This is a genomic window from Hyphomicrobium sp., assembly GCF_047600905.1.
GTDB lineage: Bacteria > Pseudomonadota > Alphaproteobacteria > Rhizobiales > Hyphomicrobiaceae > Hyphomicrobium_B.
Genome location: NZ_JASGKD010000001.1, coordinates 2,279,170 through 2,335,942 on the forward strand (window position 1 = coordinate 2,279,170; position 56,773 = coordinate 2,335,942).

The window sequence follows — 56,773 nt, forward strand, 5'->3', positions numbered from 1 at the left end:
CGCCGTAGTTTTTCCCCGGGCGCACGTGTTCATCTCAGCGACGTCACCTCTGCTTACGCTTGCATATCCGTCATGGGGCCCGCTTCGCGGCAGATTCTGCAGCCGCTCGCAGAGGCCGATCTCAGCAACGGCGCATTTCCGTTCGCAACAAGTCGGGAGATCTTCATTGCGGGCGTACCGGTCATCGCGTCGCGCGTGACTTTCGTCGGCGAACTCGGCTGGGAACTGCATGTGCCCACCGAATACGCGTTGACGCTTTACGATGCGATCAAAGATGCGGGCGCGCCGATTGGAATTCGCAACGCCGGATATCGCGCCATCGATTCGCTTCGCCTGGAAAAGGGCTATCGCGTCTGGTCGGTCGACATCGGACCAGACTACACACCTTATGAGGCGGGGCTCGGCTTTGCCGTCCGCCTGAAGAAGAATGCCGATTTCATCGGCCGCGATGCGCTGATCAAGGCGAAGGAGCGACCGCTGACGCGTCGTCTCGTGACCTTCAGCACCGACCCAAGCGTCGTGCTTCTCGGCCGCGAGACGATCTATCGGGACGGCGAACGCATCGGCTGGCTGACATCGGGCGGCGTTGGCCACACCGTCGGGCGAAGCATCGGTCTTGGTTATCTCCGATCAGAGGCCGGCTTGGACGACGCCACGCTGAGCGCCGCGAACAATTATGAACTCGAGGTCAGAACCCGGCGGGTTCCGGCCACTCTCCATCTTGAACCTCTTTACGACGCGCCGGGAGAAAGGGTGCGCTCCTAGCGCATCGTGAGGACTTGCAGCCATTAGTAACCGCGAGCACCTGTGAGAAGGGGACTAAAATGGGAAGATTCAACTGGCCAATTGCGGTCACCGCTAGCGCCGCGATATTCGCGTCGGCACTTGCAGGAAGCGCGCGCGCCGAGGATTCAACCGATCCGATAAAGTTCGTCCTGAACGATTGGACCGGCGAACTCATCAGCACGCGGCTGATGGGGGAGGCGCTCAAAAGACAGGGCTACAAGATCGACTATGTCCAGGCCGACGCGATGGCTGAATTCCAAGGCCTCGAGACGGGCGATCTCGACGTCGTCATGGAAGTCTGGTCGACGACGCAGAAGCAGGTCTTCGACGACGCCTTGAAGACGGGGTCGGTCGAGAACCTCGGCGAGACCGGCATGAAGGCGCGCGAAGAGTGGTGGTTCCCTGAATACATGAAGGAGAAATGTCCCGGTCTCCCCGACTGGAAAGCGCTCAAAGAGCCGGAGTGCGTGAAGGCATTCTCGACACCTGATACGGCACCGAAGGGACGCTATCTCGGCGGACCGGTCACCTGGGGCGGCTTCGATGACGAACGCGTCGCTGCACTCGGCCTCGATTTCGAGGTCGTGCACGCGGGTACGGATGCCGCGCTCTTTGCAGAGCTTGAATCCGCTTACAAGAGAAAGGCTCCCATTCTTCTTTGGATTTACGCACCGCATTGGGCGCCTGCCGTCTACAAAGGCGAATGGGTCGAATTCCCGCCTTACACACCTGAGTGTTACGCGGAGAAGAAGTACGACTGCGGCAAACCTCATGGCCCCATCTGGAAAGCGGCGTGGTCCGGCGTCAAAACCAAATGGCCGAAAGCACACGACGCGATTCAGAAATTTTCGATAACGACCGATGAAATGAATGCGCTTGTCTACAAGGTCGATCGCGACAAGCAGAGCGTCGAGGATGTCACGAGCAAGTGGCTCGACGACAATGAAGCACGCTGGAAAGCCTGGTTCCAGTAACAGCGGCGCGGACGGCTGGAGACAGCCGTCCTCAATATCCCGTCACGGATTTCCTGATGGTCTCGGATATGAAAAAAGACACACGAAATACGTCCGAGAGCTCGGTCAAACTGAGTTGTCTAAACATTTGGAAGCTATACGGACCTCATGCCGATCGTCTGCGCGACGAGGAGCAGCTTCGCGCGGCGGCAAATGATCCTCGCACTTTCGCCGCCCTGCGTGACGTCAGCTTGAATGTCAGGCGCGGCGAAATATTTGTCGTCATGGGATTGTCGGGTTCGGGCAAGTCCACTCTTCTGCGCTGCCTCACACGCTTGATCGAGCCAAGCTTCGGCGAGATTCTTCTCGACGGCGTCAACGTGATGTCTCTTCCTGCAAAAGATCTGATGGAAATTCGCCGTCACAAGATGGCGATGGTGTTTCAGCATTTCGCGCTCCTGCCGCATCTCACTGTGGCCGAAAACATCGGCTTGCCCCTGCGCATTCGCGGCGACAGCAGCGGCGACGCCCAGCGCGTGGTTTCGGAATTGACGGCGCTGGTTGGCCTTTCCGGCATGTCCGGGCGCCTGCCGCATCAGCTTTCGGGTGGACAGCAGCAGCGCGTGGGGCTGGCGAGGGCGCTCGCCGGAAATCCGGAATTCCTTCTGCTCGATGAGCCGTTTTCCGCGCTTGACCCTCTGATACGTCGAGAACTGCAGGATGAATTGATCCGGCTGCAGTCCCGACTGCATAAGACGATGATTTTCGTGACGCACGATTTCAACGAAGCCGTGCGGTTGGGCGATCGGATCGTCATCATGAAGGATGGCCGAGTCGTGCAGTCCGGAACACCGGAGGAAATCGTCACGGCACCTGCGGATGACTACGTGGGTTCATTCGTATCCGGAGTTGACCAGACGCGTGTGATCACGTGCGGACGCATCGCTGCGCCAGCGAAATCGGAAACTTATCCGGTGACTGTCGATGCCAGGAGCAAAGTCGCCGATGCTGCGGATGCCGTTGCGACCGCTGGCCGGCCCGTCGGGGTGATCGACGATAACGGGGAACTTAAGGGAGAGATCGACGCGGGCGCTGTTCTGCGCATGGTTTCGGCCATTCGTCTTTCGAGGCCCAGCGCATGACTTCCGATAGGCCTGCCCTTTCTCTTGAACAACGGTTCGGAATTGCAGCAGCAATCGTCGTCGTGCTTGCATGCATTTCTTGGCTGCTGCCGGTCACGGCGAAATATCCATTGTCGTGGAAATGGCCTCTCGATCAGCTTCTCACGGTTTGGCTCAAATTTCTTGTCTCGGAGATCTCGTTCATCACGCGGGGCATCGCGCGTATTCTCGAAGCACCTTTCGATCTCGCCGTTGGGCTTCTGGCCAAAGGTTTTGAAATCCCGCTCGGCTCGCGCTCCATCGTCATACCTCCGCTGTCATGGGCCGGCATCTGCGCGACGTTTGTTTGGATCGGCTATCGCGTCGGCGGGATTCGGTTGGGATTGCTGCAGGCCGTCGGCTGTGCATACCTGGTATTTTTCGGCCAGTGGGAAGCCGCGATGACGACCTTGGCATCGGTGCTGGTGTGTGTGCCAGTCGCGGTCGCCTGTGGGCTTCTGATCGGCGTGTTGGGCTATTCGCGACCAAAGCTCAATCAATGGCTGCTGTGGCCCGGTCTCGACATCATGCAAACGGTTCCAGCGTTTGCTTACCTCATTCCAACGCTTCTTTTATTCGGATTTGGTCCCGTCGCCGCGATGATCGCGACCGTGATCTTCGCGATGCCGCCGATGGCGCGCGTGACGGCGCTGGCACTCAACCAGACGCCGATGGAGATCCGTGAACTCGGCAAGATGGTCGGATGCACCGAGCGTCAGATCATTTGGCGCATCTTGCTTCCATCATCGCTTCCGACATTGCTGGTTGGTCTCAACCAAACCGTCATGATGACACTCAACATGGTGATCGTGGCGTCGATGATCGGTGCGGGCGGGCTCGGTTTCGATGTTCTTCGCGCACTTCGGCAACTCGATATCGACAAGGGTTTCGAGTCGGGCGCCGCTATCGTCGTCCTAGCGGTCATGCTCGACAGACAGGGCATCGCGTTAGCCAACGCGGCAAAGCCAACCGCCGCCACGTCGAAAACGCTCGCTGCTGCGTTTGCCGTGCCAGCTGTCCTTCTCTTGGGTATGACCTTGCTCGGAACGCAGTTCGATTGGCTTCGTGAATTTCCGAGTGCGTTCCGGCTTTCGACCGGCGGGGCGTTGAATGCCGCGATGGAGTGGATCAACGTCAACTACTTCGACACCATGGAAGCATTCCGCATCTTCGTGCTGACGCATCTTATGAACCCCATAAAGATTGCATTGACGAGTGCGCCATGGCTGCTCGTGTCAGGATCGGTGACGCTCCTGGCATTTGGGATCGGCGGCGCGCGCATGGCGCTTCTCAGTGCATTCGTTTTCGCGTTCTGCCTCGTCACCGGCCTTTGGGAAAAGGCCATGATAACGATCTATCTGTGTCTCTCCGCGACCGTCGTGTCGGTTCTTATCGGCGTTCCGATCGCGATATTGGCGGCTCGGTCCGATTCTCTTTACCGCGCGACCACCGTCGGCATCGAGGTGTTGCAAACTCTGCCGAGCTTCGTCTACCTCATTCCGGTGGTGATGCTGTTTCGTGTCGGCGACTTTGCCGCTTTGCTTGCCATCGTTGCGTTCGCAATTACGCCGGTTATCAAGTTCACGATGACGGCTTTGCGCTCGGTTCCGCCGGATCTGATCGAGGCCGGGCGATCAATGGGCTGCTCCGGTGCGCAGCTCGACCTCCACATCCGTTTTCCCGTTGCGCTGCCGTCAATCCTTCTCGGAATCAATCAAGCTCTGTTGTTTTCCTTGGCCATGGTCGTCATCACGGCGTTGGTTGGAACGAGAGATCTCGGCCAGGAAGTGTATATAGCGCTTACCGCAGCCAACCCCGGACGCGGACTTGTCGCTGGGCTGTGCCTGGCGCTACTCGGCATTCTGATCGATCGGCTCTTTCAGACAGGGGTCGCGCGATTGCAGCATAGAAAAAGCGCGGACTCGTTCGGTCAGATCCAACCGGCCGCAGCTTGACATCAACCTACAGGGAATTCTTCAGCATGGTGCCTAGTTCGGCAGAGATCGTGATCATCGGTGGCGGCGCCATCGGCTGCAGCATCGCATACCATCTGGCCAAGGCCGGCAAAAAAGACATTGCGGTTCTCGAGCAGTTTCAGCTCACCCATGGCGCCACCTGGCATGCCGCCGGAGTTGTCGGTCAGCTTCGTCCGTCGCGCAATGTCACGCGCATGCTGCAGAAGAGCATCGAACTCTACGACGTGCTTGAGGAAGACACCGGACAACCCATCGATTGGAAAAAGGTCGGCAGCCTTCGTATCGCGTCGTCCAAGGATCGGATGAAGGAATTCCGGCGCTCCGCGACCACTGCGAAGTCGTTCGGGCTCGAGATGCATCTGCTTTCCCCCAAGGAAGCGCAGGATCTCTTTCCGATCATGACTCTCGATGGCGTCGAGGGTGCAACTTATATTGCGTCCGACGGCTACATCGATCCGGCGAGCCTTTGCCAGGCACTCGCCGCAGGCGCGAGGAAGCGCGGCGTCAAATTCATTCAGAATTGCCAGGTCACCGGCTTCAAAGCCGAAGGCCGCCGGGTGGTCGAGGTTCAAACATCGCACGGTTCCATCCGTGCCGACATCGTCGTCAATGCGAGCGGCATGTGGGGACATGAGCTTGGCAAGATGATGGGTACGCGCGTGCCGGCGTTCGCGGTGGAACACCAGTATCTCATCACCGACCCTATTCCCGATCTGCCGAAGGGCATGCCGACTGTCCGCGATCCTGATCTGCTGCTCTATTGGAAGCCGGAAGTGCGGGGAATCGTCGTCGGCGGATACGAGCCGAATACCGTCGCGTTCGCTCGGGACGGCATTCCTCAAGGATGGGATCAGCAGCTCATCCAAGAGAATTACGAGCGCTTCGAGCAGCTCGCGATCAATGCGGCGAAACGAACGCCGGTTGTGGGAACCGTCGGTGTCCGGTCGATGATCAATGGCGCCATCCCGATTTCTGCCGACGGCGATTTCGTCATGGGGCGCGTTGGCGAATTGGACAATGTCTTCGTTTCGTGCGGCTTCATTTACGGCATCGCGGCAGCCGGGGGCGCCGGGTTGGCGATGGCGGAATGGATCTTGGACGGACGCCCGACCAACAACCTGTGGCCACTCGACGTCCGGCGCTTCAACTTCCATCACAACACAAAGTACTTCATGTACGATCGCGCCATCGAGATTTATGCCAAGCACTACGCGATGAAATGGCCGGTGGAAGAGCACGAGTCCGTCCGTAACATCCGCTGCTCCCCACTCTATTTCCCACTCAAGGATGAGCGTGCGGTCTTCGGCTCACGCGCCGGCTGGGAACGGCCGAACTGGTTTGCGCCGCCGGGTGTCGAGCCTGTCGACAAACCATCCTTCGATTGGCCGAATTGGTTCGAACACGTCGCCAATGAACATCAGCATGTTCGCGAGAGCGTCGGTATGATCGACCTGTCGTCATTTGCGAAGATGGAAATGTTTGGGCCCGCCGCGCTTGCGAGCTTGCAAAACCTCGCCGTCGCGGATGTCGATCGGCCGGTCGGCAGCGTTGTCTACACGCAGCTTTGCAACGAGCGCGGCGGCATCGAAGCAGACATCACACTGACGCGTCTCGACGAGGACCGCTTCTACATCATTACCGGGACTGCCTATGGAGACCACGACTTCGGTTGGATCCATCGGCATCTTCCCTCCGATGGGTCCGTGCGTACGATCAATGTGACGTCGGGATATGCGGTTATCAACCTTTGCGGGCCGAAGTCGCGAGACGTCTTGGCGAAAGTCGCAGAAGAAAGCGTTACCACCGCCGATTTGCCCTACGGGCACATGAAGCATCTCACCGTTGGCGCGGCGCCGGTCATGGCGTTGCGCGTGTCCTTCACGGGCGAACTCGGATACGAACTCCACATCCCAAGCGAATACGCGGTGCATGTCTACAAGGTGCTCAAAGATGCAGGCGCGGAATTCGGCATATCCGACTTCGGCTATCGCGCGCTGAATAGTCTGAGGGTCGAAAAGGGCTACACGATCTGGGCGACCGATCTGTCTCCCGACTACTCGCCCTATCATTCCGGCCTCGACTGGGTAATCGCGAAAAACAAAGGGGCATTCATCGGCCGCGAGGCTCTGGCAAAAATTGCCAAGGATGGTCCGGACAGAAAACTTTGCGTTTTTTCGCTCGATCGGAAAGCTCCAGTCAACGGCGGCGAAGCGGTTCTGCACGACGGCAAGGTTCTCGGCGTAACGACCAGTGCCGATTACGGGCACACGATCGGAGCGCCCGTCGTCTATAGCTACATCGCGAGTTCAGACGCGATCTACGACGATTATGAGATCGAAGTTTACGGCGAACGGATCAGCGCCAAGCGCGCAAAGGAACCGCTCTACGATCCGAGCGGTCGGCGCTTTTTAGATTAGGACGGGAGAAACAAAAATGGATGTCCAGGAAGCCGAACGTCAACAGCGCGCACGCTCTATTGCCGCGTCCGTTATCGCCAACGGCGAAATTGCTCCGGAAGACGTCGCGATTCAGTCGCTGGGCGGCATGACCAATAGAAACTACCGGGTCACCTTGTCGGGGCAATCGTACGTCGTGCGCATCCCAGGCGAGGGCACCGACGAATATATGGATCGAACAGGCGACGAATTGGCGGGCCGCATCACCTCGGACTTGGGCGTCAACGCTCCGCGCCTCTATTACGACCTAAAATCCGGTGTGCAGATCACAAAGTTCATCGAGAACGGCAAGACGATGAACTCCGATCTATTTAAAGATCCCGGCGCCATCGCACGCGCCGCTAAGAGTTTTCACAAGCTTCATACCAGCGGACAGAAATTCGCCAACCGCTTCGATGAAAAAGTTATCGCGCAAGAATATATCGATATCCTCAAGAGTAAGAACGCCCGCGTGCCAGAAGGCTACGAACGCGTACAAAAAGAAGCCGACGGCATACGCGAGGCGTTGGCTGCATCCTGCGGCGAGCTTGTCGCTTGCCACAACGATCCGGCGCCCGAAAACCTCGTCGATACCGGCGACCGCATGTATATTCTCGATTGGGAATTCGGCGGCAATAACGATCCGTTCTGGGATCTTGCCGATCTCGCCGTCGAAACGAACTTCTCGGAGGAACAGGATCGGCAGCTTCTGGAAGCTTACCTTGGACGACCGCCAAAGCAGAGCGAGTACGGCCGCATTGTCTTGCAGAAATCCATGGTCTTTCTGCTGTGGACGTTGTGGGGCCTGCTTCAAGAAGCCAACAAGAACCCACGCCCGGCATATCATTTCGCAAGCTATTGGGACTACGCGATGGATCGGTTCACGCGGTGCCAAAAGATCATGAACGCGGACAATTTCCGCGATCTCGTCGACGTCGTGCGCAAGGGAGATTGATGCGCCATGAAGGTTCTTGTTCCCGTGAAGCGTGTTGTCGACGCCAACGTAAAAATCCGCGTCAAGCCTGATCAGTCAGGCGTCGATCTTGCCAACGTCAAGATGGCCATTAATCCGTTTGACGAAATCTCGGTCGAGGAGGCCGTCAGGCTGAAAGAGGCCGGTAAGGTCAATGAGGTCGTCGTCGTTTCCGTGGGGCCGGCGAAGTCCGAGGAAACATTACGGTCTGCACTGGCGATGGGCGCAGATCGCGCCATCCTGGTCGAAGTCGACGACCCGGTCGAGCCGTTGGCCGTTGCGAAGATTCTTAAGGGTGTAGCGGCGAGCGAGAAACCCGATTTGATCATCGTCGGCAAACAGGCCGTCGATGATGACTCCAATCAAACCGGGCAAATGCTCTCTGCCCTACTCGGATGGGCGCAGGCAACGTTCGCATCCAAGCTCGAGTTTTCCGGAGGACGTGCCAAAGTCACGCGCGAGGTCGATGGTGGTTTGCAGACGATCGAAGTCAAACTGCCCGCTGTCATCACAACGGATCTTCGTCTCAACGAGCCGCGATATGCGTCGCTACCGGCGATCATGAAAGCGAAGAAGAAGCCGGTTGAAAGGAAATCCGCGGCCGACTTCAGCGTGGATATCAAGCCTCGCTTGGTCGTTCTCAAGACCGAAGAGCCTGAGGTCCGCAAGGCAGGCGCGCGAGTGAATTCAACCGCTGAACTCCTGGAAAAGCTGAAGTCTGAAGCACGCGTATTTTGATTGCGAAAGGAATAGACGAATGGCCATCTTGTTGCTGGCTGAGCACGACAATACGTCTCTCTCGGAGCAAACGGCGCGCGCATTGACGGCCGCCCAAAAGATTGGCGGCGACATCACCGTTCTTGTCGGCGGGCATGATATTGCGGGTATAGCTGCCGAAGCCGCGAAGCTTTCCGGCGTGTCGAAAGTCCTTTGTGCTGATGACATCTCGCTTCGCAACCAATTGGCCGAACCGCTTGCTACGCTGATCGTTTCACTCGCCAGCGGTTTCGACACCATCCTGGCTCCGGCGACTGCAACTTCGAAAAGCGTGATGCCGCGCGTGGCCGCCCTTTTGGATGTGGGGCAAGCATCGGAGATCATCGAGGTCGTTTCGTCCGATACCTTCAAGCGGCCCATCTATGCGGGGAACGCCATTCAGACGATCCGGATGACGGACGCAAAGCGCGTGATCACGGTCCGGTCGGCGGCATTCGCACCTGCGCCGACCAGCGACGCAGTAGCAGTGGAAAGCGTGCCGGCCACGGCCGATCCAGGACTTTCGACGTTCGTAAGCGCTGCGCTTTCGACGAACACGGGGCGGCCCGATCTGACGGCCGCAAAAATCGTCATCTCCGGCGGCCGCGCTCTCGGGTCGGCAGAGAAGTTCAAGGAAGTCATTCTGCCGGTCGCAGACAAGCTCGGCGCGGCGGTCGGCGCTTCGCGTGCGGCGGTCGATTCCGGCTATGCTCCGAATGACTGGCAGGTCGGACAGACTGGCAAGGTGGTGGCGCCGGATCTTTACATTGCTTGCGGTATTTCCGGCGCCATCCAGCATCTCGCGGGCATGAAGGATTCAAAGATCATCGTCGCCATCAACAAGGATCCGGACGCGCCGATTTTTCAGATTGCGGATTATGGTTTGGTCGCCGATTTATTCGACGTCCTGCCGGAATTCAAAAACGCCTTGCCTTGATGCAAGGACGGTCGTCTTGGCGGCAGGTGAGGCTCAAAATCCATGAGGCATTACGCCTGCGCGATATTGGTCGACGGAGAGCGCTTGCTGCTCGGCTTCCGAGCCGCGCATAAAAAGATCCTGCCCTGCAAATGGGACGTGCTTGGTGGCATGGTCGAGCCAGGCGAGACGCTTGAAGCGGCGCTCGTGCGAGAGTTGCACGAAGAAATCGGGGTCGTACCCCAGCGCTTCGATCGTCTCGGATCTGTTGTCGACCCGAACGAAATCGAACGGGGTGGGGCGACCTACCATCTCTTCAAAGTTTCGAGCTGGGCAGGCGGATCGCCGGAAATCCGCAACTACGAGCATACGCACCTCGCTTGGTTCACGCTCGCGGAAGCGCTCGCCTTGCCCGATCTTGCGCTGGAGGAATATCTGCCGTTTTTCGAGCAGGCGCTGAATCGGTAAGGCTAGAGTTGCAATTTCCGAGACTATCTTTTTCGGTTGTTTTTGTAATCGGCGGAGATGAGAAATTCGGCAAGTTCAAAGCGCCACGTCTGGTGATCATAGGCAAATATTTTTCCGGACGCATCCGCCATTGTTTGCGCGAGAATTATCGTCGGCGATCCGTTAGGCACACGCAGCAGTCGAGCGTCCTCTTTCGAAAGATAGGCGCCGCGCAACGTGGTGTCGGAATGCGCGACATTCACGTGATAGGCGTCACGCCACAACGTCAAGATCGAACCTGAGAGTTCATGCGAGAGAAAATTAGGGAATCGCGATGGCGTCAAATACATCGCCTCGATGGCGGCTGCCCGATCGCCAAGTTGCAGCAGACGCCGGACGAACAATGCATTCTCGCTTTTTTTTAGTTTCAAAGCGGCGCGAACGATGTGTGGCGGATCGACCTCGCCTGCATCAAGCAACTTCGCACGGGCATCACGACCGCTTACCGCGACGCTATTGAGAAAGCTGACCGATTTCGTCGGAGCGAATTGCACGCGAGATTCGGCAACAAACCAACCCCTACGATCGGCGCTCGAAACGAGCCCTTCGCTTTCAAGACGCTCATACACACGACGCGCCGTCATCCGACTTATATTGCGTTCTTCTCCCAATTCCCTTTCCGACGGGAGCCTCGTCCCCGGCACCAAGGAACGGGATCTGATTTGTTTCGCGATATCGTCGCAGATGAGCGTCGTCACCGGGATTGACTGGGCGTTCTCTTTCAAATGGCAACTCCGAATTTTCAGCATCGAGGCTTTACTAGCGGTTGGTGCGTGTGAGCGCAAAACCACGACCGATCAAACTCCGACATAGCTATATACCTGCTTGGATCAGACGGAATGGCTTGCGAAAACACTAGCGTTGTGCTGGTATATACCAGATCTAGAAAATGCCGTTGGAGATTTCAATGACGTCGTTGCCGTCGGAGGCGGAGATCGTGATTATCGGCGGTGGCGTTCTTGGAACGTCGATCGCTTTCCACCTGGCGAAAAGCGGTGCCAAGGGTGTCGTCCTACTTGAGAAAAACGAGCTGACACACGGATCGACGTGGCACGCGGCCGGCATGGTCGGGCAGCTTCGCGCCTCTCGCAACCTCAGCAAGCTGCTGCAGGAAAGCGTCAGGATCTATAAAAACCTGGAGGCCGAGACAGGCCTCGCCTCGGGCTGGCGGCAGACAGGAAGCTTGCGTCTTGTCAGAGGCCGCGAGCGCATCCTCGAAGCCCGACGATCGCTCACGATTGCCCGAAGCGTCGGGCTCGAAGCCGATATCATTTCCCCGTCAGAAACGAAGAAGCTGTTTCCGATTGCAGAGACGGATGATCTTGACGGAGCGCTTTATGTCGCCGGAGACGGCGTGGCCGATCCGACGAGCCTTACGCTATCTCTTGCGGCAGGGGCTCGAAAATTCGGCGCGACTTTAATTCAGCATGTTGCCGTCACGGGATTTGAACGCGAAGGCCGGCGCATAAAGAGTATTCACACATCGTCCGGCGACATCGCATGCCGAACGGTTGTGAATGCGGGGGGCGTCTGGGCGCGTCAGATCGGCAAGCTCATGGGTGTCAATCTCGCCTGCTGCGGACTTGTGCATCAGTATCTGATCACCGAGCCGATAGCGGGTCTCGACGGCAGCATGCCATCGGTCCGCGATCCCGACATATCCGTGTATTATAAGCCCGAGGCCAATGGCCTGGTGGTCGGCTGCTGGGAACCCGATACCGCCGCGTTCGATGATGAACCAATTGCCTCGGCCTTCGGTCGCGAACTTCTTCCGCCCGCGATGGACCGGTTCGAGCCGTATATCGAGGCTGCCATCAAACGCACGCCTGTGTTCGCCGATACAGGCATTCGCGACGTCATCACGGGACCAATCCCGTTTTCGGCCGATGGCGACTTCGTCATGGGTCCTATCCCAGAACTCGATAACGCGTTCGTTGCGTCAGGCTGCGTCGTCGGTATCGCAGCCGGCGGCGGCATCGGGAAGTCGATGGCTGAATGGATTCTCGAGGGCAGGCCGACATTGGATCTATGGCCGGTCGATGCGCGGAGGTTCGGCGAAGTCCAAGGGTCCAAAGCCTACATCTTTCCGCGTGCCAAGGAGATTTACGGCGAGCACTATACGTTGCAGCCGCCCGGACATGAGACGCGATCCAGCCGCGGTTTCCGGCGTAGTCCGCTCTTCCACGTGCTGAAGGAAAGGAACGCTGTCTATGGTGCAAAGTTCGGCTGGGAGCGTCCGAACTGGTTCGCGCCGAGCGCGCAAGAGGCGATCGACAAGCCAAGCTTCAATCGTCCGAATTGGTTCGCCACGGTCGCGGCGGAACATGAAGCCGTGCGAAAAGCTGCAGGCGTGCTGGATCTGACGTCGTTCGCTAAGTTCGAAATCTACGGTCCCGACGCACTTCGCGTTCTACAATATCTTTCCGCTCGGGATCTCGATCAACCTATTGGAGCGGTCAGTTACGTTCAGCTTTGCAACAAGGCGGGCGGCATCGAAGCGGATGTCTCGATCACGCGCTTGGCTGCCGACCGCTTTTATTATGTAACGGGAACCGGTAACGGCGTTCGCGATATCGAATGGATTCGCGCAAATGCGCCATCCGATGCACGCTATACGATCGAGGACGTTACTTCGGCTCGATCGGTGTTGCTGGTCACGGGACCGAAAGCTCCTGAGATCCTCCGCAATGTTATCGAAGAACGCGACAGTCTTTTGGCCGGTAACAAGCGCTTCAGCCGCGTGGTGATCGGCGCCGCTCCAATTCGTGCGCTGCCCATCAGCTTTGCCGGTGAAGTCGGTTGGGAGCTTCATATACCGACGGAATACGCCCGCGATGTCTATGACCGCGTCTTCGAAGAAGGGCAACCATTAGGGCTGCGTGATTTCGGCTATCGCGCGCTCGATTCGCTCCGGATCGAAAAGGGATATGTCTACTGGGGAAGCGACATCACTTCGGACGTCAACCCCTATGAAGCGGGACTCGGGTTTTGCGTCGATCTCGATAAACCCGCTTTTCTCGCGCAAGCCGCGCTTCGGGACGTCAAGGCGCGCGGCCCCGAAAGACGCCTCTGCACATTCACCGCCGATGCCTTGGAGAATGCGTTCGGCGGCGAGGCGCTTTATCTCGATGGAGCATTCGTCGGCGCGGTGACAAGCGCGGCTTTCGGCCATTCGATCGGCAAGGTTGTTCTCAACGCTTATGTGCCGACGCCTCTCCTGCAAAGACAAGAATTTGAAGTCGAGTGCTTCGCGGAGCGCTCACCGGTTGTTCGGGCCAAGCACCGCGATCTTCTTAAAGCGGCATAGAGTGGAGGAGAATATGGAAGTCCAAGAAGATACGAGATTGCAAGAGGCGATCTCCCGCGTGCCGCAGTTGAAAACATTTCCCCGCGCAGAGCTTCAAATCAAGAAGGTCGGCGGCTTAACGAACCGAAACTACCAGATCACAGCGGGACCTGACGTCTACGTCTTGCGCGTTCCTGGCGAAGGCACGGAGCAATATGTCGATCGCGGTGCTGACGAGCAGGCCGGACGCATCACTTCGGATATCGGCGTCAATGCCAACCTCGTCTTTTATGAGACGGGGACGGGGGTGCAGCTAACGCGCTTTGTCGAAGACGCATTGATGATGACGCCCGAGAGGTTCAAAGATCTGGAAGCATGCTCGAGAGCGGGGAGGATTTTCTCGAAGCTTCATCGCTCGGGAGCCGTGTTCCACAAGGAATTCAACGACGTCGAGAAAGCGCAGGAATATTTGGACGTTCTGAAGAGCATGGGCGGGAAATTTCCAGACGGTTATGACGATCTTCAGAAGGAGGCCCTCGTCGTCCGCAAGGCGCTCAAGGATGCGAACATGCCTCTCGTTCCCAGCCACAACGATCCCGTACCGGAGAATTTCCTCAACACGCGCGACCGCTTGTATCTTCTCGATTGGGAGTTTGCGGGCAACAATGATCCGATGTGGGATCTTGGAGATCTCTCGGTCGAGGCCTACTTCGATGAAGCTCAGGACCGAGCGATGTTGACCGCTTACAACAGCGGCGAATTCTCGGACCGCCTCTACAGCAGGATGATCCTGCAAAAGGCGATGGTCTTTCTTCTTTGGACGCTCTGGGGGGCATTGCAGGTTGCGAACAAGAACCCGCTGAAGCCGTCCGAAATCCATTACCCGTTCGACGACTTCTGGGAATACACGATGGACCGCTTCAACCGCTGTAAGGAGATCATGCAGGCACCGGATTTCGGCCAGCATATCGATAGGGCCCGTAGCTGACGGGCCCGCGAACGCGCGCGTCGGCGCAAGCGGCGACGGGGAAGCAAAATATCCCGACGCGGCATTACAAGCTAATAACTTGATCTCCCATAATAATCCTTGGAAATCGAACGCTCCTTGGGTTGCATAGGGCCGACCGACCCGAACCTCAGTTTGCGGCTCAGTTTCGTTGATCGAGCCTGGTGCTGCGTCAAATGCACGGCTCCATCCTGCCGTCGCCCTCTTTGTTCCCTTGCGGATCGTGCTATTGGCTGCCTCGAGCGGCCACTGGACCGGAAGGTCTTGCGGCACCATCTCTAGAGCCACGCTCCGCAAGAAAGGTCCTTGAAATGCCTCCGTATCGTTCCCGAACCACGACGCACGGCCGCAACATGGCCGGAGCGCGCGGCCTATGGCGTGCGACCGGCATGAAGGACGAGGATTTCGGCAAGCCCATCATTGCAGTCGTCAATTCGTTCACGCAGTTCGTGCCGGGACACGTGCATCTCAAGGATCTTGGCCAGCTGGTGGCGCGCGAAATCGAACGCGCCGGGGCTGTCGCCAAGGAATTCAACACGATCGCCATCGATGACGGCATCGCCATGGGGCATGATGGGATGCTCTATTCCCTGCCCTCGCGCGAACTCATCGCGGATAGCGTCGAGTACATGGTCAACGCACATTGCGCCGACGGCATGGTGTGCATTTCGAATTGCGATAAGATCACGCCGGGCATGCTCATGGCGAGCCTTCGGCTGAACATCCCGACCGTGTTCGTATCGGGCGGCCCGATGGAGGCCGGAAAGGTCATCCACGACGGCAAGCAAACTGCCATCGACCTTGTTGATGCGATGGTCGCCGCGGCCGACGATCGGGTGTCCGATGCGACGGTCACGGCGATGGAGCGCTCAGCCTGTCCGACCTGCGGATCCTGCTCGGGGATGTTCACCGCCAATTCGATGAACTGCCTGACGGAAGCGCTCGGCCTGTCGCTGCCGGGAAACGGCTCGATCGTGGCGACGCACCAAGATCGCAAGCGGCTGTTCGTGGAAGCCGGCCATCTGATCGTCGATTTGACGCGCCGGTATTACGAGCAAAACGACGAGACGGCGCTGCCGCGAAGCATCGCGGGTTTCCCGGCATTCGAAAATGCCATGACGCTCGATATTTCGATGGGCGGATCGACGAACACGGTGTTGCATCTGCTCGCGGCGGCCCGGGAGGCCGAGGTACCGTTCACGATGAGTGACATCGATCGTCTCTCGCGCCGCGTGCCGTGCCTGTGCAAGGTCGCACCCGCGAAATCGGACGTCCATATGGAAGACGTCCATCGGGCCGGCGGCATCATGGCCATTCTTGGCGAACTCGATCGTGCCGGACTGATCCATACCGATACTCCGACCATTCATTCGGCGACGCTTGGAGAGGCGCTGGCGCGTTGGGATGTTGCGCAATCGAACAGCGAGACCGTGGCGGAGTTCTTCCGTGCGTCACCCGGCGGCGTGCCGACGCAAGTCGCATTCAGCCAGGACCGTCGATATTCCGAACTCGATCTCGATCGGGCAAAGGGCGTCATCAGGGATAAGGCGCACGCGTTTTCGCAAGATGGCGGGTTGGCTGTTCTGTTCGGTAATCTGGCCGAAGATGGCTGCATCGTGAAGACGGCGGGCGTCGACGAGAGCATTCTTAAATTCACCGGACGGGCTCGGGTTTTCGAAAGTCAGGACAGCGCCGTTTCCGCGATCCTCGGTGGTCGTGTAAAGCCCGGCGACATCGTCCTGATCCGCTATGAAGGACCGCGGGGCGGGCCTGGAATGCAGGAAATGCTCTATCCAACGAGCTATTTGAAATCGAAAGGTCTTGGTAAAGCCTGCGCGCTGATCACCGACGGACGCTTCTCGGGCGGGTCGTCAGGTCTATCGATCGGTCACGTTTCTCCGGAAGCCGCCGCTGGCGGGACGATTGCCCTGGTGCAAGAGGGCGACGAGATACAAATCGACATTCCCGCGCGAAGCATTCATCTCAATGTCAGCGAGGAAGAGATGGCCGCGCGCCGTGCGGTGCAAGAGAAGTTCGGCTGGAAACCCAAGGAAGCACGAACGCGGAAGGTTTCAGCGGCCCTCAAGGCCTACGCGAAAATGGCAACGAGCGCTTCGAAGGGCGCGGTCCGGGAACTTTGACGTTCGGCGCCGCAACACCCTTAGCCGCTAGTCGAAGGGCGTTGCGGCAATACCGCTGCTAGCCCGGAACGCCACGGCGGATCCAAGTATCGCCTTCCTTGACGTAGGCTTTCGTAACCGCCTCCCAAGCGAGATTGTGGGCGTCCGCATCCTCGATCGGATCATCCGCTGAGTTCGTGACGGCGGAATTGAAGGCAAGCCGGTAGATATCCTGCGCCTGCTCGGGCAGTTCTCGCCTCACGGAGGCTGGAAGGTCTGCATTCGTCGAATAGGGCATTCCGGTCTCTCACGTTTTCAGAGCAATGTGTTGCTGGCCGCGTTATTTTATCATGGCATTGTTCGAATGGATCAGAGCCGGCGGCACTCTCTAGTGTTTCGGGCGCATTAATAATTGCTTCGCAATAGATCTCGACGGAAGCTGGCAATGCTTGTTCCATAGGCCACCGACACATCTCGTTCGACTTCAGGAAGCCTGAGCAATGAAACTCTACGATCTCTATATCAATGAAAAGAAGCCTTCCATCGGCTTGTACGTAGCCAAAGACGGAAAGCTGCCCGACCTCGCCGACAAAGACGACTGGGTCTTTTCCGGTACGGCCGCGCAAGACCTCCTGCCGCCTGATGTCATCCGCGGCGTCGATGTAAATGGCCATGCTTTCAGGAATATGGATTGATCTCTGTGTTTCCGACCGGCCGGCGTCGAGGAAAGGACTTGGTTTAGTCAGCCAACTGCAGACGGGCGTCGGCAACAAGGAGGGGCGATTTAGAATTGGATATCGGCCAGAATATCATTATTGGTTAGATACATACCTCCGGCAGCAACGATTGTCCGCGTCCCCACCGATCTCAAGAGATACCGAAAAGAGGCTGATATGACCGCAAAATCCTATCCTCCCGGTACGGTTCTTATGCGCCCGATGCTCGATGGTTTGGCGCGCAACTGGTGGCTGATCGTGCTGCGCGGTGTCTGTGCGATTATCTTCGGCCTGTTGACTATCGCGTGGCCGGGGCTGACGCTTTTAACGCTGGTCATTTTCTATGGGGTCTTCGCGCTTTTCGACGGCGGCCTCGCCATCGGCGCGGCGATCATGGGCGATACGCCAGCCCCGCGCTGGTGGTTGGCACTTGTCGGCATTTTGGGAATTGGAGCAGGTGCCGTGACTCTGGCGTGGCCGGGCATTACCGGCTTGCTGCTCTTGTTCTTCATTGCAGGCTGGGCGATTGCCGCCGGTGTGTTCGATATCGTAGGCGCCATAAGACTGCGGAAGGAAATCGATGACGAATGGCTTCTCATCGCCAGTGGCGTTCTTTCTGTATTATTCGGCGTGCTCATTCTGCTGTTTCCGGGGGCCGGCGCGCTTGGAATAGCGTTTGCAATCGGCATGTTCGCCCTGGTTTACGGCTTCCTGCTCGTCGGATTCGGACTGCGTTTGAGAAAACACGCCGCCATCAAGATCTGACAGCATTGAGTTGCTCTTGGCTGCAAAGCCGGCATTTACAATCGGCACAGTTTGCCAGGTGATCATCGACTCATGGCAAAGAGCCTCAAGTCTTCGTCAAAAAAGCATCGACGAGGCCAGGTCGCAGCACTTCCACTTCGCATCACCGACGACGGCGAAGTCAACGTGCTTCTCGTATCGTCACGCGAGACGAAGCGCTGGATCATTCCAAAGGGATGGACGAACAAGAACCTGAGCGACCCGAAAGCCGCTGCAGCGGAAGCGCGTCAGGAGGCCGGAGTGACGGGAAAGATCGGCCGCAAACCCGTCGGTTATTTCAGCTATAAAAAGGTGCTACCTGCGAGTTCGCGCGTCATTGACGTCGCGGTCTATGTCCTGTGGGTCAAGAAGCAGCTGAAGCAGTGGCGCGAGCAGACCGAACGCACGCGCATTTGGACGACTTTTGAAGATGCTGAAAAGCTCGTCCGTGAGCCGGGACTGAAAAAGCTGTTTGCGGACCTCGCGCTCGAAACTGGCGCATCGCTCGAGGAAAGAGCCAGCAAGGCATCGAACAAATGATGCGATTTCGCTTCGGCTTGTTTTGACGCCGAGCAGGCGACATATGCTCTGTTCTCAGAGGATCGACGTCTGAAAGGCGGTTAACCAGTCCGTTACCATAAGTCCTTATCGTTAGAGTCGGCAGAATTGGGTTTCATGCCATTAGGAGCCGCTGCGAATACTGCGCCTTCGATGGCGCGCGTCGGCGTCAACGTAAGAGCTTTTTCCTCCACGTCAGAGCCCGACCAGAGACACCCCGCGACGAAGGATTGCGCCGATGAATGTTCAGACCAACACAGAGAGCAAGACGATGAGAGAACTCATCGCCTTTCGGGTGAGCGAGCAAGAATTCTGCGTCGACGTCACCAAAGTCCGAGAAATTCGCGGTTGGACCCCGGCGACGCCCGTTCCGCACGCACCGAACGCCATGCTGGGCGTCATCAACTTGCGCGGATTGGTTCTGCCCATTATCGACCTTGCCGCTCGGATCGGGTTTCGTCCGACTGTGCCTTCGTCGCGGCATGCAATCATGGTCGTCGAAATCGGCCAGCAAGTGATCGGCGTACTCGTCGACGCGGTTTCTGAAATTTTCAGCGTGGCGGAAGACAAGATTCAAGCGACGCCGGACGTCGCTTCGGACCTTGCCAAAAAGCTCGTGCACGGCGTCATTCCAGCAGAGGGCCGTATGATCAGCGTTGTATCGCTTGACGAGATTCCGACAATGTCCGTCGCGGCATAGCGCATCTTGGCCGGTGCTTCACAGCGCACCGGCCCTATGGAATTCTTATTTGGAAATTCCTCGTGGCTATTTTTGTCCGATAGTGGGCATCTCGGAGGGCAAGCCGGCGAGGTAAGTGGCTATCGGCTTCAGTTCGTCTTCGCTCAGTGATTTCATGAGCGATTCCATCGCCGGGAAATTCGCGCGCTCGCCGGTGTGGAAATCGGTCATCGTCTTCAAGAGATATTCTTCCTGCTGGGACCTCAGCCTTGGCCTGACGTAATCGCCTTGAAACTGATCCTGGTGGCAGCCCCAGCAATTCAATTGGCTGATGACGTCGAGCGCCTTGGTCTTGACGTCATCGGGCGCCGGCGTCTGGCCGAGTGCCGGCCATTGTTTTTTCGAGAAATATGATGCGAGTGCTTCCATGTCGGTCTTGGTCAGGGCATCGACGATAGCGGCCATCGTTTCGTTCTTGCGATGACCGATCTTGAAATCCCAAAGTTGCTTTAGGATGTATTCGCGGCGCTGGCCCCAAATGACGGGTATGGTCTTGTCGATGGGGACACCATTTTCTCCGTGGCATCCGGCGCAGGTTGTGGCCGTTTCTTCGACGGAGTCGGCCAGTGCGGCGCGCGGCGCCCAAATGAATGGCAGCGCTGAGATCGCTGCGAGCACTGCAAATTTCGCCAAACGATTCAGTGATGAACGATTACGATATCTATCAAGCATTTTCAGCGTTTCCTGACCACGGCTGGATTCTATCATGTTTGTTGCGCGACCGATTCATCGTTCGGCCGTCCCCTCTTTGCCAGTTCCGGTAAAATTCTTAAAGGACCTCATCTCGTTGCCCAAGCGATTGCCCGAGTCCGCCATTTAAAACGGACTGACTTGCCATCCTCTTTGTCCTTATCGGCCTGCGCCGGGTCCTCGAAACAAACGCTGCTCATTTTTCCGACGACATGCACAGCATTTATTCGCCGTCGTTCATCGCGCGCAAAATCTCGCATTTGCGAAGCCAAAGCACATCGCACGTACATTCAAAGCCTTGCATATATTTTGTTCAGATTGGCACGATTTTTGATCGTTCAATAATCGGAGCCGCCTCCGCGATCATCTCAAAGGGGGCCAATGACAAGAAACGTTGCAGAGATACGGAAGCAGCCAGGGTTGGGGCAAGCCGATCGTTCGTCAGCAACTGACGCGCGACCGAGATTTATTTCCCAACCGCATACGGGCCTCCGCAGCGGCCGCTTTTTCCCGCCGCTAGCTCAGAACTCGATCGATGACAATTCGTGTGCTCGACGGAGTTGGCCGGCTGCGAGATCGACCTCTCGTGTCCACGATTGCGCGGGCGATTTCATGCAGGACAGCCATTTGACGACTTAGCAAAAAATCGGATTCGACCAGGGAGATAGACGATGCCGCAATCCGACATTCCCCTACCGAAGTTTGTTTCGCTTGCATTTTCCGTGCTCAGCAAGCCTATCAGGATGATCGCGCTGGCTTTGCTCGTTTTGAGCTTTGCAAATATTCTGTCGCCCTCCATCTCCATCGCCCAGACGCCACCTCCCGCGGCTCCCCAGGCAGCTGCCGCGCCCGCGACGCCGCCGCCACCACCTGCTTGCGATGCGAAAACACTCGAAAAATGCACGGTGAACTCGGGCGATACCGCGTGGATGCTGACTTCGGTCGCCCTTGTCTTGATGATGACAGTGCCCGGTCTCGGCCTGTTCTACGGCGGCATGGTGCGCAAGAAGAACGTTGGCGACACAGTCATGACGTCGTTCGCGATCACGTGCCTCGTCACGATCCTATGGGCCGCCTTCAATTACAGTCTCGCCTTCCGCGCTGGCTCTCCTTACATCGGAGGCTTGGATCGCGCCTTCCTGCAAGGCATTTTGAGCGACATTGGATCCGGTGTCAGCAATCCCAGCCCGTTGGCGCCGACCATTCCTGAGACGGTTTACATCTGCTTTCAAATGACGTTCGCCATCATCACACCGGCACTGATCGCAGGCGCGTTCGCCGAGCGTATGAAGTTCTCTTCGATGCTTTGGTTTATCGCGTTGTGGGCGACCATCGTTTACGCACCGGTTGCCCATTGGGTGTGGGGTCCGGCGGGCATCCTGAATTCAACCAACGACGCTGCTTGGTTCAAGGTCCTCGACTTCGCGGGGGGCACCGTCGTCCACATCAACTCCGGCACTGCCGGGCTTGTCGCGTGCCTTCTTCTGGGTCCGCGAAAGGATACCGGTCCGGCCCATAACGTCATCCTGACGTTCATCGGGGCTTCGCTGCTGTGGGTCGGATGGTTCGGGTTCAACGCCGGTTCGGCGGTTACGGCCAATATTCAAGCCGGCATGGCGATGCTCGTTACGCAGCTTGCAACCGCTATGGCGGCGTTCACATGGATGATCGTCGAATGGGTTTTCCGGAGAAAGCCGACAGTCGTCGGCATCTGCTCGGGCGCCGTCGCCGGTCTCGTTGCCATTACGCCGGCATCTGGCTTCGTTGGCCCCGGCGGGTCGCTCGCAATCGGCATCGCCGCGGGTGCCGTGTGCTACTGGGGTACGACAGGCCTCAAGCATATGTTTGGCTATGACGATGCTCTTGACGCGTTCGGCGTGCACGCGGTCGGTGGTATCGTCGGCGCTTTGCTTACGGGCGTGTTCGCGATCAGCGAATACGGCGGCACATCCGGTTGGATCGAGGGCAATGCCCATCAGGTCGTCAATCAGGCCGCCGGTGTGGGCATTGTTCTGGGATACGATATCATCGTGACGTTCATCATCTTGAAGCTGATCGATTGGACCATCGGTCTGCGCGTCAGCGAAGAAGTTGAACGCGATGGTCTTGACTTGGCATTGCACGGCGAGGTCGTGCATTAGGACTTGTCGCGCCGATGACGCCGGGGACTAGCGACGTGCCGGACCCGGCGTCGTTCACGCGTCTAATTACACCGTTTCGTGTCGACGATATTGATCGGCTTAGAACGACTTCTGCTTCGGAGCGGACCATGCTTCGCGCTGCCGCAATCAGATTAGATCGCGATCGCCCTTTCGACGGGTTTACTGTCACGTATGATCAGGATGAATTGCAGTTCCCGGTATTTGTCCTGATGTTGCTTACTGGATCGCTGGCGTACGCCTCCCTGTCGGAGCGGAGCATAGCATTGCTGACTCTGAGCGTATTTTTGGGGGCTTTCGCTTTTTATAACTTTCCTCTGCTTGAGACCGGCCGGATACGCCTTGCAGCAAATTCCGATAGCCTCTTTATCGACGGTCTCGGTCGCGTCGGCTGGCGCTTTATTCAAAACATAAGCCTTGCCGAAGTGATTATGCGTGGAAACAGTTATAAAGAGGCGGATATCTGCCTTTCGACATCCCTGCCCATCGCGTTGTCGGACGACGCGCGCAACATGCCGCTCCATCGGCGCTTGATGCGCAAGCCGTTTTATCTTACCGGCGAGCGAACCATCCGAGTCCCCCTTGAAATCTTTGATCGAAGTCCGGATGACGTGATCGATTCACTTTTGCGGACATGGATCTACAATCGGGCAAAGCCAATCAAAGGCAGTTTCGGATAGGGAAATCTTCGTATTCGCCATTTTGCGGCTTACCATCAGGATTATCTGAATACCCTGATGGTATGATCATCGGATCGTCCGCATGCTCTCATGGAGTTTCCGATGAGCTTTGACTACTGGATCGGCGCCGGCGTTTTAGTTGCGACCGCAGCGACAGACGCTGCCTATGTCATGTTCACAGCTTCGGTTGTCGCGCGGCGACCGCTTGCCGCCGCGAATTGGAGCGGAATATGGTACATGCTCTCATCGTTCGCGGTGATCAGCTACACCAACAACTGGGTGTACGTGGCATTCGCGATTGTCGGGTCATGGATCGGCGCCTTTTTGACGCTCAAATACTTCCACAAGGAGCCGAGCCACCCGCCCGGGCCGCTGAAACCCGAGGCCTAGCCGCACGCGAGAGCGTTACTGCGCGGCCGGCTGCAGCGCTCCCGTGAGCCGCGCGATTGCTTCTTCGGCGTAAGCCTCGAGCTCGGGGAGCAGGACGACGCTCTCTTGCTCGTTCGGATCAGTCCGGGCGATGATTGCCGAGATCGGCTTGTCGCTCAGATTGACAGGGAGGTGCGGAACTCCGGCGGGAATGTAAAACAGGTCGCCGGCTTTCGTAATGGCATGATGCTGAAGCTTATCGCCGTAGAGAGCGACGGCTTCGCCATCCAATACGTAAATGGCCGTCTCGTGGTTTTCGTGCATATGGGCTTTTGCCCTGCCGCCCGCCGGGATCGTCAGAAGGTGCATGCATATGCCTTTTGAGCCGACCGTCTCGGCGGCAATTCCACAGAAATATGTGAGGCCCTGTTTGCCATCGTAGGTATCGTCAGCGCGAACGAGGTGGCACGTCTGTTCAGAAGCGTCGCCCATATCATTCATCTCCTTGCCTGAACGTTTCGGCATCTTACAGGCAAATCTGTGCAGCCGAGGCGAAATCTACCAAGGCACGGCCACGTCGGGATTCGCTGCTCCCCGGTAGGATGGGTGGGGCCTCAAAAATATGTCGATGTGGGCTCCGCTTCCAGTTATGCACGCCGAATGACCAAGCCGAGCAGCGAATTCGAAATTTTTCTCGTCGTGCCGCCGGGTCTCGAACCAGCGCTTCGCGATGAGGTTCGGGCGAACGGCTTCAAGAAGCCCTCAATGGCCACCGGCGGCGTCACGATAAAGGGCGACTGGCCCGAGGTGTGGCGGGCTAACCTTGTGCTCAGGGGCGCGACGCGTGTCATTGCACGCATCGCTACCTTCCGCGCATCGCATCTTTCTGAACTCGATAAGCGCGCGCGTCGTGTGCCATGGGGCGACGTGATGCGCCCAGACCGGGCCTTTCGTGTCGAAGCCTCGTGCAAAAGCTCCAAGATCTATCATTCCGGCGCCGCGGAAGAGCGCATTGAGCGAGCCATTCGGGAGGAACTCGGGGCGGCGAGCAATCCGGAAGCCGCCATATGCGTGCGGGCGCGGATCGAAAACGATCTTTGTACGATCGGTATCGATACCTCGGGCGATCTTTTGCACAAGCGCGGGCACAAGCAGGCCGTCAACAAGGCGCCGATGCGCGAGACGCTTGCCGCGATGTTTTTGCGGCTTTGCGGATACGATGGCAACGAACCGGTCGCCGATCCGATGTGCGGATCGGGAACCTTCGTTATCGAAGCCGCAGAAATCGCTGCCCGGCTGATGCCCGGCCGGTCGCGGCATTTCGCGTTCGAGGATCTAGCGACTTTCGATCCCGAGGCGTGGCGACACCTGCAGGCGGCGAGTTCGCCGATTGCGCCCGGCGTTCGCTTTTACGGCAGCGATCGGGACGCCGGTGCCATCAATATGAGCCGAGCCAACGCAGCGCGTGCCGGCGTCTCCGACTTCACGGACTTTCGTCAAAGCGCAATCGGAGATCTCGTCGTCCCTGACGGTCCGGCCGGACTGGTGATAATCAACCCGCCCTACGGAGATCGCATCGGCGATAAGAAACGCCTTCATTCTCTCTACCGTTCGCTGGGAGAGACACTCAAAGAACGGTTCGTAGGATGGCGTGTCGGCCTTATCACCAACGAACGTCAGCTGGCGGCGGCGACAGGATTGCCGTTTTCAGCGCCGATCGGGCCGATATCACATGGGGGCTTGCGCGTTGCGCTTTACCGGACCGGAGAACTCGATCAGTAGATTGACGACTGACCTAAGCCGCCGATGCGTCTTCAATTTTGACTGATCGCCATGTCCCGGGCCAGTCGAGATATCCAACAGCCGATACCGACGGCCGTAGTGGATCGGCGTCTGCAAGACCAAATCCCAGGCTCAAAACGTCTTGCTTGCTGTCTAGTTCTTCGTGCCAATCCGCAAGCCATGCCGAGAGGTGATATCTGCCCGGACGGATCGGAAGCCGCCTAGCTTCGCAGCGAAGTGTGCCGGATGTCAGGCCCTTTGCTATTTCGCCGCTCGAATGAAAGCGGCTGTCCGAGCCCCATAACGGCTCGCCGCTGTCGGCACGGAGCATGACGCCACCGACGGCCGCTGGAAGCGGGCGCGGCGAGACGAATGCAATATCAACGATCAAGTCTCCGCGTGCCAACGCATCGCGATCCACGATGATCGAGACAATGGACGGTCGCGTTGGGTTCGTTGCGAAGGTGATCGCGTCGCTCGAACTGCTGGAGTTGATATACTGCCGTGCCACAGCTTCCACTGAGCCGTCGCCAATGACTTTGCCGCCAGCTAGCAGCAGGGCACGATTGCAGAGCGATCGAACGGCCGCCAGGTTGTGGCTTACAAAGAGAACAGTGCGGCCTTGTCCCGCAACGTGCTTCATCTTGCCGAGACACTTTTGCTGAAACTCGGCGTCGCCCACCGCGAGAACCTCATCGACGACGAGGATTTCCGGCTCCAGATGGGCCGCCACCGCAAAGGCGAGGCGGACGTACATGCCGCTGGAATAGCGCTTTACCGGCGTATCGATAAACTTCTCGACCTCGGAAAACGCGACGATTTCATCGAATTTGCGACGAATCTCGGCGTGTTTCATGCCGAGAATTGCACCATTCAAATAGATATTCTCGCGCCCGGTCAGTTCAAGATGAAAGCCGGTGCCGACTTCAAGAAGACTGGCGACACGGCCGGTGATTTCGACGCGGCCCATACTCGGCTCGGTGATCCGGGACAGGATTTTCAAAAGCGTCGATTTTCCGGCGCCGTTACGTCCAACAATTCCGACGACGTCACCATGACGCAATTCGAACGACACATCTCGCAACGCCCAGAATTCTTCTACCTCGTCGCCGACGATGAGCTGTCGCCCGCGTACCGCGTCTAATGTTGCGCGCGTCCAATTCTTCGCCGCCCTGAGCGCGACGTCTCGCAGAGCCGAATAGCGCTCTTGCCGGTGATGCCCGATCAGATACTTCTTCGACAATTCTTCGGCGCGAATGACGGCGTCGCTCATTGTTCAGATTTTCCCTGGGCTCAGACGAGGTCGGCGAATGTGCGCTCGGTGCCTCGGAAGTATCTCACTCCAATCCAGAGCATCAACGCGGTCGTCGAAAGACTTGCCGCAAATCCCGGAATGTAGAGGCGGCTCGCGTCGCCGAGCAGCGACCACCGGAAGCCGTCGATGACACCAACGACGGGATTGAGGCTAAACCAGATACGCATGCTTTCTGGAACGACCTCGCTCGAGAAGCCAACGGGCGAAACGTAAAGTCCGAATTGGATAACGAACGGAATGATGTATCGCATATCGCGATATTTGACGTTGAGGGCCGTGATCAAGAGGGCGGGACCAAGGCTCGCCAGAACTGCGAGGACGATAAAGAGCGGCAGGAACACGACATGCCAATTCGGCAAATATCCGTACCAAGCCATGAGGCCGACGAGAATCGCGAGATTGGCAAGAAAGTCGACCAGCGCCACGACACCTGCGGATGCCGGCACGATCATACGCGGAAAGTAAACCTTGCTGATGACGTGAGCGCTGCTGATCAGGCTGTTGGATGCCTCGCTCAAAATACTTGAGAACAGGAACCAAGGCAGCATGCCGGCGAAGACGAGGATGGGATAAGGAACATTGCCGTCGCTCGGCAACTTGGCGAGCTTGCCGAAGAGAACGGTGAAGATGATCATAGTCAGCAGCGGCCGGATAACGGCCCAGGCTGCACCGATGACGGTTTGCTTGTATCTGACGGCAATATCGCGCCATGCTAAAATCGCGAAGAGTTCGCGATAGTGCCAGAGATCGGACCAATAGTTGCGCTCGGCGCGCCCGGCTTCGAGAACTAGCAGTCGTGGTGTTCGCTCGTGTGTCGAGATGGGTGCCTCTCTCGCTCAACGGAATTGGGATTCAGAGCGCGCGCTTCCGCCCTCTCCATGGCCATGGAGTCGGCGCACGATTGATGTGGGCGATGAAGTCAAATCTACCGAACAGCGGGTGAAGTAATCACCCGGCTTCGGAAGAGATAAACATCTGAAAAACTTACCGGCCGAATCTGAATTCAGCTTCTGGTTGCACTTGTTGCCAGATGGAGACGTGGCTCGTCAACGGCTTTTTCTGCGGTGCCGAAAACGTGTCAGTGCTCTGCATGTCCGGCGCTGCGTCTTCTATCTAGCGCCACCATTAACCGCCTTGATTTACCAAGCCCCGCATCGCGTCTCGCAAATCAAATTCGCAATACATATTGTCCGTATACGCTTTGTTATCCGTTGCTGGATTCCGAAACCGCAACGCCTCGCACGGGCGGCCTGAAGACGAGACGGACAATTGGAAACGATCCGTCAATCCTAACGAGAGATTCGCCAGCATCATCGATTTGGTACGGCTACGGAGAGTGCAGCATTTTCTAATATTTTCTCGCGAATTTCATATGTTCTGCTGACAGGGGAACGCACAGACGTGACCGGAGAGGGTCGAACCAGAGATGCGACGACTTCCCCGCGGAGATTGCGAAGGCCGCGGTCGTTGCAGACGTGGCAATTGCATCCGATCGAAACCCAATCCGGCGATTTGCCCGTTTTCCTCGCTAATCCTGAGCAGCCACCCGAGAGCGACCGAGAACTGCCAACCTCAGCAAGCGATCTGAAAAGTCGAGCTCGACAGCTTAAAGAAAATTCTACGGTTGCCCTGAACCGGCAATATCAATCGGCCAAAAGCAGTCTTCATTCCGCCCGTCGGAGGATGGCCGACGCACTTCGGATCCGTGTACCGAAAACAGTCAATGAGCAAATTCCGAGGTTCGCGCTGATTGCGCTGATTGCGCCAGCCGCAATCTTTTTGACGTTCGGACGCGCACCCTTATCCGAGAAGCATGTGAGCGTCACCAGCAGCGCTTCGTTGCCGGCTCCTCCTGTATTGGATCCTGAAAAGCGTCTCAACTTTGCGCAGGGCTTGCACGATCGTCTGCTCGCGAGTGCCATCGAAGGAAGCCTCGACCCGCAAAAACTTGCGGACGCAGATGCTGGCAATGCCAATGAGGCTGCCACGGCGGCCGCATCTCAATCGACGAACGATCCAGTCGCAGCCGATGCCGGTGATTTATCGCAAATCGCGACGGATGATCAGATGATGAGCTTGCCGTTCAATAGCCAAGCCTATACGTCGGGCGAGCTTCCGAGATCCGCGGAAGATTCATTCCGGGCGGAATATGCGATGTCGGATATGATGGCCATTCCGTCCGACCGGGCAGCCGTCGCGGAGAACGAAGAGCAGCAGACGGTTTCTCCGCCGCCGAAAGTTGAGAGGAACCCGGGCAAGAGAAAAGTCACCGCTCAGAAGCGGCGTCCACCACAAACCAATCAAATGACTGCGGCCGCCGCTGCCAATCCGCCGGCGGCCACGCAGCAACCGAATTTGCCACCACCGCCCCTTCTTTTCTTCCTCGGCGCGCCGCCCCCAACAACGCAAGGGGCGCCAGTTCCCCAAGCTCCGGCGGCAGCGCCAGCGCCTAAGCCACAGACCGCATCACCGCCGAATAATTCGTGGGTGCCGGATAGCCTCTCGGACGCATTTAAAAACGCGTACTAAGCGACCGACGTACCTCACCGGCGCTTGAAGTAGCGTTCGCGGAATACAAAGCGCCTCACCCCTTTTGTTAACCATGCCGAATGCCACTCGCGCAAATTCGCGCCACGCTTCCGCGCGGCAAAAGCTCTTAAAGCCACTGGCACGGTAGCTGCAGATCAGCGTGGACCGAGTTCGTTTCGGTCCGTTTTCCGGGCGGTTTGGGCGGTCTTAACTGCGATGTCTTGGACGCAGCAGCAGCACTGTCCCGGCGCCGGACAAACAAGCCACCCTCGAACGTACGACCTTCGTAGGATTTTCATTGTGAGACAATCTCGTTGCGATGTTAACCCTTCGTTTAGGACGTTCTTGATGACGGGGCCGACGCGAATTAGTTGCGACAGCATGCGTATGCGTAGGAGGCTGCAGTGCAGTTCATCGTCGATTGCTTCATTGTTGTTTGGCACTGTGTGGGGGGCGGGTCGGGCGACCCGGGTGGTCCGCAACCGGCGCCCGAAATCAACGCAGCCGGCAGCGTTGCCGCGATCGCACTTTTGCTCAGCGTCGGCGCGATCATCTATCGGCAGATGCAGGAACAGCGCTGAGCGCTTACGCGCTGCCGCATCCTGGCGGGAATTCCTGCGATGATGAGGGCAGTGTCGCGTCCGTTCGCTGCGGGCGCCCGTATCAATTCGTTGCTTGCGCTCGCCGCAATCGAGTTTCTTGCGACGCGACTATTTGCGCCGCTCCCCGACGTCTGGGACCTTTGGCCCGTCGTGGGGGTGGCGCATGCGATCCCAAAGATCTTTCTGCTTTCGCTTGCGATTTTCGCGGTGCTCAGTTGGCAGAGGCGCGCCGAGATCTTCGCTGCCTTTTGCCAGGAAACCAACGATCGTGAAACGCTTGCTGCAGCGGCCACCAGCGCATCGGCTGTATTAATAGCGCTCCTGGCCCGCTCGTTGCTGGCGGAAGGAAATCCCGTCGATGTCGATGCCGTCGCTTATATCTATTCCGCGGCCATTCTCGTCGCATTTACGAGTTTCGTACTCGTCGCCGCCCCTCTCTCTTTTTGGGACGCGGTTTCCAAATTTTCCTCGACTGAGTTGTGGTTATCCCCGGTATTGGGCGCATTGGGCTTCGCAGCCGGTTCGATCCTCGATCGCGAGCGCGGAAGCATTCTCTCTGAAGATACCTGGGCGCAGCTTTCCGATGTGACGCTTCAGCTTTCATATTTCATCCTGAAGCTGTTCGATCCCGGCGCCTTCATGGATCCGGCAACGCGCGTTCTTGGAGCGGAGAATTTCAGCGTCAAGATTTATGCGGCCTGCTCGGGATACGAAGGCATGCTGCTGATCGCGGCGTTCCTTGTCGGATACATGATCGTCTTCCGGCGAACGCTGAAATTCCCGAACGTTCTCGTTCTCTTTCCGATGGCGATGGGAGCAATATGGCTTCTCAACAGTTTGCGGATCGCGCTTTTGGTCTTCATCGGGACCCACTTTTCGCCCGACGTCGCACTTAACGGATTTCACTCTCAGTTCGGTTGGATCAGCTTCTTGCTGGTTGCCATTACGATCATGACGCTCGCGCAGAGGACGAATTTTTTTGGGACTGAAGCCTCGGTGGACCGAGAGCCGACGCACCACGCAGTCACCGCGCGCAACACGGCCGAGCCCAATCCCGCTTTGCTTTATCTCGCTCCGTTCATCGCGCTCATGGCTGGACAGATCGCGACGCGGATTGCCGCTCCGCATGATTTTCTACTCTATCCGGTGAAGGTGATCGCTGTTGGACTAGCGCTCTACGCGCTTCGAAACGTCTACAAGCGCATGTTCCGCGCGGCGGCCTGGAGTTCGGTTTGGCTCGGTGCCGTGGCCGGTATCTTTTGGATCGCGACGGACCCAGGCGCGGGAGCACCGACGCCTCTCGCAGTATCGCTGTCGACGTTAACGCCCCTCGCACTCGCTTCGTGGCTCGTCTTCCGAGCTATCGGCACGATCCTCATGGTGCCGATAGCGGAAGAACTTGCCTTTCGCGGGTATCTTTATCGCGCCCTTCAGTCCTCGCGCTTTGAAAACGTCGACTTCCGCGCGTTCAGCCTGGTGGCGATGGTGGTTTCGTCCGCACTGTTCGGCTTGATGCATGACCGCTGGTTGGCGGCGGCGTTGGCAGGCGCGCTTTATGCTCTCCTCATGCTGCGCCGTGGCCGGATCGAGGACGCTATCGCCGCCCACATGACGACCAACGCGGTCATCTTCTTTTGGGCCGTCGCGGCCGGACAGTGGTCCCTTCTGTAGAGACCGAGGCGCAGCCTACTTTCCAAACACAAGGTCGAGCTGCATTTCGAATAGCTCACCGATGTCGACCGGATGGGCCCGGTCTAGAAACTTATTGATGACGATGCCCGCCCAGACGGGCGCCACAAGCAAGTAAGGATTCTTGACCAGTCGGTCGTCTTTCAACTCGCCTGATTTGCGTGCCGCGATCGCGAGACTTTTGATTTTCTGCAGGAGAGGATCGATCACATCTCGGCGATAGATATCGGTGATTGCTGGAAAGTGCGATCCCTCGCTGATGACCATACGGGCAATATCCGCCCGGCTTTTTTTCTCTATGGCGCGAATAGAAACGACGAGGGTCCGCCGCAGAAATGCCTCGACAGTTTCACCGGGTGCGCGCTTCGCATCATCGACGTCGATGTGAGCATTGACGATTTCTTGCTGGACGACGGCCGAGAACAGAGCCTCCTTGGCCGGGAAATATCGATAGATCAAACCCTTTGCGACACCGGCACGCTTGGCGACGCTTTCAATCGTCGTGTTGGCGAAGCCACTTTCGAGAAATTCAGCCAGTGCTGCGTCGACGATCGATTGGCGGGTATGGGCTGTTTTCTCCGGGCTGGCTCCGCGCCTTCGGATGACCGGCTTGCGGCTTGGGGCGATGCGCGCGGCGGCGGCTGCCTGTGGAGTTTTTGGCATCTCGTTCACTTCGAGGTTCGGCACGGATACCCAGGCGATTTTTGACGGGGACCCATGCGTCCAGCGCATTCTCGGCGGCGGACGGTCATATTGACAAAAGTGACTGTGCGGTCATTTATGCCATCACGGGTACGATAGATCAAGCTCCGATATCTTTGCGGCTTAGCGGCCAACCTTTTTCTTGGTACGTGCAATGTCACTGCCGAACACGCAGCAATGGATTTTTTCGCTGAAAACAATGACAGCAGCGCTCCTCGCGTTGCTGATCAGCCTTTGGATTCCGCTGTCCAATCCATATTGGTCGGTGGCCACCGTCTATATCGCGTCCAATCCGTTGTCCGGGGCGACGAGATCGAAGGCCGTTTTTCGCGTCATTGGAACGTTGCTAGGCGCGAGCGCGGCAGTCGTGATGGTGCCAAATCTCTCCAATGCGCCTGTTCTGCTGGTGATCGCATTGGCCGTTTGGTCGGCGGTCTGTCTCTACATATCTCTGCTCGACCGGACGCCAAGAAGCTACATCTTCATGCTCGCCGGATATACGGCTGCGCTGATCGGGTTTCCGACTGTTGGCGTGCCGGGTACGATTTTTGACGCAGCGCTATCGCGCACCGAGGAAATCATCGTCGGCATTTTATGCGCGGCGGTCATATCGAGCATTGTTTTTCCCCAGCCCGTCGCGCCTGTCATCGCACAGAGGCTAAAGGCATGGCTCGGCAATGCCGACCAAAGCGCCCGCGACGCGCTGCAATTGACGACGGGGCCATCGGCGGATGCGCACCGCCTGCGTCTAGCGGGTGATACCGGCGAGATCGAAAATCTCGCCACGCATCTCATTTACGATGCAGGCGGACATCCCGAAATCATCCAACGCATTCACGACATCCGGCCTCGGATGCTGATGCTCATTCCAATTCTGTCATCGATCGCCGATAGGCTTCATGAGCTTTCGCTGCTCGGCGGGCCGTCCGGCAATGCGCAGAAGCTCGTTGACCGCATGGACGCATGGCTTGCGCCGGAGAACTCCGACAACCTCGAAGAGCTCGATCGGCTGACGAAGGATATCGGCGTCTCGATCGAGGCCAATAGGGCACATTCGGGATGGCGCGATCTTGTCGAATTCAGTCTTTTGATGCGTTTGTCCGATCTGGCCGCCATACGGTCGGACTGCCTTGACGTTCTTAGGAGCATAGAAGGAGGTTCGACCCGCACGCTCAGGCCGCTTTCATATCCGATCGCAAACCTTGCGACTATGACGCGTCATTATGATCATGGACTGGCGTTCCTGTCGGCGTTTGTCAGCTTCGCAACGATATCAGTATGCTGCACATTCTGGATCCTAGCGGCGTGGCCAGAGGGCGGCTATGCCGTACTGATGGCTGCCGTGTCCGGTAATCTTTTTTCCGCGCAGGACAATCCAGTTCCCTCAATCGTCGTGTTTGCCAAATGGTCGGTCGTCGCTATTGGTCTCTCGGCGCTTTACGTGTTTGTGCTTCTTCCTCATGTGCATAATTTCGAAACGCTAGCGCTGATCCTCGCCCCGTCACTCATCGTGTTCGGGATATTGATTTCGCGACCGGAAACGATGCTGATCGGACTTTCTCTGGCGATCAATATGATCGCGATGATCGGGCTGCAGGTGACATTTTCTGTCGATACGGCGACGTTCTGGAACAGCAGCATCGCCACCTCAGGCGGCGTAATTCTCGCGGCAGTGATGTCGTCTTTGCTGCGCACACTCGGGGCCGAATGGAGCATACGGCGGCTCGCAAATGCCAACCGCGCCACGCTGGCCGAAATCGCCGGCGCTCAAAGCGTGCGCGACGATGCGCGCTTGACGGGCGTTATGCTCGACAGGCTCGTGCTCCTGGCGCCACGGGCAAAGGCTGCCGGTCATAGAATTCCGGGTGCCATCGGCGAGTTGCGCGAGGGCTTCAACATTCTCGATCTGCGCCGTTCACGCGCCGGGCTATCGGCGTATTCACGGCGCAGGATCGATGCCGTTCTGCTGATGCTGAAGCGGCATTATCAGACGATCGGTGCCGACGCGGCGTCCGATCTCGTCCTCGCTGCGATCAACCGCGCGCTCGCCATTGTCCGGAACGACCAGAACCCGTCGGCGCGCGATGCCCTTCTGGGCCTCGTCGGATTGCGGCGTTCGCTGTTCCCGGACCGCTCCCCGCCGCAACTGTCGCACGGGCCGGTCTATCTGGAGGCGGCGCAATGAATGAAGAGATGAGCTTCTTCGGCGTTTTCGTGCCGTCCATTCTTGTGTGTTCGATCTTATCGTACGCGGCAGTGGTGGTGATCGCGAGGATCATGCGGGCAACGGATGCCTATCGTTTCGTCTGGCATAAATCGCTTTTCAATTTCGCGATGTTCGTTTGCATTCTTTGCGTCACCGTACTCCTCTTCTCACAGGCCCGGACATGAATATCCCACTCAAGGTATTGTCGCGTTTTGCGGTTACAGCGGTCATCGTATGCTTTGCGGCCGTTGCCGGATGGCGGCTGTGGGCTCATTACGAGCTTGAACCGTGGACACGCGACGGGCGCGTGCGCGCCGATATCGTTATGATCGCTCCTGATGTCTCGGGACTCGTGAGCGACGTGCTCGTCCACGACAATCAAGTCGTTCATAAGGGCGATGTGCTTTTTCGCATCGATCGGGACCGGTACGTACTAGCGCTCCGGCAGGCGGAAGCGAATGTCGAAGGCCGTGTGGCCGCCCTCGATGCGGCAAAGAAAGACCTCGTGCGCTATAAAAACATGACATCGATCGCTGTGAGCGACCAGAAAGTCGAACAGGTCACCGCGACGGAGGCGCAGGCGGAAGCGGATCTCCACCGGGCGGAAGCTGATCGGGATTTGGCGAAGCTCAATCTCGATCGCTCGGAAGTGCGCGCTTCCGTCAATGGGCCGATTACCAACTTCGATTTGCAGCCGGGAAATTACGTGACTGCGGGCAAAGGCGTTGCAGCGCTGATCGATCAGGATTCCCTGCGCGTCGAGGGATATTTTGAAGAGACAAAGCTCGCGCTTATTCACATTGGCGATAAGGCGACGGTGCATCTCATGGGAGAAGATAAACCGCTTCTCGGCCATGTCGAAAGTATCGCTGGCGGCATCACGGATCGCGATCGCGGCTCAGGTGCGAACCTGCTTGCTGACGTCAATCCGACCTTCAGCTGGGTTCGCCTGGCGCAACGCATCCCGGTGCGCGTCGCGCTCGATCATGTTCCGGAAGGCGTTCGACTGGTCGCGGGGCGCACGTCCACCGTCATTATCGAGCCGGACGAACAGCGCGCCAGCGCAACGGCAAGCAAATGATCGTGTTCGCGCGGCAGCCGCGGTTCTGCCCGGCGAGAAAGTGATGCTATCATCCCGCACCGGTTCAACGACTGAGCAAATTTTCTCGGGAGTTCAAAGATGGGCGGCCATGATCATGTTGCATCCGACTTCATCGGTCTCGTCAGGCGCGCGAAGCTTTCCCGCAGGCGTTTCATGACAGCATCCGCCGCGGCGGCCGCGGGATATACGCTTGCGGCCGGTCCGGTGAATGCCACTGCGATCACAACCGACAGTAAAGGATTGGAAACCGGCACCGCGCGAATTGAAACGGCCGAAGGGGCGATGCCGGCTTATTTCGCCCGGCCAGCCGGAACAAAAAATCCTCCGGTCGTCCTCGTCGCGATGGAGGTCTTCGGCCTTCACGAATACATCAAAGACGTAACGCGCCGCTTGGCGAAGCTCGGACTCTTTGCGGTCGCGCCGGATTATTATTTTCGCCAGGGAGACCTAGCAAAGATCAGCGATATCCAGCAATTGATGCCGCTTGTGAACTCGAAGCCAGACGCCCAACTCGTCGCCGACCTCGATGCAACCGTAAATTGGGCAAAGAGCCAGGGCGGCGATACATCACGGCTAGGCATCATCGGATTTTGCCGCGGCGGCCGCACCGTTTGGGTCTATTGCGCTTCCAATGCCAACGTGAAAGCGGGCGTGGCGTTTTATGGCTCGCTCGTCGATCCATCTAGTCAGAAGTCGCTTTGGCCGAAAAGTCCGATCGAGCTGGCGCCGGAAATGAAAGCACCGGTTTTGGGACTCTATGGCGGCGCCGACCAGGGCATACCGGTATCGCAGGTCGAGACGATGAAAGCGGCTCTCGCCGCTTCCGGCAAGACAGCGGAGTTCAAGATCTATCCCGACGCGCCACACGGTTTTCACGCCGACTATCGGCCGAGCTATGATCCGGACGCAGCGAAGGATGCCTGGAAGAAGATGGAAGAGTGGTTCAGGCGCTGGTCCATACTGTCATAAAGACGGTCCGCGCTTCCGAGACCATTTGTCGGCGCGGACAAGCATCGCGGCCCTTTCAAATCCGACCGATTTTTTCGACACGCATTAAGGAGCCGGTGCACGAAGGCGATTTCCAGTTGCCGGTTAAATCCCGATAGGCAACGTTGACGTCGATCAATGTTGCTTTGTGCATTGCACACCAATGATCCGGCGGATTTCGCCGGGGAAAGGCCAAAGGAATGGCGTCTCGAGCCACCGTGGCTGTTGAAAAATCTGGCCTTTCAAACCGACCCATGACTCGGGTCAATCTCGGGAGCGCCATACTTCAGATTGCAGCTTCAGTCTTGTGGGTGCCGCAGGCGGCACTGATCGCCACTGCGATCGGCAGCGTCGCGACTGGGAATGGGCCGGATGTCGGCGCCTGGGCTGCGGCGGGAGTCTTGGTCGTCGGCATCGTCCGGGCGATCGTGGATGGCGTCGGAAATCGGCTAGCGTTCCGTGCGGCGCGGAGTGCCGTCACCGGACTTCGCAGCAAGGCGATCGCAGCGCTCGCAGCACGCTCGCCCCTAGACATCGGTCGGCCTGAATCGGGGCGGGCGGCGAGTATCATCGCCGAGCAGGCCGAGGCCGTTGTGCCTTATATCGCCCGCTTCGAAGCCGTCCGATTGCGCGCCACGATCGTGCCCGCTGTCCTTTTTATAGCGATTTTGTCGCTGTCGTGGGCGGCCGCACTCGTCCTTCTCATCGCGGCGCCGCTTATTCCCATCTTCATGGCTCTGATCGGATGGCGCGCGCAAGCGGCAAGTGAAGCCCAGCTCGCCAAGTCGGGCGACATGAACGCCTTTCTTCTCGACAGGCTGCGTGGAATGGCGACCATACGAACGCTTGACGCAGTGGACGCGACGGCGCGGAGGCTGCGCGCGAATGCCGAGGATCTGCGCGCGCGCACGATGGCGGTCTTAAGAATTGCTTTCTTGTCTTCGGCCGTTCTCGAACTGTTTTCGGCGCTCGGCGTCGCAATGGTCGCCGTCTATATCGGATTTCATCTCCTTGGGCAGCTTCCATTCGGAACCTGGGGCGGTCCGCTCGACTTGGCGCAAGGTCTTTTCATCCTGCTTCTGGCGCCGGCTTTTTTCGAGCCGTTACGCGATCTGTCGGCGGTCTGGCATGACCGTGCCTCAGGACGCGCGGCAATCGAAGCTCTCGAGGGCCTCGCGAGCGGGGGAAAATCGCTCATCGCCTCGGATCACCAGGAAACTCGAAAGCCTACGATCTGGCAGGCACCTGCGAGAGTGACGATCGAAAATCTCGACTTTCGGTATGACGAAAGCCTGCCCCTCGTTCTTGATGGTTTTAATCTGTCGGTTGCACCGGGCGAACGTGTCGCTCTCGTCGGATCCAGCGGTTCGGGCAAATCGACGCTTCTCGCATTGCTCGCAGGTCTTGCGCGTCCGACACGGGGTTCGATTTCCATCGCCGGCCGTCAGCTGACCGACGAAACCATCGCAGATCTGCGAGACGGCATCGCCTGGATCGGCCAGCATCCTCATATCTTTGCCGGAACTCTGGCGAGCAATGTCGCGCTCGGGAGACCCGTCGGCCGCGCGAACATCGTGAAGGCACTGAAGTTCTCCAAACTCGATGAGCTGGTGCAGACGCGCGGACCGGACGCAATCGGTGAAAACGGCGTCGGGATTTCGGGAGGCGAAGCTCTTCGTCTCGCGCTCGCCCGTGTGATGGTTCGGCCGCAAGCCCGGCTCATACTGGCCGATGAGCCGACGGCTCACCTCGACTCGGCAACGGCAAACGACATTGCGGAGAGCTTGCTCACGCTCGCGAGTAACAAGACGGTGATCATCGCCACTCACGATCTTGCACTTGCAAAGCGCATGGATCGCATCGTCCGGTTGGGCGACTGGCCGCTGGAGAGAGCTGCATGATTGAGGCACTTAAGCCAATTCTGGTGCTCTTTTGGCAAGGTCCGCGCGCAAAGCTTTTATCCGGGCTGCTGCTGAGCGCTGCGACGATCGCGAGCGGTCTGGCCTTGCTCGGGCTTTCAGGCTGGTTCATCACTGCTACGGCCGTCGCGGGTGCAACAGCAGCGTCGGCGCTGGCGTTCGACGTGTTCTCGCCTTCCGCCGGCATCCGTTTCTTCGCACTGGCGCGCACCGCGAGCCGTTATGGTGAGCGCCTCGTCACGCACGACGCCACTCTCGGCGTGCTCGCTGAACTTCGCGAGCGGTTGTTTCGAGGCTCGGCTGCCGTACGCGAGGCGGAGAAACTGCGGATGCGACCGGCAAAGCTTCTTTTCCGGCTCACGCAGGATATCGACGCGCTCGACTCGCTTTATCTCAGAGTGCTTGTTCCGATCGGCGCTGCAATCATTTCAGCGGTGGCCGTCGCGGTCATCTTCGGATTGCTGTCGCCGAACACGGGGGCCGCGGCCGGCCTTTTGCTGCTGTTTGCCGGTTTGGGAATTGCCTTTATAGCAGCACGGATCGCCGAGCGACCATCGCGGCGCCGGGCTTTTGCACTCGAGGCGCTGAGATCACGCGTCATTGATCTTGTCTCGGGGCAGACGGAACTCGTCATGGCAGGACAGATCGGCGCGCAGCGGCGAAACATTCTCGAACAGGATCGCAAGCTCGCGGCGGCCGACGACAGGCTCAATATCATCGAGAGCCTCTCTGGCGCAGGGTTTGGCATAGCGAGTGCCATTCTCGTCGCCTCCGCGCTCTTGCTAGCGACGGCTGCCGTGCACGCCAATGCGATCAGCGGACCGGTTGCGGCGCTTGTCGTTCTTGTTTCCATCGCGGCACTTGAGCCATTCAATGCATTACGCCGCGGCGCCATTGAGTTCGGGCGCACGATCAATGCAGCGCGGCACGTGGGATCCCGGCTTGCACCTTTCAATGCAGCCTCCGTTCCCACACCCGAAGAAGGTGTCGCCTGTTCGATTGAGTCTGTCTCGGTCAAATATGCGAACGCGGCGCGCCCGTTGATTTCCGATCTTTCATTGCTCATTCCTCGGGGCGAACGCTGCGCGATCGTCGGCGTCAGCGGCTCAGGAAAATCGACACTGATGGCATTGATCGCCGGTGAGATTTCTCCTGACTGCGGCTCCGTCCGGCGGCTGCCTGCGACGCTGCTCACTCAGCGCACCGAACTCTTTGCCGATACTCTGCGCGATAACCTGCGGCTAGCGTCCGCCAACGCCAACGATGCACGGCTGCGGGACGCGATTTCATGCTCGGGACTGAAACCGTATCTCGATGCGCTCCCGAACGGGCTCGACACCCATCTCGGCGAAGGCGGTCTCGGTCTTTCGGGCGGCGAGGCCCGCCGGCTCGCGCTTGCTCGGCTTTTCCTCCGAGATACACCGCTTTGGCTTCTCGACGAGCCGACGGAAGGACTTGATGCGGCGACTGCGCGAGATGTCATCGGGCGCGTTGCGGACAATGCGAACGGCCGTACGCTGCTTATTGCGACGCATATCCGACTCGAAGCAGAGATTGCGGATCGGCTGCTGGTAATGGAGCGCGGGCGGATCGTCGCCAGCGCTGACCGCGGCGACCCACAGTTCAATTGCATTCTCGCAACATTGAGACACGACTGACGACCGAAACTCGGTGGCGTCTTAAGGGCGCCGCCACTTGGGCAGGAGGCTGGCGGAACGCCGGAGAGAGGTAAAATGGAACTCGATATCGTGGCGCTATCGCGCCTGCAATTCGCAACGACTGCGCTCTATCACTTCTTGTTCGTTCCGCTGACCTTGGGTCTCTCTATCATCGTCGCGATCATGGAAACGGTCTACGTGATGACCGGCCGCCATATCTGGCGACAGATGACCAAGTTCTGGGGAACTCTGTTTGGCATCAATTTCGTGCTTGGCGTTGCGACGGGCATCGTCATGGAATTCCAGTTCGGAATGAACTGGAGCTATTATAGCCATTATGTCGGCGACATCTTCGGCGCGCCGCTGGCGATCGAAGGATTGATGGCGTTCTTCCTTGAAGCGACGTTCGTCGGTCTGTTCTTCTTCGGCTGGGATCGGATGTCGAAGGTCGGCCACCTCATCGCGACATGGTGCGTTGCCGCGGGGTCGAATTTGTCGGCGCTCTGGATCCTGATCGCAAATGGCTGGATGCAGAACCCGGTTGGCTCGGCGTTCAATCCGCAAACGATGCGCATGGAAGTGACCGATTTCTTCGAGGTCCTCTTCAATCCGGTGGCGCAGGCGAAGTTCGTTCATACCGTATCGGCGGGATACGTCACCGCGTCGGTATTCGTGCTCGGCGTTTCAGCCTGGTACCTTTACAATCATCGCCACATCGCGCTCGCCAAGCGATCGATGACGGTGGCTGCTTCGTTCGGTCTGGCGTCGGCGCTTTCCGTCGTCGTGCTCGGTGACGAAAGCGGATACCTTTCGACCGAGCATCAGAAGATGAAGCTCGCAGCGATCGAGGCGATGTGGAAGACTGAGCCTCCGCCGGCTGCTTTCACCCTGTTCGGCTTCCCGGATCAGCAAGCACGAGAAACGCATTTCGCGGTGCATATTCCGTGGGCCATGGGATTGATCGGAACGCGTTCGCTGACGACGGAGATACCGGGCATCGAAGATCTCGTCGTGCGTGCAAAGGATCGCATCCGGCAGGGCATCATGGCTTACGATGCCGTGCAGCAGATTTGCGCCGCAAGCGACCCTTCGGCGATCCCTCAGGCGGCGCGCGACTTGCTCGAAAAGAACGGGCAAGATCTGGGCTATGCGCTGCTGTTGAAGCGCTATGTCGATGATCCGCGCAAGGCAACGGATGTGCAGATCGAACAAGCGGCGTGGGACACGGTGCCAAACGTGCCGTCGTTGTTTTGGTCGTTCCGCATCATGGTTGGACTTGGGTTCTTGTTCATAGCGCTCATGGCGACGTTCTTTTACCTGTCGGCGAGACGCAAGCTCGACCAATATCCCTGGCTTCTGCGGCTGGCGGTTTTCGCCATTCCACTGCCGTGGATCGCCGCCGAATTCGGATGGGTGGTCGCGGAGTTTGGGCGGCAGCCGTGGATCATCGAAGGCATTCTGCCGACGGCAGCCGGCGTTTCGAGCCTTGGCGCTTTCACCGTGCTTCTGACACTGCTCGGGTTCATCGCGATCTACACGGTTCTGTTCATCGTGGAGATGGGTCTCATGATCCGTGCCATCCGCTCGGGGCCACAACCCGACGATGAGCCAGAGGCGATCCTCGTTTCTCCTTCACTGGTTGCTGCGGAGTAAAGCAATGATACTTCATCAACTCATCGACTACGAAACCCTCCGCATTATCTGGTGGGTTCTGCTGGGCGTTTTGCTCATAGGCTTTGCAATTATGGACGGTTTCGATCTCGGGGCAGCCGCGCTCCTGCCGTTCGTTGCCAAGACCGATCTCGAGCGCCGGGTCGTCATCAACAGCATCGGGCCGACTTGGGAAGGCAACCAAGTGTGGCTCATCCTTGGCGGCGGAGCGATCTTCGCCGCTTGGCCACCGCTTTACGCCGTATCGTTCTCGGGATTCTATCTCGCGATGTTTGCGATCCTGTTCGCGCTGATCCTGCGTCCGGTTGGATTCAAGTATCGGTCGAAGCGCGAGGACGTGCGGTGGCGCACAACCTGGGACTGGGCGCTGTTCGTGGGCGGAGCTGTCCCGGCTTTGATCTTCGGCGTGGCGGTCGGAAACGTGCTGCGCGGCGTGCCGTTCCACTTCAACGGCGATCTCCGGATTTTCTATGACGGCACGACGCTCTTCGAACTTCTCAACCCGTTTGCGTTGCTGTGCGGGCTGGTCTCGGTCGCGATGCTCGTCATGCATGGCGCGGCGTGGATCATTCTGAAGACAGACGGTCCGGTTGCCGAGCGCGCTCGCACATACGGAGGCATCGCGGCTCTGCTTACCGTCGTGCTGTTCCTTCTGGGCGGAATAGCGACGTGGATTGCGGTCGATGGATATCACATCGTCAGCACGGTCAATCCGATGGGTCCATCGAACCCGCTGGCAAAGACCGTTACAAAAGCCGCCGGTGCGTGGTTTGAAAATTATGGCACACAGCCGGTGACGCTGCTTGCGCCGTTGCTCGGACTGGTCGGAGCGTCTGGAGCTTATGTCTTCATTGGCGCCCGACGTGAGGTGGCTGCGCTTCTGGCATCGTCGCTGTCGATTGCAGGCATCATCACGACCGTCGGTGTCTCGATGTTCCCCTTCATTCTCCCGTCTTCGGTCGATCCCAATTCAAGCCTTACTGTTTGGGATGCATCGTCTAGCCACATGACACTATTCATCATGCTCGTCGTGGCGGTAGTCTTCGTGCCGATCATCATCGCCTACACTTCGTGGGTCTATCACGTAATGTGGGGCAAGGTTGACGAGAAGGCGATCCGCGATGACCGCGGTCACGCTTACTGAGACATTGGAAAGGAGACATCGCTCATGTGGTACTTCGCTTGGCTCCTCGGCCTTCCGCTCGCCGCGGCGTTCGCCGTTCTCAACGCCATGTGGTATGAGCTGGTAGAGGACTTGGCTTCCGCCCGCGCACAACAGAAACCCGCGCCGGTAAAGGGCGGTGCTCAGCGGAAATAGAACGGGATGACGTAAGCGAGCTGCGCGGCCGTCAGATCCGACGGCGGCTCGCCGAACGGCGCGGACTTGCGCACAACAGCCAGCGCGGCGGCGTCAAGCGCCGCGCTGCCCGAAGACTGGGAAACGCGCAGATAACTGATCTCGCCATCGTTGGAAATTCCGAACGAAACACGGACAGTCCCGCGCACGCCGTTGCTCGCCGGTTTGTTACGCGCCAATTGCGCGCGGACCATAGCCCCATACGTTAGGGCATTGCCGCGACTGGCAGAAACCCGACCGCTCAGTGCGGCCTGCTCCGCGTTCGAGCGAGACGTTGAGCTTCCAGCGACTTGCTGATGTGATTCCTGCTGCGGTGTTTTCTTTTCCTTCTGGTCTTCTTTTTTCTTTTCTATCGTCGCCTGCGTGTCTTCCTTCGTCTCGACCGCGTCAGGCATCTCTTTGACTTCGGTTTGCGCGATTTGCGCTGCCTTGATTTCGCTGACGGCCTGTTCCGACCCGCCGCCGCGGATGACAGGTAACGGATCATCGGTTTTGGCGAGTGCCGTCGGGGTCACATCGGCGACGTCAATTGGTTTCGGCGGCGGTTCGTCGGAAACGGGATTGGTTTCGGCCTCGGCCAATTCCTGAGGTTTCGATTCGACTGCCTGTACGCTGCCGGCCTGAGATGCAGCGGCAGCCGACGACGCCATCTGGACGCTCTCAGTCGAGATCGATTCCAGGACGACCGACTGTTCCATCGAAAGACTGAACGCATCTGTCTTGTCCGCGAGCGTTCCGAATTCCTCGCCGGAATCGCGCGCGAACATCGAAGCTATGATACCGCCGTGCAGCGCCACCGAAATCGCTATCGTGGCAAAAAGGAGCTTCCGGGAGGCCTCTGTGCCTGTTCCAAGAGCCTTTGCAATCTTGAACGGCGAGTGGACGTCGGCTTTCTGAGTAGCGCCATCCCTGGCTGACTTGGTGAAGGCAAGCGAAACGACGTTATTGCGGGCGGTGGCCGCGCGCCGTTCTGGCACCGTAGCTCGCAAGCGCGGCATTGGTCGATCATTGCGTTCGATGAGCGTCACCGGCGCTCGCCTCCAATTACAACACTTGCACCGGCAGATATCTCCGCCGGTGCCTTCATTCTGGTTTTGCGTCGCCGCGTTCGAGACGCGACTTAGAACTTCGCCTTCGTGGTCAGCAGGAACGTGCGCCCGCGGCCGGTCTCGTCGGGTGCGTTTGCGCCCGAGGGCCCTGCGCTAAGTGCCGGGGTATAGGCCACGTTGGTAAGGTTGCTGACCGTCAGGCCAACGTCGATGTCGTCGGTGACTTTGTAGTTGGAGAAGAGATCGTAGACCGAGTAGCCGTCGTAGAATGCCGGATCGTTGAAGAGATCCGAATTCAAATCTCCCGATTGGCTGTTCGATACGAAATAGGCGCGCGCGCCGACGGTGAGCCGTTCGTCGAAGAACCTCACACCGCCCGTCACGGTGGCGATGTCGCCCGGCAAATAGCTGTGAAGGCCGAGCCCATCGAGTTGCGAGGGAAGCGTGGTGTGATTGTGGCTGTAGCTCAAGCCCGCGAAAAAGTAGCCGGCGTCATAAGTGCCCTGCAATTCGACACCCTCGACCTTCGATGTGCCGGGGTTGTTGGCGTAGAACCAAAGCAGCCCGAACGGATCGACTGTGCTCGCCGTGATGTAGTTCTCGACGTCCATCGTGTAGTAGTCGCCCTTGAAGCGGAACGAGTTGCCGGGCTTGAAGAGGCCATCGATTTTCGAATTGAAGCCGAATTCCCAACCTGTCTGCGTTTCGGGTTCGAGATAGGGATTGGGAGCAAACTGCGTGGGATCGCCGCCGGTCTGCGGATGGACGCCGCCCAACAGCGTTTCTGAAACCGTCGGAGCGCGGAACGAATTGGACCACGTCACATAAGGCTGGAACCATTCGACCGGCTTGATCGCCAAAGTCAGCTTGGGGCTGAAGCCGCCATCCGACCTATCGACGCTATAGGGACCAGTCGTGAGAAACGATGGCAGAGTTGGCGTATAAAAGAAGCCGCCGCCGAAATTGATCGTGTCGACGAAGACGTCGCCAGAGCCTTTGAGACTGAAGTCGTCGTAGCGTAGGCCGACGATGAAATCAAAAATGCTCTTGGAGAATGTCGTTTCCGAAAATGCGCCGCGGATGGTCGAATCTCCGGAGGGATTTACGCCGCCTTTCGCTTCAGGATCGAACCTGTTGCTGGCGTCGACATCGTCGTGGAAGTATTCGTACCCGTAGTTCGATTTGACGAAGATGCCACCAAGATTGAACAGCGAGGTGTTCTGGACGTCGAAGCCAAGGCCGAGATCGTTGATCTTGCGTCCGGCGGCGGCGGATGCACCATCGACGCCGTTGTCATACTTCATCGTGAGGTCGCTGCCGGAAAACCCCGCTTGGAAATGGATGAGATCGTTGCCGATGGGATCGTACGTGTACCTAGCGGTGTAGATCTTGGAATCGATGTTCTGATCGTACGAATTTGCGGTGAAGTCGTTGTTGTACAGCACAGTGCCGAACGACAGCCGCTGCTCGGGATCGATCTGAATGTGGACTTTCGCCAGGCCCGAAATCAAATCCTGATCTGTATAGGGCACGCGCTGGCCGAGGCCATTGTCGTAATCATCGACATTGTGCTTGCTGATTGCACCGACGACGCTGACGGCACCGCTTCTGATAGCGCCCGCACCCATCTCGGAAAAACCGACACCGTTGCTACCCCAGGACGAGATCACGGTAGCGCCGTAGTCTCGTCCGGGCTTCAGCACGTCGTCGACGTCGATCGTGCGCAGATCAGCCGTACCTGCGAGCGCGCCCGCGCCGCCCGCCGTCGAAACGGCGCCGCGCTGCACTTCGATGCTCGCAAGAAGCAGCGGATCGACGTATGCGAAGCCCGATGCCGTGTGACCGGTGAACCTGAAATTCTGCCGAACGCCGTCGATCGTCGTGTTCACGCGGCCTTCGCCCTCGAAACCGCGGATATTGACAGCAATGCCCGGGTTGTTCGGATCGTCTGCGGTCGAGACACCGGGCATGGCGCGAAGAACGTCTTGAACGTTAGTCTGTCCGAAGGTCTGAATTTCACCTTGGCCGGCGACGCTGACGCCTGCTGGCGTGCTGTAGGGCGCGTCGATTTTTGCCGCCTGGTTGCCGCCGTAGGTCGGTGCCGGCGGCGGCGTTTGCGGAGTTTCCGCGGCTTGAACCGGTGCGGGCTTGGACTTCTTCTTTGCGGCGCTCGACTTTTTCGCCTGCGCCCCTTGCACGTCGATGCCGGGAAGCTGAGTCTCTTGCGCGAATGCCGATCCGGTCAAGACGAGTGCCGTCGCGGAGACGGTCAGCGCCAGAGCGGCCTTGCCAAACCCCTTGAGCGCGAAGCCTTGGCTAGGCTCCCGCCTTATCGAGCCTGTCCTATGAAAATCGTCAGCACTACGCACAGCCATTCCATCGTCCCCCGTAATTCCCAAGTTGATTCGGGGCTGGCTGGCTCGGCGCTTAAGCGCTCAATGGCGGGCTTGCCTCCTCCTTGCAAAACCTCCCCCCGGAGGGTGATCGCAATGAAGATCCCGGCAGGCGCCGGGCTGAGCAGGACAGTATTAAAGTCTACAATATGAGTCAACAATAAGACGCCGTTAACCTGTGTTATTTGAGCGACAAATGCTTTGTCTTTTTAGGTGAGCCGACGTGCCCGCGAAGCAGTTGCGGCCCCGGCACCGAGTTCGTGTGAAACGAATTCTCGGTAGCGGGGCCGCCAAGAGGCAATCGAATTTTTGATCGGTTCTCAGTTCAAGCCGAGCTTGCCGCGCAGCGTCGAGAGATCGGTCGCCAGAGCATTGACCTTGGCGGCGAGAACCTTGCGGTCATCCTCGGTCAGCTTGTCATACAGCTCATAACCGTCCGCCGTCTTATACTTGCCCAGCGTATCGTCGACGACCTTGAAGTTCGCGTCGACTTTCTTCACGAAATCGGCGTTGTCCTTCTCGATCAGCGGTTTCACAAGTTCATAGATCTTCTGAGAGCCATCGAAGTTCGCTTTGAAGTCCCAAAGGTCGGTGTGGCTGTAGCGATCTTCCTCGCCAGAGATCTTCGTCGCGGCGACTTCCTCCATCAGTGCTGCAGCACCGCCGACAACGGTCTCCGGCGGGAACGTCAGGTTCTCGATGCGGTGATTTAGATCTTTAACGTCGGCGAGCAGCTGATCGGCGTAGGGTTCAAGACCCTTGGTGCTGTTCTCCGTCCAAAGGCCATATTCGATGCGATGGAACCCGGAAAACTTCGCATCTTTTTCTTTGCCTTCGAAATCATCGGCACGCGCGTCGATCGTGTGATCGAGATCGGAGAAAAGCTCGGCGATCGGCTCAATGGATTCATAGTCCATGCGTGTCGGCGCGAAGAGGGTCTTGGCCTTCGCAACGTCACCCGCCTTGATCGCCTCGGTGAATTTCGTCGTGTTCTCCAAAAGCTTCTCGGTATGATCGGCCACGTAGCTTTTGTAGGCGGCGAGTGGCTCGACGAGCTTCGAATCTTCCTCGGAAAATGCCGGTGCCATATAACCGAACGCAGCTACAAATGCTGCCGCGGCCAAAACGTGATGTTTCATCTGTGTTCCCTCCATTGAGCGGGTGTTTATGAACGTGTTGGCGGTCCCGCCGCCGCGGCCTCGGCCAGCTTTCGGCCCAGATAGTCGCCAGCTTCTCGCGCTCCTGGAAGAACGAAGAAATAACCGCCACCTATTGGCTTGATGTATTCCTCTAACGGCTCACCGTTGAGCCGCGTCTGCACGGAGATGAATCCTTTCTCAAGATCTGATTGGTATGCGATGAACAGGAGTCCCTGATCGAGTTGTCCGTTCTTGGTGATACCGTTCGAGTAGTTGAACGGTCGCCGAAGCATGAGACTTTTGCGGGTTTCAGGCGTGCGAGGATTGGCGAGCCTGATGTGCGCATTTAGACGTGTAATTTTTCCGTCTGGATCCTTGGCGTAATCAGGAACGTCGCTTTCCTTCGTTCCGTCCATCGGCGCGCCCGACATCTTCTTTCGACCGAAGATGCGCTCCTGCTCGCCAAGCGGAGTGCGGTCCCAACGCTCGACAAAATTGCGGATGATACGAACCGCCTGATAGGTGCCCCCAACGGCCCATTGAGGTTCGCCAGCGATCTCCCCCACCCAAACGATCTCGTCCATCAGCAAGTGGTCGCTGGAATGGGGATTGGCTGAGCCATCGCGGAAGCCGAGGAAATTGCGCGCGCTAGGAACCGATCCGTCGGCTTCCGGCAAAACGGTCGGGACGCTGCCTTCCTGCTTCCACCGAGGCACGAGATATTCTGGCAGATTTTTCAGAATGTCGCGGAGCGCGTGGATGTTCGTGTCGGCGGTATTGGAGGAGAACTGCAACGACAGATCGCCGTGGCACAGATCGGGTTCCAACGCGTCGTTGGTGAATTGCTTCATCCGCTGGAGATGAGCAGGCTTCAAATGCGCGAGCCATGGGCGCATCTCGAACATTGAACTCCCGAGGCCGACGGTAATGGTGAGATTATCGGGAAGAACGACCGGGCCAAGAATGCCGGAATCCGCAGGGGGCAGTTTCGGATCGAGATTCGGTGGCTGGCCACCTTGCGTGAGAAACACGATACGTTCGGTCAGCTTGCGAAGCATGCGATCGAAATCGGCTGGCGTGTCGGCGATGACATCGAGAGACACGACCATGCCGTTCGCGGGCCGAGGCGTGACGATTCCCGCCTGATGCACGCCGTAGAAGGGGACGCGCTGTTCTACGTCGCTGCGATGACTTTCAGGGGCGTCAGTGACCTGCTTGTCGTCAGCGCGGGCATTGTTGGCGATAAGGTTCGTCGCCAACGCACCGCCGGCGGCCGTACCGAGACCAAGGAGCAGCTTGCGGCGGTCGGCATTCAGCGCGCCATGCTGACTTCGCTTATTGCGATCATCATGTGCCATTGGAATTCATCCCTATTGCCGGCTGCAATTGATCGAGCGCCTCGGCGAGATTTGTAAATGCGGCGACCAGGTCTTTGCGCTGACTTCGCGTCGCTTGACGCCTGCGGCGCCGTTTGGATGGCTTTCCTCTGCTTGGCGATTTGATCCTTCACGGCGTTGAAAGCCGCGTCGATCTTTTGCGCAAGTTCCGGATTGACGGGCTGCACGACTGGCCGCAGCAAGCCGATGACTTTTCCGATGCCTTCGACATTGGCCTCGACGTCCGAGATGTCCGTTTGCGTCGAACCATTCTCTCCGGCGGGTAGGCGGTCGCGAGCGAGCTGCGTGGTGAAATTGCCGACGCTGTCGATCAGGACGTCGGGCGTCATCTTCATCGCCTTCACCCGCTCATCGAGCGTGGTGAGGTCGGCGACGAGACGGTCGGCGATCGGCGCGAGACCATCAAGGTTCTTTGCGTCGAAAAGGCCGCGCTCGATGCGGTGATAACCGATGAATGCAGGATCGTTTTCGCGATGCTCAAAATAGGTAGCAACCGGATCGATCGTGTTCTGCAGATCCGAAAATCGATAAACAACCGGCTCGATACGCTTATAAGGCTGACGCGCCGCAGCGTACGCCGCTTGCGCCTTGGCGAGATCGCCGGATTTGATGGCGTCCGCAAGCTCGGTAGCGCTGCGCACCGCAGCAGTGCTCTGCCGGCCGAGATAGAATTTGTACTCGGACAGCGGTCCGAGGAAGTTGCGCATGGTTGCGCGCGCGGGCTCGGTGCTAGCGTTCTGCGAGGCGGTAACGACCAATGTTCCGCGAGGATTTGACAGCAGTCCGCAGGTCACTTCGTACGTGCCCGGGGAGAGGCGTACCTTCAGCGTTTGTTTGAAGCCCGGCGCGATGTTCTCACGCTCGGCAACGACCATCACGCCGTCGAGGATTTCCCACTCTACCGGCCGTTCTGACTTATTGGCGATCTCGAAATTTTGCTCGCCGGCGGACGTGGTAATCGTGTTGGGCTCGCAAGCCTTGGGCGTCACGGCAACGGCGATCGCGCCGCCGGCTTTTTCGTGTCGCGTTGTCAGAGTAGCGACGTAGAAAGCAGCGCCTGCCAACGCAACAAGCACAGCAGCGCCGGCTACTCCAAGATACAGAAGGCGAGATGAGGGAGCCTGAGGCCTTCCCTTGCCTGGATCAGGCGCGGACATTTCTATTACCTTGGTAGGATTCTGTGGGGACAGGCTCCGGTCGGGCAGGACGGAGGTAGAGATAGAGGACGACTGAAAGAAACCCGAGGTAGACGATGACCTCGCCTATTGTCGGATTTTCCTGATAGCTGAAGACGCCGGATAGAATTGTTCCAAGCAGGCTCGAGACGGGGAGGATGCCGCTCCAGTCATAAGCGTGCTGCTGCAGGCCATTCCACAAACCAGCCTCGTGCAAATTGCCTACTGCGGTTGCAAGAATTCCAGCAGCGACGAAGATGATGAAAATTCCGGTCCACTTGAAGAACTGACGAAGATCCAACCTGACCCCGCCGACGTAGATGATCAGGCCGACCACCACCGCCGCGGCAACGCCGGCCAAGGCTCCGAGGGGGGCTGCGATGCCGTCGCTCTGCTGAAAAATCGCGAGCAGGAAGAAAATTGATTCAAGTCCTTCGCGCGCTACGGCGAAGAATACGAGGCAGATCAGTCCCCATGTTCCACCATGCGACGAGGCGAAGGCGGCATCGACTGAATGTTGCAGCTCGGACTTGATCGACCGCGCCGCTTTTCGCATCCAGAACACCATCGAGATCAGAACAGCGACGGCGACGAGGCCGACGATCGCCTCGAAGAATTCCTGAGCCTTCTGGGGAAATTCCGCGCTGAGGAACAAGAGCCCTGCGCCCGCGAACAGGGACACGGCGACTGCGAGCAGCACACCCATCCAAACAGCCGGCATCCACTCGGAACGACCCGTCTGAGCAAGATAGGTTGCGACAATTCCGGTGATGAGGGCTGCTTCGATGCCTTCGCGAAGCATAATCAAAAATGGGGCGAGCAAGCTCTCTTCCCCTCGCTTTATGTCTAAGGGTGACCACGACGAAATAGGAAACTTGACTTCTATATTCAAGTTTCCATATGTCGCAACCTGCTTTGCGCAAAATCAATTTTTGGCAATGTTTGCGAGCCGTAACGCGGCGCGCCCGCCGTCAGGCTAGCTTCTTGATTTTCCTAAACAAGCCAGAGGCGCTGTTTTCCAGCACGAAGCTGCGCACGGATTAAAGCCGCCCCTCAATCCGCCCGTGATCGGATCACACCCAAGATGATTTCTTCGATGCCTTCAGCGGGCGCGCGCAATTCAGCCATAGTCACTCCGCATTAAATGTTATATTATACGATTTAGTGTACTGACGTGAGCTTTGAAGATGAAAAACCCCGATGGCTTTCAGCATTCCATGATGGCCGAGGCCGCCCACAGGCGACTGCTCGGTGCAGCGGTCATTCTGGTGGTGCTTTGGATCGCGATCGGTTGGGCGGTGTCGCTGCCATGACCAGACCTTTGATCAATCTCCACGACGTGACGGTCACGTATGCCCGACATCCTGCCATTCATCATCTGTCGGGTATGTTCCGCGACGGCAGCATGACCGCGATCACGGGACCGAACGGCGCGGGCAAGTCGACCTTGCTAAAGGCGATCATGGGGGAACTGCCTCTGGCAGGCGGAACAATCGATCGAAGCGGATTATCGGCGCGCGATTTCGGGTATCTGCCCCAGGCCGTCGACATCGATCGTCAGTTTCCGATCAGCATCGCCGATACGGTGATGCTCGGGGCATGGAGCCGAAGCGGCGCCTATCGGAGTATCAGCCGGGATATCGTCGTCAAAGCGGAACAAGCGCTGCAGACCGTCGGCTTGGATGGCTTTGGCGGCAGAAGCATCGGGTCGCTCTCGGCGGGGCAATTCCAGCGCGTTCTTTTCGCGCGCCTACTGCTACAAGATGCCAAGATCATTGTTCTCGATGAACCCTTCACGGCCATCGATGCGCGCACGACGCGTGACCTTCTCGACATCGTTTGCCGATGGCATGACGAAGGCCGGACGATCATTACAGTTCTGCACGATTTCGATCAGGTTCGCGCACATTTCCCCGAAACACTTCTTCTTGCACGCGAAGCCATTGGCTGGGGTCCGACCGACGTCGCCATGTCGGCAAGGAATCTTCTGCGTGCGCGAGCGATGGCAGAAGGATGGGACCCAGACAGCGAGGTGTGCGTGAAGGGGGCGGCGGTCGCATGACGCTTTATTCGACCTTCGTTTCGCCTTTCATCGACTATGGCTTCATGCGGCGGGCGCTGGTGGCATGTATCGCACTTGCGCTCGGATCGGCGCCCGTCGGCGTGCTCTTGATGTTGCGCCGGATGAGCCTTGTCGGCGACGCCATGAGCCACGCGATCCTTCCCGGCGCCGCAGTGGGTTTTCTGATTGCAGGCGGTCTTTCATTGCCGGCGATGGGTCTCGGCGGATTGGTCGCGGGCCTCAGCATCGCACTGCTGTCTGGGCTCATAAGCCGGACGACGGCACTCAGGGAAGATGCGAGCTTCGCAAGCTTCTATTTGACGTCGCTCGCGCTCGGCGTGCTGATCGTATCGCTCAAAGGGTCGAACATCGACCTTCTGCATGTGCTGTTCGGCACCATTCTCGCGATCGATCCGAGAGCGCTCTGCCTCGTCGGTGGGATTGCGTCGCTGACGATTATCACTCTTGCGTTGATCTATCGTCCGCTCGTTGCCGAATGCTTCGATCCGGGCTTCCTGCGCGCGGTCGGCGGACACGGATCTCTCTTTCATTTTCTGTTTTTGCTGCTCGTCGTGATCAATCTCGTGGCGAGCTTCGAGGCGCTCGGAACGCTGATGGCCGTCGGCCTGATGATGCTGCCCGCCGCGGTCGCGCGGCTTTGGGCCCAGACGCTTCCGATGATGTTTGCCATAGCGGCGGCGACGGCCGCCGTCTCAGGCTATCTCGGACTCGTCGCGTCGTTCCACTTCGCAGTCGCATCCGGGCCGACAATCATCCTGACCGCAAGCTGCATCTACGGTGCCTCGCTGGTTTTAAGTCCGACGGGATTGGTGCGCCGCCTCTATTCACGTCCTCACTTCAACGCATGAACAGGAGATCGAACATGAGGGTTTCTAATCTGCTATTGGGACTGCTGACATCAGCAGCTTTCGGCGCTGGATTCGCCGGCGATGCGTCGGCGAAGACGCTCAATGCGGTGGCGAGCTTCACCGTGCTTGCGGATATCGTGAAGGAAGTCGGCGGCGACCACGTCGCGGTCAAGAGCCTCGTTCCGCCGAATGGCGATCCACACGAATTCGAGCCGTCTCCGGATGATGCGAAGACCCTCAAGGAAGCCGATGTCACCTTCATCAGCGGCGAAGGCCTGGAGAGCTGGTTCGAGAAGCTCGTGTCGGCATCGGGCTATAACGGCAAGCCATTCGTGGTGTCGAATGGCATAAAAACGCGCAAGATGGAGGAAGACGGAAAGACCGTCACTGATCCGCACGTGTGGAATAGCCCGGTCAACGTCAAGGTTTGGGTCGCCAACATCGAGAAGGCGCTGGCTTCTGCCGATCCGGCAGATGCCGCAGATTTCAAGGCCAACGCCGCCAAATATTCGAAAGAACTCGATGACCTCAATGCGTATGCGAAGTCGGTGATGGGTTCCGTTCCGAAAGATCGGCGCAAGATTTTGACGAGCCACGACGCCTTCGGATACTTTGGCAGAGAGTATGGCGTGCAATTCCTGTCGCCGATCGGGCTGTCGACAGAGACGGAGGCATCGGCCGCCGACGTCGCCAAGTTGATCGATCAAATCAAGGCGGAAAAGGTCAGGACCTACTTCTTCGAGAACTCCAACGACTCGCGGCTCGTCGATCAAATCGCGAAGGCTACGGGCGCGCAGCCGGGCGGCGAACTCTACGTCGAGGCGCTGTCGAAGGCCGATGGTCCGGCGCCGACCTACGCAAAGATGTTCCGATACAATGTCGACCAACTGTCGAAAGCGTTCGCCGGCAGCTGAACGACGCCTGCGAAGGACTGCTGAGTTTGCGGCGGGCCTTATGGCTCGCCGCATTTTTCTATCGGACGTCCGGATCCGCGTAGCAACTGCGCATGGCTTCACAGCGATGCGGCCCTGCGAAGTGCATATTGTCGCCCTTGGCGGCATGAATGAAGTCGCAGACCTGGTTCAATCCTTCTTCCGTCAACCAGCCCTCGCGACGCCCCCGCTGCACTCCAAAACAATCGGCTGTTTCTTCGTCGGGGCCGCGGAACTGATGTCCGCACTCATGCGAATAGATCCACAGCTCCACCGGGCGCGGCAGCTGATCGAGCAGGTGGGTATTGAGAATGATGAAGCCCGGATAGGCGGCGCCATAGTCGTCGAGCTTGTCGTCGATGACGGTCGGCCGTGCTCCGCACTGAATGCGGTAGCCTTTGAGCTTCAACTCGCCAACTGGCACCAAATACGCGCTTCCATTCGTATATCCGATGTATTCCTCGGCGGTAGGACCGCTGTCGGAAACGCCCGCCAACACGAAAATCGGCGCGATCACACACAAACGTGCGAGCAGTTTGGGTACTTTCATTCTCGTGAAGTTCCATTCCACTGAGAGCTCTGCCTCTGCCGTCTTTGTCCGGGTATCGACCGCCTCCGTCCGGTCATAATCGTACGGTGTCTATCAATAGTATAATATACGAAACGCGCAACCATCGTTGCATTGGCTCGAATGCGCACCGGGGGAATCTTCCTATGAAATATTTGCACGGAGACCGCGCAGTCCGTCGTCATCGCGTCCGGTGGAACGGATTGCGGGCAGTCCTCGCAGTCGTTTTGACTTCTCTGCTGATGTCGATTTCGTTCGCGGCGCAGGCAGGCGAAACGCCCATCGCCATGAAATCTCCGTTCGGTCCGGCCGGCGCCACTCAAGCGCAACCGGCGGGTGAAGCGTCCTTCGCCACGCGTGCGATGGATGCTGCTTGGTCGATTCTGATTTTTGAGCAGCATCGTTTGACTCAGAACATGACCGGCGCCGTACGCAATCTCCGCTCGACCAGCAACGTTGCCGCCGCTACCGGGGCTCTCGTTATCGCGAGCTTCATCTATGGCATCCTGCACGCCGTCGGGCCGGGGCATGGCAAGGCGGTGATTTCCTCCTACATGCTCGCCGATAAAGAGACCCTGCGGCGCGGAATATTCCTCGCGTTTCTATCGTCGCTTATTCAGGCCTTGTCGGCAATTACACTGATCGGCGGACTTTACGCGGCGGCTTTGGCGACGGGATTGCAAACGAAGTGGGCCGAAGCCTGGCTCGAGACGCTGAGCTGGGGCTTCGTCGCCGCTCTTGGAGCATGGCTGCTGCTTAGACAGCTTTGGCCCGGGCTCTCATTTCACGGCATTCTCCGCAAGTCATCGAGCCCGAGTTCATCATCACGACGAAGCGCATGATCGGCACGAACATGGCCACGACGACAGATCGCATACCTGCGAGCATGATCACGTTCACGATGAACATTGCGGTCATGCCCATCTACCTGGCCCGGAGCAGCTGAAGGGCAGATTGTCGTGGAGCCGGGCGCTGGCGATATCGTTTTCGATCGGCATCCGGCCGTGCACCGGCGCGTTGCTCGTGATCATTTTCGCTGCCAGCCAGGGACTCATTTGGGCGGGCATCCTGGCAACGTTCGCGATGGCATTCGGGACGGCGTTGACGGTGTCATGCCTCGCCGCGCTTTCGGTCGGGTCTCGCAAACTCGCGATCGCTGTCGCCGGCGCAGAAAGCCGTTGGGGAAATTTCGTTGCGAAAGGAGCAAGCATCGTGAGCTCGGCGGCGGTGTTCGTGCTTGGCACCGTATTCTTCTTGCAATCGTTCCACGACGTCCGCCCCTTCTGAGGCTCATATCAATTCGCGATCGATCTCAGCGCCCAGCGCCGGCCGTTTGACGTCAGTTGAACCACCGCGAGCGGCGCGACGTCGATGTTCCAGAACGACGTCGGGCCGGCATGGATCGCGGCAAGAATCGCAGCGCGGATGAAGGACGGGTGCGTGACGGCCAGAATGCGGCCGTCGCGCGCGGAGATGTCCTCCAGCCAAACGGATGCGCGCGCGAAAAGCTGATCGACGGTTTCTCCTCCGTGCGGCGCAAAGTTCGTATCGGAAAGCCAGCTCTCGAAGCCGTGCGGATCGGAGGCGGCAACGCTCTTCAAGGACTGGCCCGACCAGTCGCCCAGATCGAGGTCGCGGAGAGACGGGTCAATTTCAGGGCGCAGATTCAATGCCGTCGCAGTCTCGATCGCACGCTTGGCGGGGCTCGAGAGCACGGCAGAAAAGTTCGTGAATTGACTTGCTAGCGCTGCGGCATCCTGGCGGCCGACGTCGTCGATCCCCTCGTCCAGGGGAAATGCTGCCGCCCTGACGGCCGGGGTCGAAGCATTAGCAATAAATGTCAGGCGCGGCGGCATCTTGGCTTATCGCTCACATTGACAATTGGCCGGGCCGCCCTATGGTGAACCGTGCATCGTCATGGGTAGGAAGCCGGTGAGAATCCGGCACGGTCGCGCCACTGTAATCGTGGGGCGTTTGAAGCGTCCACCGAAAGTCAGACCCTTCTTGTGACTAGAGCACGGTTTGCAACGGGACGCGTAATCCCACGGAGACTTAACCTTATGGCTCATTCCACAATTGCATCGGGCGGCATTCTCGCGCCC

The 56,773-nt window shown here is 58.3% G+C and carries 54 protein-coding genes, 1 pseudogene and 1 riboswitch (2 of these 56 running past the window's edge); of the genes and pseudogenes, 39 read left to right on the forward strand and 16 right to left on the reverse strand.

The window, feature by feature from the left end; translation table 11 throughout:
* The 9 genes in view from QM780_RS10990 to QM780_RS11030 are tightly spaced (at most 59 nt apart) and all read left to right on the forward strand, a layout consistent with a single transcriptional unit that may run on beyond the window.
* Positions 1–765, forward strand: partial view of a GcvT family protein gene (locus QM780_RS10990; RefSeq protein ID WP_415070518.1) — the 3' portion only. Its footprint begins 1,683 nt before the window's first position; 765 of the gene's 2,448 nt are visible here — the last part of the coding sequence; the start codon falls outside the window, past its left edge; its stop codon occupies positions 763–765.
* A 59-nt stretch (positions 766–824) separates the two neighbouring features.
* A complete protein-coding gene (locus QM780_RS10995) occupies positions 825–1,760 on the forward strand; it encodes an ABC transporter substrate-binding protein (protein WP_415070519.1) in 936 nt (311 codons plus the stop codon).
* 56 nt (positions 1,761–1,816) lie between these two features.
* Entirely contained in the window at positions 1,817–2,881 is a 1,065-nt protein-coding gene (locus QM780_RS11000) for a betaine/proline/choline family ABC transporter ATP-binding protein (RefSeq protein WP_415070520.1), read from the forward strand.
* Positions 2,878–4,854, forward strand: coding sequence for an ABC transporter permease (locus tag QM780_RS11005; protein ID WP_415070521.1), 1,977 nt, complete (start codon positions 2,878–2,880; stop codon positions 4,852–4,854). The genes QM780_RS11000 and QM780_RS11005 overlap by 4 nt, the downstream gene beginning before the upstream one ends.
* A gap of 26 nt (positions 4,855–4,880) precedes the next feature.
* Complete coding sequence (locus QM780_RS11010; RefSeq protein ID WP_415070522.1) at positions 4,881–7,292, forward strand: GcvT family protein; 2,412 nt, start codon at positions 4,881–4,883, stop codon at positions 7,290–7,292.
* 16 nt (positions 7,293–7,308) lie between these two features.
* Positions 7,309–8,265 carry a phosphotransferase gene (locus QM780_RS11015; protein WP_415070523.1) on the forward strand — a complete coding sequence of 319 codons (957 nt, stop codon included), beginning with the start codon at positions 7,309–7,311 and terminating at the stop codon, positions 8,263–8,265.
* Positions 8,266–8,271: 6 nt separating this feature from the next.
* A complete protein-coding gene (locus QM780_RS11020; RefSeq protein ID WP_415070524.1) occupies positions 8,272–9,021 on the forward strand; it encodes an electron transfer flavoprotein subunit beta/FixA family protein in 750 nt (249 codons plus the stop codon).
* 19 nt (positions 9,022–9,040) lie between these two features.
* The gene (locus QM780_RS11025) at positions 9,041–9,976 is read left to right on the forward strand and encodes an electron transfer flavoprotein subunit alpha/FixB family protein (protein ID WP_415070525.1); all 936 of its coding nucleotides are present in this window, start codon (positions 9,041–9,043) and stop codon (positions 9,974–9,976) included.
* Between the two features lie 42 nt (positions 9,977–10,018).
* Positions 10,019–10,423 carry an NUDIX domain-containing protein gene (locus QM780_RS11030; protein ID WP_415070526.1) on the forward strand — a complete coding sequence of 135 codons (405 nt, stop codon included), beginning with the start codon at positions 10,019–10,021 and terminating at the stop codon, positions 10,421–10,423.
* A 23-nt stretch (positions 10,424–10,446) separates the two neighbouring features.
* Here QM780_RS11030 and QM780_RS11035 read toward each other — a convergent pair whose 3' ends face one another.
* Both QM780_RS11035 and QM780_RS11040 read right to left on the reverse strand, forming a co-directional pair.
* Positions 10,447–10,956, reverse strand: a complete 510-nt coding sequence (locus tag QM780_RS11035) for a GntR family transcriptional regulator (protein ID WP_415072016.1) — start codon at positions 10,954–10,956, stop codon at positions 10,447–10,449.
* Positions 10,957–10,980: 24 nt separating this feature from the next.
* Positions 10,981–11,211, reverse strand: a pseudogene (locus QM780_RS11040) (winged helix-turn-helix domain-containing protein); the annotation flags it as partial.
* Positions 11,212–11,369: 158 nt separating this feature from the next.
* Here QM780_RS11040 and QM780_RS11045 point away from each other — a divergent pair.
* From QM780_RS11045 to ilvD, 3 genes are all read left to right on the forward strand, one after another.
* Positions 11,370–13,769: a GcvT family protein gene (locus QM780_RS11045; RefSeq protein ID WP_415070527.1), complete on the forward strand. Its 2,400-nt coding sequence runs from the start codon at positions 11,370–11,372 to the stop codon at positions 13,767–13,769.
* A gap of 13 nt (positions 13,770–13,782) precedes the next feature.
* Positions 13,783–14,736, forward strand: coding sequence for a phosphotransferase (locus QM780_RS11050; protein ID WP_415070528.1), 954 nt, complete (start codon positions 13,783–13,785; stop codon positions 14,734–14,736).
* A 329-nt stretch (positions 14,737–15,065) separates the two neighbouring features.
* Complete coding sequence (gene ilvD, locus QM780_RS11055; RefSeq protein WP_415070529.1) at positions 15,066–16,895, forward strand: dihydroxy-acid dehydratase; 1,830 nt, start codon at positions 15,066–15,068, stop codon at positions 16,893–16,895.
* A gap of 58 nt (positions 16,896–16,953) precedes the next feature.
* On the opposite strand, the gene QM780_RS11060 is transcribed toward ilvD, so the two are convergent.
* Positions 16,954–17,172 carry a ChaB family protein gene (locus QM780_RS11060; protein WP_415070530.1) on the reverse strand — a complete coding sequence of 73 codons (219 nt, stop codon included), beginning with the start codon at positions 17,170–17,172 and terminating at the stop codon, positions 16,954–16,956.
* A 202-nt stretch (positions 17,173–17,374) separates the two neighbouring features.
* Here QM780_RS11060 and QM780_RS11065 point away from each other — a divergent pair, with 202 nt between their 5' ends.
* From QM780_RS11065 to QM780_RS11080, 4 genes are all read left to right on the forward strand, one after another.
* Positions 17,375–17,569 carry a hypothetical protein gene (locus QM780_RS11065; protein WP_415070531.1) on the forward strand — a complete coding sequence of 65 codons (195 nt, stop codon included), beginning with the start codon at positions 17,375–17,377 and terminating at the stop codon, positions 17,567–17,569.
* Positions 17,570–17,767: 198 nt separating this feature from the next.
* Positions 17,768–18,355, forward strand: a complete 588-nt coding sequence (locus tag QM780_RS11070) for an HdeD family acid-resistance protein (protein ID WP_415070532.1) — start codon at positions 17,768–17,770, stop codon at positions 18,353–18,355.
* 72 nt (positions 18,356–18,427) lie between these two features.
* Positions 18,428–18,913: an NUDIX hydrolase gene (locus QM780_RS11075; RefSeq protein WP_415070533.1), complete on the forward strand. Its 486-nt coding sequence runs from the start codon at positions 18,428–18,430 to the stop codon at positions 18,911–18,913.
* A gap of 256 nt (positions 18,914–19,169) precedes the next feature.
* Complete coding sequence (locus tag QM780_RS11080; protein WP_415070534.1) at positions 19,170–19,631, forward strand: chemotaxis protein CheW; 462 nt, start codon at positions 19,170–19,172, stop codon at positions 19,629–19,631.
* A gap of 66 nt (positions 19,632–19,697) precedes the next feature.
* Here QM780_RS11080 and QM780_RS11085 read toward each other — a convergent pair whose 3' ends face one another.
* Entirely contained in the window at positions 19,698–20,288 is a 591-nt protein-coding gene (locus QM780_RS11085) for a c-type cytochrome (protein WP_415070535.1), read from the reverse strand.
* 815 nt (positions 20,289–21,103) lie between these two features.
* Here QM780_RS11085 and QM780_RS11090 point away from each other — a divergent pair.
* The 3 genes from QM780_RS11090 to QM780_RS11100 all read left to right on the forward strand — a co-directional run bounded on the left by QM780_RS11090 (position 21,104) and on the right by QM780_RS11100 (position 23,589).
* A complete protein-coding gene (locus QM780_RS11090; RefSeq protein WP_415072017.1) occupies positions 21,104–22,501 on the forward strand; it encodes an ammonium transporter in 1,398 nt (465 codons plus the stop codon).
* A 128-nt stretch (positions 22,502–22,629) separates the two neighbouring features.
* Entirely contained in the window at positions 22,630–23,199 is a 570-nt protein-coding gene (locus QM780_RS11095; protein WP_415070536.1) for a hypothetical protein, read from the forward strand.
* A gap of 102 nt (positions 23,200–23,301) precedes the next feature.
* Positions 23,302–23,589 carry a hypothetical protein gene (locus QM780_RS11100; protein ID WP_415070537.1) on the forward strand — a complete coding sequence of 96 codons (288 nt, stop codon included), beginning with the start codon at positions 23,302–23,304 and terminating at the stop codon, positions 23,587–23,589.
* A 15-nt stretch (positions 23,590–23,604) separates the two neighbouring features.
* Here QM780_RS11100 and QM780_RS11105 read toward each other — a convergent pair whose 3' ends face one another.
* On the reverse strand, positions 23,605–24,060 hold the full coding sequence (locus tag QM780_RS11105) for a cupin domain-containing protein (RefSeq protein WP_415070538.1): 456 nt from the start codon (positions 24,058–24,060) through the stop codon (positions 23,605–23,607).
* A gap of 168 nt (positions 24,061–24,228) precedes the next feature.
* Between QM780_RS11105 and QM780_RS11110 the strand changes: the two genes are divergently transcribed.
* Entirely contained in the window at positions 24,229–25,350 is a 1,122-nt protein-coding gene (locus QM780_RS11110) for a THUMP domain-containing class I SAM-dependent RNA methyltransferase (RefSeq protein ID WP_415070539.1), read from the forward strand.
* 13 nt (positions 25,351–25,363) lie between these two features.
* Here QM780_RS11110 and QM780_RS11115 read toward each other — a convergent pair whose 3' ends face one another.
* Together QM780_RS11115 and QM780_RS11120 are read right to left on the reverse strand one after the other, a co-directional pair.
* Positions 25,364–26,623: an ABC transporter ATP-binding protein gene (locus QM780_RS11115; RefSeq protein ID WP_415070540.1), complete on the reverse strand. Its 1,260-nt coding sequence runs from the start codon at positions 26,621–26,623 to the stop codon at positions 25,364–25,366.
* Positions 26,624–26,643: 20 nt separating this feature from the next.
* The gene (locus QM780_RS11120; protein WP_415072018.1) at positions 26,644–27,486 is read right to left on the reverse strand and encodes an ABC transporter permease; all 843 of its coding nucleotides are present in this window, start codon (positions 27,484–27,486) and stop codon (positions 26,644–26,646) included.
* Positions 27,487–28,480: 994 nt separating this feature from the next.
* On the opposite strand from QM780_RS11120, the gene QM780_RS11125 reads away from it, so the two are divergent.
* From QM780_RS11125 to xrtE, 3 genes are all read left to right on the forward strand, one after another.
* Positions 28,481–29,194, forward strand: coding sequence for a hypothetical protein (locus tag QM780_RS11125; protein WP_415070541.1), 714 nt, complete (start codon positions 28,481–28,483; stop codon positions 29,192–29,194).
* A 404-nt stretch (positions 29,195–29,598) separates the two neighbouring features.
* Complete coding sequence (locus tag QM780_RS11130) at positions 29,599–29,775, forward strand: hypothetical protein (RefSeq protein ID WP_415070542.1); 177 nt, start codon at positions 29,599–29,601, stop codon at positions 29,773–29,775.
* Between the two features lie 39 nt (positions 29,776–29,814).
* A complete protein-coding gene (xrtE, locus tag QM780_RS11135; protein WP_415070543.1) occupies positions 29,815–31,467 on the forward strand; it encodes an exosortase E/protease, VPEID-CTERM system in 1,653 nt (550 codons plus the stop codon).
* Positions 31,468–31,482: 15 nt separating this feature from the next.
* On the opposite strand, the gene QM780_RS11140 is transcribed toward xrtE, so the two are convergent.
* A complete protein-coding gene (locus QM780_RS11140) occupies positions 31,483–32,148 on the reverse strand; it encodes a TetR/AcrR family transcriptional regulator (RefSeq protein WP_415070544.1) in 666 nt (221 codons plus the stop codon).
* A gap of 193 nt (positions 32,149–32,341) precedes the next feature.
* Here QM780_RS11140 and QM780_RS11145 point away from each other — a divergent pair, with 193 nt between their 5' ends.
* The 9 genes from QM780_RS11145 to cydX all read left to right on the forward strand — a co-directional run bounded on the left by QM780_RS11145 (position 32,342) and on the right by cydX (position 43,048).
* Positions 32,342–34,372: an FUSC family protein gene (locus QM780_RS11145; RefSeq protein ID WP_415070545.1), complete on the forward strand. Its 2,031-nt coding sequence runs from the start codon at positions 32,342–32,344 to the stop codon at positions 34,370–34,372.
* Positions 34,369–34,578 (forward strand): DUF1656 domain-containing protein, encoded by a 210-nt coding sequence (locus QM780_RS11150; RefSeq protein ID WP_415070546.1) that lies wholly within the window; start codon positions 34,369–34,371, stop codon positions 34,576–34,578. Before QM780_RS11145 ends, QM780_RS11150 begins: the two co-directional genes overlap by 4 nt.
* The gene (locus QM780_RS11155) at positions 34,575–35,474 is read left to right on the forward strand and encodes an efflux RND transporter periplasmic adaptor subunit (RefSeq protein ID WP_415070547.1); all 900 of its coding nucleotides are present in this window, start codon (positions 34,575–34,577) and stop codon (positions 35,472–35,474) included. The genes QM780_RS11150 and QM780_RS11155 overlap by 4 nt, the downstream gene beginning before the upstream one ends.
* 99 nt (positions 35,475–35,573) lie before the next feature.
* Positions 35,574–36,464 (forward strand): dienelactone hydrolase family protein, encoded by an 891-nt coding sequence (locus tag QM780_RS11160; RefSeq protein WP_415070548.1) that lies wholly within the window; start codon positions 35,574–35,576, stop codon positions 36,462–36,464.
* 272 nt (positions 36,465–36,736) lie between these two features.
* The gene (cydD, locus tag QM780_RS11165) at positions 36,737–38,383 is read left to right on the forward strand and encodes a thiol reductant ABC exporter subunit CydD (protein ID WP_415070549.1); all 1,647 of its coding nucleotides are present in this window, start codon (positions 36,737–36,739) and stop codon (positions 38,381–38,383) included.
* Positions 38,380–40,059, forward strand: a complete 1,680-nt coding sequence (gene cydC / locus QM780_RS11170) for a thiol reductant ABC exporter subunit CydC (protein WP_415070550.1) — start codon at positions 38,380–38,382, stop codon at positions 40,057–40,059. Before cydD ends, cydC begins: the two co-directional genes overlap by 4 nt.
* 75 nt (positions 40,060–40,134) lie before the next feature.
* Positions 40,135–41,712 (forward strand): cytochrome ubiquinol oxidase subunit I, encoded by a 1,578-nt coding sequence (locus QM780_RS11175; RefSeq protein WP_415070551.1) that lies wholly within the window; start codon positions 40,135–40,137, stop codon positions 41,710–41,712.
* A gap of 4 nt (positions 41,713–41,716) precedes the next feature.
* Positions 41,717–42,874, forward strand: a complete 1,158-nt coding sequence (gene cydB / locus QM780_RS11180; protein ID WP_415070552.1) for a cytochrome d ubiquinol oxidase subunit II — start codon at positions 41,717–41,719, stop codon at positions 42,872–42,874.
* A gap of 24 nt (positions 42,875–42,898) precedes the next feature.
* The gene (gene cydX / locus QM780_RS11185; RefSeq protein WP_415070553.1) at positions 42,899–43,048 is read left to right on the forward strand and encodes a cytochrome bd-I oxidase subunit CydX; all 150 of its coding nucleotides are present in this window, start codon (positions 42,899–42,901) and stop codon (positions 43,046–43,048) included.
* On the opposite strand, the gene QM780_RS11190 is transcribed toward cydX, so the two are convergent.
* The 6 genes from QM780_RS11190 to efeU form a co-directional block, all read right to left on the reverse strand.
* On the reverse strand, positions 43,036–44,064 hold the full coding sequence (locus QM780_RS11190) for a TonB family protein (protein WP_415070554.1): 1,029 nt from the start codon (positions 44,062–44,064) through the stop codon (positions 43,036–43,038). The genes cydX and QM780_RS11190 overlap by 13 nt on opposite strands.
* A 143-nt stretch (positions 44,065–44,207) precedes the next feature.
* The gene (locus QM780_RS11195) at positions 44,208–46,511 is read right to left on the reverse strand and encodes a TonB-dependent receptor domain-containing protein (RefSeq protein WP_415070555.1); all 2,304 of its coding nucleotides are present in this window, start codon (positions 46,509–46,511) and stop codon (positions 44,208–44,210) included.
* Positions 46,512–46,849: 338 nt separating this feature from the next.
* Positions 46,850–47,668: an iron uptake system protein EfeO gene (gene efeO / locus QM780_RS11200; protein ID WP_415070556.1), complete on the reverse strand. Its 819-nt coding sequence runs from the start codon at positions 47,666–47,668 to the stop codon at positions 46,850–46,852.
* 26 nt (positions 47,669–47,694) lie between these two features.
* Positions 47,695–49,026 carry an iron uptake transporter deferrochelatase/peroxidase subunit gene (gene efeB, locus QM780_RS11205; RefSeq protein WP_415070557.1) on the reverse strand — a complete coding sequence of 444 codons (1,332 nt, stop codon included), beginning with the start codon at positions 49,024–49,026 and terminating at the stop codon, positions 47,695–47,697.
* On the reverse strand, positions 48,981–50,222 hold the full coding sequence (efeO, locus tag QM780_RS11210; RefSeq protein ID WP_415070558.1) for an iron uptake system protein EfeO: 1,242 nt from the start codon (positions 50,220–50,222) through the stop codon (positions 48,981–48,983). Before efeO (QM780_RS11210) ends, efeB begins: the two co-directional genes overlap by 46 nt.
* Positions 50,209–51,063 (reverse strand): iron uptake transporter permease EfeU, encoded by an 855-nt coding sequence (gene efeU, locus QM780_RS11215; RefSeq protein ID WP_415070559.1) that lies wholly within the window; start codon positions 51,061–51,063, stop codon positions 50,209–50,211. The genes efeO (QM780_RS11210) and efeU overlap by 14 nt, the downstream gene beginning before the upstream one ends.
* Positions 51,064–51,427: 364 nt before the next feature.
* Between efeU and QM780_RS11220 the strand changes: the two genes are divergently transcribed.
* From QM780_RS11220 to QM780_RS11235, 4 genes are read left to right on the forward strand one after another with little or no spacing between them, the layout of a single operon-like run.
* Positions 51,428–51,553: a hypothetical protein gene (locus QM780_RS11220; RefSeq protein ID WP_415070560.1), complete on the forward strand. Its 126-nt coding sequence runs from the start codon at positions 51,428–51,430 to the stop codon at positions 51,551–51,553.
* Positions 51,550–52,302 (forward strand): metal ABC transporter ATP-binding protein, encoded by a 753-nt coding sequence (locus tag QM780_RS11225; protein ID WP_415070561.1) that lies wholly within the window; start codon positions 51,550–51,552, stop codon positions 52,300–52,302. Before QM780_RS11220 ends, QM780_RS11225 begins: the two co-directional genes overlap by 4 nt.
* Entirely contained in the window at positions 52,299–53,171 is an 873-nt protein-coding gene (locus QM780_RS11230; protein WP_415070562.1) for a metal ABC transporter permease, read from the forward strand. Before QM780_RS11225 ends, QM780_RS11230 begins: the two co-directional genes overlap by 4 nt.
* A gap of 14 nt (positions 53,172–53,185) precedes the next feature.
* Complete coding sequence (locus QM780_RS11235) at positions 53,186–54,085, forward strand: metal ABC transporter solute-binding protein, Zn/Mn family (RefSeq protein WP_415070563.1); 900 nt, start codon at positions 53,186–53,188, stop codon at positions 54,083–54,085.
* 58 nt (positions 54,086–54,143) lie between these two features.
* Here the strand turns inward: QM780_RS11235 and QM780_RS11240 are convergent, their stop codons facing one another.
* Positions 54,144–54,653: a hypothetical protein gene (locus QM780_RS11240; RefSeq protein WP_415070564.1), complete on the reverse strand. Its 510-nt coding sequence runs from the start codon at positions 54,651–54,653 to the stop codon at positions 54,144–54,146.
* A gap of 164 nt (positions 54,654–54,817) precedes the next feature.
* On the opposite strand from QM780_RS11240, the gene QM780_RS11245 reads away from it, so the two are divergent.
* Positions 54,818–55,513 (forward strand): nickel/cobalt transporter, encoded by a 696-nt coding sequence (locus QM780_RS11245; RefSeq protein WP_415070565.1) that lies wholly within the window; start codon positions 54,818–54,820, stop codon positions 55,511–55,513.
* Positions 55,410–55,958, forward strand: a complete 549-nt coding sequence (locus QM780_RS11250) for a nickel/cobalt transporter (protein WP_415070566.1) — start codon at positions 55,410–55,412, stop codon at positions 55,956–55,958. The genes QM780_RS11245 and QM780_RS11250 overlap by 104 nt, the downstream gene beginning before the upstream one ends.
* Before the next feature lie 8 nt (positions 55,959–55,966).
* Here QM780_RS11250 and QM780_RS11255 read toward each other — a convergent pair whose 3' ends face one another.
* Entirely contained in the window at positions 55,967–56,527 is a 561-nt protein-coding gene (locus QM780_RS11255; RefSeq protein ID WP_415070567.1) for a histidine phosphatase family protein, read from the reverse strand.
* Positions 56,528–56,595: 68 nt separating this feature from the next.
* Positions 56,596–56,670, forward strand: a riboswitch (cobalamin riboswitch).
* 61 nt (positions 56,671–56,731) lie between these two features.
* On the opposite strand from QM780_RS11255, the gene QM780_RS11260 reads away from it, so the two are divergent.
* A protein-coding gene (locus QM780_RS11260; protein WP_415070568.1) for a CbtB domain-containing protein crosses the window boundary here: on the forward strand, positions 56,732–56,773 show its 5' end (the start). 168 nt of this gene lie beyond the right edge of the window; the window shows 42 of its 210 coding nt (coding positions 1–42); it begins with the start codon at positions 56,732–56,734; its stop codon lies beyond the right edge, outside the window.

Coding starts and splice junctions, on each gene's coding strand:
- QM780_RS11100 (WP_415070537.1), top strand. CDS start 23,302: ATGAGCTTTGACTACTGGATCGGCGCCGGCGTTTTAGTTGCGACCGCA.
- QM780_RS11000 (WP_415070520.1), top strand. CDS start 1,817: ATGGTCTCGGATATGAAAAAAGACACACGAAATACGTCCGAGAGCTCG.
- QM780_RS11030 (WP_415070526.1), top strand. CDS start 10,019: ATGAGGCATTACGCCTGCGCGATATTGGTCGACGGAGAGCGCTTGCTG.
- QM780_RS11255 (WP_415070567.1), bottom strand. CDS start 56,527: ATGCCGCCGCGCCTGACATTTATTGCTAATGCTTCGACCCCGGCCGTC.
- QM780_RS10995 (WP_415070519.1), top strand. CDS start 825: ATGGGAAGATTCAACTGGCCAATTGCGGTCACCGCTAGCGCCGCGATA.
- cydC (WP_415070550.1), top strand. CDS start 38,380: ATGATTGAGGCACTTAAGCCAATTCTGGTGCTCTTTTGGCAAGGTCCG.
- QM780_RS11110 (WP_415070539.1), top strand. CDS start 24,229: ATGACCAAGCCGAGCAGCGAATTCGAAATTTTTCTCGTCGTGCCGCCG.
- QM780_RS11235 (WP_415070563.1), top strand. CDS start 53,186: ATGAGGGTTTCTAATCTGCTATTGGGACTGCTGACATCAGCAGCTTTC.
- QM780_RS11080 (WP_415070534.1), top strand. CDS start 19,170: ATGAATGTTCAGACCAACACAGAGAGCAAGACGATGAGAGAACTCATC.
- efeO (WP_415070558.1), bottom strand. CDS start 50,222: ATGTCCGCGCCTGATCCAGGCAAGGGAAGGCCTCAGGCTCCCTCATCT.
- QM780_RS11220 (WP_415070560.1), top strand. CDS start 51,428: ATGAAAAACCCCGATGGCTTTCAGCATTCCATGATGGCCGAGGCCGCC.
- QM780_RS11150 (WP_415070546.1), top strand. CDS start 34,369: ATGAATGAAGAGATGAGCTTCTTCGGCGTTTTCGTGCCGTCCATTCTT.
- xrtE (WP_415070543.1), top strand. CDS start 29,815: ATGATGAGGGCAGTGTCGCGTCCGTTCGCTGCGGGCGCCCGTATCAAT.
- cydB (WP_415070552.1), top strand. CDS start 41,717: ATGATACTTCATCAACTCATCGACTACGAAACCCTCCGCATTATCTGG.
- QM780_RS11240 (WP_415070564.1), bottom strand. CDS start 54,653: ATGAAAGTACCCAAACTGCTCGCACGTTTGTGTGTGATCGCGCCGATT.
- QM780_RS11225 (WP_415070561.1), top strand. CDS start 51,550: ATGACCAGACCTTTGATCAATCTCCACGACGTGACGGTCACGTATGCC.
- QM780_RS11090 (WP_415072017.1), top strand. CDS start 21,104: ATGATCGCGCTGGCTTTGCTCGTTTTGAGCTTTGCAAATATTCTGTCG.
- QM780_RS11010 (WP_415070522.1), top strand. CDS start 4,881: ATGGTGCCTAGTTCGGCAGAGATCGTGATCATCGGTGGCGGCGCCATC.
- QM780_RS11075 (WP_415070533.1), top strand. CDS start 18,428: ATGGCAAAGAGCCTCAAGTCTTCGTCAAAAAAGCATCGACGAGGCCAG.
- ilvD (WP_415070529.1), top strand. CDS start 15,066: ATGCCTCCGTATCGTTCCCGAACCACGACGCACGGCCGCAACATGGCC.
- QM780_RS11005 (WP_415070521.1), top strand. CDS start 2,878: ATGACTTCCGATAGGCCTGCCCTTTCTCTTGAACAACGGTTCGGAATT.
- QM780_RS11155 (WP_415070547.1), top strand. CDS start 34,575: ATGAATATCCCACTCAAGGTATTGTCGCGTTTTGCGGTTACAGCGGTC.
- QM780_RS11020 (WP_415070524.1), top strand. CDS start 8,272: ATGAAGGTTCTTGTTCCCGTGAAGCGTGTTGTCGACGCCAACGTAAAA.
- cydD (WP_415070549.1), top strand. CDS start 36,737: ATGACTCGGGTCAATCTCGGGAGCGCCATACTTCAGATTGCAGCTTCA.
- QM780_RS11245 (WP_415070565.1), top strand. CDS start 54,818: ATGAAATATTTGCACGGAGACCGCGCAGTCCGTCGTCATCGCGTCCGG.
- QM780_RS11195 (WP_415070555.1), bottom strand. CDS start 46,511: ATGGCTGTGCGTAGTGCTGACGATTTTCATAGGACAGGCTCGATAAGG.
- efeO (WP_415070556.1), bottom strand. CDS start 47,668: ATGAAACATCACGTTTTGGCCGCGGCAGCATTTGTAGCTGCGTTCGGT.
- cydX (WP_415070553.1), top strand. CDS start 42,899: ATGTGGTACTTCGCTTGGCTCCTCGGCCTTCCGCTCGCCGCGGCGTTC.
- QM780_RS11025 (WP_415070525.1), top strand. CDS start 9,041: ATGGCCATCTTGTTGCTGGCTGAGCACGACAATACGTCTCTCTCGGAG.
- QM780_RS11065 (WP_415070531.1), top strand. CDS start 17,375: ATGAAACTCTACGATCTCTATATCAATGAAAAGAAGCCTTCCATCGGC.
- QM780_RS11045 (WP_415070527.1), top strand. CDS start 11,370: ATGACGTCGTTGCCGTCGGAGGCGGAGATCGTGATTATCGGCGGTGGC.
- QM780_RS11050 (WP_415070528.1), top strand. CDS start 13,783: ATGGAAGTCCAAGAAGATACGAGATTGCAAGAGGCGATCTCCCGCGTG.
- QM780_RS11160 (WP_415070548.1), top strand. CDS start 35,574: ATGGGCGGCCATGATCATGTTGCATCCGACTTCATCGGTCTCGTCAGG.
- QM780_RS11070 (WP_415070532.1), top strand. CDS start 17,768: ATGACCGCAAAATCCTATCCTCCCGGTACGGTTCTTATGCGCCCGATG.
- QM780_RS11175 (WP_415070551.1), top strand. CDS start 40,135: ATGGAACTCGATATCGTGGCGCTATCGCGCCTGCAATTCGCAACGACT.
- QM780_RS11105 (WP_415070538.1), bottom strand. CDS start 24,060: ATGGGCGACGCTTCTGAACAGACGTGCCACCTCGTTCGCGCTGACGAT.
- QM780_RS11095 (WP_415070536.1), top strand. CDS start 22,630: ATGCTTCGCGCTGCCGCAATCAGATTAGATCGCGATCGCCCTTTCGAC.
- QM780_RS11015 (WP_415070523.1), top strand. CDS start 7,309: ATGGATGTCCAGGAAGCCGAACGTCAACAGCGCGCACGCTCTATTGCC.
- efeB (WP_415070557.1), bottom strand. CDS start 49,026: ATGGCACATGATGATCGCAATAAGCGAAGTCAGCATGGCGCGCTGAAT.
- QM780_RS11145 (WP_415070545.1), top strand. CDS start 32,342: ATGTCACTGCCGAACACGCAGCAATGGATTTTTTCGCTGAAAACAATG.
- QM780_RS11060 (WP_415070530.1), bottom strand. CDS start 17,172: ATGCCCTATTCGACGAATGCAGACCTTCCAGCCTCCGTGAGGCGAGAA.
- QM780_RS11115 (WP_415070540.1), bottom strand. CDS start 26,623: ATGAGCGACGCCGTCATTCGCGCCGAAGAATTGTCGAAGAAGTATCTG.
- QM780_RS11140 (WP_415070544.1), bottom strand. CDS start 32,148: ATGCCAAAAACTCCACAGGCAGCCGCCGCCGCGCGCATCGCCCCAAGC.
- QM780_RS11230 (WP_415070562.1), top strand. CDS start 52,299: ATGACGCTTTATTCGACCTTCGTTTCGCCTTTCATCGACTATGGCTTC.